Raw genomic sequence first — 43319 nt, 5'->3', positions numbered from 1 at the left:
GGCTTGCGATGACTTTAACGCCAACATGCTGATAATTCGAGTGGTACAGTGATATTCAATACAAGTTTGAGAGGATAAAAGACGCCACACAAGCGTGCAGCGCCTTTTAAGCGAGGATTAAATCGCGTAGTTGGCCAGTGTTTGGTCGCTTGAGACCAAGGCGTTGAGGTTGGTGAACACCTCTTCAGACGTGACGTTTTCAGACTGGAACACTTGCGAGAAGTTCTCTTGCGCTAGCGTATTGAACGCGCCTTTATCTGATTCTTGGATGCCCCACACTTCAGAAAGTGTCGCGAGCGTTTCACCTTCGCCTTTCGCGATGTCACGCGCAAGATTGTCCATGTTGCCATCGATAAACAGGGCTAATTTCTGCGCTGAGCTGATCGTGCCGTTGCCATCACATCCCAATGTACCAAATGTAATACCAAAGGTTTGGTTACCGAACGTACCGTTTGTTGTGGCGCCTAGCACTTTGAAGACTTTGCCAGATTGACCATCAAAAATCATGGTACCTAGACCACAACCGATATCAGAATCGGCCATTGCGACGTTTGAGAGAGGAAGAGTTGAAGCCAGTGCTGCCACTGCGAGAAGCTTTTTCATACCATATCCTTATATCATTATGGTTCGTCAGCTTAATGCCAACGAGGGTTTTGCAACGCAATTCGTTACATCCTTTTTATGAATAGTTGAAATTGATTGCATTTTCAATGCATAGCTACGAATAAAGCATTCATGCTCCAAATGTTGAGAATCTATCGCTTTAAATAGTGTCAAACTATTGATTCTTAGGTTAATTAAGTGCAGTCCAACAGTTATGAAAATAAGTTCTTGCTAAACTTTGCGTTTGGGCACATATTCAGTGCAGGCAATAAAAACCAAAATGAGTTAAACTAGGCAGCCATGCTGTTATCCACTGTATAAGTGGGTGCAGAGCCAAGTTAAAAGTGTGGAGATACAAGTTTGATAAATGTTTTCCTTGTAGATGATCACGAGCTGGTTCGCACAGGGATACGACGTATTATTGAAGACGTCCGTGGAATGAACGTAGCAGGGGAAGCTGTAAGCGGTGAAGATGCAGCAAAATGGTGTCGTAGCAATCATGCAGACGTCATTTTGATGGATATGAATATGCCCGGTATTGGTGGCTTAGAAGCGACAAAGAAAATCCTGCGATTCAATCCAGATGTAAAAATCATTGTTTTGACTGTTCATACGGAAAATCCGTTTCCAACGAAAGTGATGCAAGCGGGAGCTGCCGGTTATTTAACCAAAGGTGCAGGTCCTGATGAAATGGTCAACGCGATCCGCGTTGTTCACAGTGGTCAGCGTTACATCTCACCAGAGATAGCGCAGCAGATGGCATTAAGCCAATTCTCACCCGCCTCTGAAAATCCATTTGCTGATTTATCAGAGCGTGAGCTGCAAATCATGATGATGATCACCAAGGGGCAAAAAGTGACGGATATTTCCGAACAACTGAATCTTAGCCCCAAAACGGTAAACAGCTATCGCTACCGTTTGTTCAATAAGCTGCACATCAGTGGCGATGTTGAATTGACGCACCTAGCGATACGACATGGAATGCTCGACACCGAGACCCTCTAGTGACACAAACGTTTGACTCGGTAACCTTCCTTAAGACTGTGACCAATCAGCCCGGTGTGTACCGCATGTACAACACCGAGGCTGAGGTTATTTATGTCGGCAAAGCCAAAGACCTCAAAAAGCGCCTCTCTAGCTATTTTCGCAAAAATGTGGATAGCGAGAAGACTCGCGCGCTCGTCAGTCATATCGCCAAGATAGATGTCACCGTTACGCACACGGAGACGGAAGCCCTTATTCTTGAGCACAATTACATCAAGCAGTATTTGCCTAAGTACAATGTGCTATTGCGTGACGATAAATCCTATCCGTACATTTTTGTTAGTGGTCATAAGCACCCGCGGCTTTCAATGCATCGTGGGGCGAAAAAGCGTAAAGGTGAGTATTTTGGTCCGTATCCTGACTCTGGTGCTGTTCGAGAAACGCTGCATCTGATTCAGAAGATCTTTCCGGTTCGTCAATGTGAGGATACGGTATACAGCAATCGCACCCGCCCTTGTTTGATGTACCAAATTGGTCGCTGTGCTGCACCTTGTGTCAGTGACGTTATTTCTGACGCGGAATATCAAGAGTTGGTTGATCTCGTGCGCTTGTTCTTACAAGGCAAAGACAGCCAAGTGCTCTCGACACTGGTGGAAAAAATGGAGCAGGCGAGTCAGTCACTGCGTTTTGAAGATGCGGCAAAGTTTCGCGATCAGATTCAAGCCATCCGCCGCGTGCAAGAGCAGCAATTTGTCTCTGAAGATTCGATGGACGACATGGATGTACTGGGTTTTGCTCAAGAGAAAGGCATCGCGTGTATCCACATCTTGATGATTCGCCAAGGCAAGGTACTTGGCTCTCGAAGCCATTTCCCTAAGATCCCAGCAGAGACGGATGCACAAGAGGTCTTTCACAGTTTTCTGACTCAGTACTACCTCGCGCACAACGAAGCACGCACGGTACCGACGCGTATTATCTTAAATGCTGGGTTAAGTGACGAAACCAAAGCGTTGCAAACTGCGCTCAGTGAGCGGCTCGGTCGTAAAGTCCATTTTCATACCAACCCGACAGGGACACGGAGTCGCTACCTCAAACTGGCGAACACCAATGCACTGACGGCAATCACCACCAAGATCAACCATAAAATGACCATCTCTCAGCGCTTCAAAGCACTTCGGGAGGCATTGGGTATGGAGACGATCGCCAGAATGGAGTGTTTTGATATCTCACACACCATGGGTGAGAGTACGCTTGCCTCTTGTGTGGTATTCAATCACGAAGGCCCTTTGAAGCAAGAGTATCGACGCTACAACATTACCGGGATCACCGGTGGTGATGATTACGCCGCGATGGGGCAAGCGCTTGAGCGCCGATACGCCAAGCAGCTTGATGTCGAAAAAATCCCCGACATTGTCTTTATTGACGGTGGTAAAGGTCAGCTTAACCGAGCCCATGACATCATTTCGCAATACTGGGGGGATTGGCCAAAGCGACCCAAACTGATTGGTATTGCGAAAGGGGTGACACGAAAACCTGGCCTCGAAACCTTAATCACCACCGATGGTGAAGAGTTCAACCTGCCCAGTGACGCGCCTGCTTTGCATTTGATGCAGCACATTCGCGATGAGAGCCACAATCATGCGATTGCCGGGCATCGTGCGAAACGTGGTAAAACACGCCGTACGAGTGCACTTGAAGGCATTGAAGGCATCGGACCGAAACGTCGTCAGGCGCTGCTGAAATACATGGGCGGTTTACAAGAGCTCAAACGTGCAACTGTTGAAGAAATCGCCAAAGTTCCGGGCATCAGCCACTCTTTGGCAGAAAACATCTATCAAGCATTGAAACAATAAGAAAAATCCCGCAACATAAGAGCCCGCCAAAACGGCGGATTGCCAGCCGTACGCACACAAAAAGAGCCTTAAATAAATATGCGTTTAAACATTCCGAACCTACTGTCTTTGTTGCGACTTTTCTTGATTCCCATTTTCGTCGTGGCATTTTATCTTCCTTACGCTTGGGCTCCATTCGCGGCGGCAATGATTTTCTTTGTGGCAGGGTTCACCGATTGGTTAGATGGCATGTTGGCGCGAAAACTGGGTCAAACTTCCCGTTTTGGTGCGTTTATCGATCCTGTTGCGGACAAAGTGCTGGTGGCAACCGCCTTGATTCTGATTACCGAGCACTTTCACTCCATTTGGGTGACCATCCCTGCTGTCACCATGATCGCTCGAGAGATCATCATCTCCGCGCTGCGTGAATGGATGGCGGAAATCGGCAAACGCGCCAGTGTCGCCGTCTCTTGGGTGGGAAAAGTGAAGACGGTGAGCCAGATGTTTGCGCTTTGGGTTCTGATTTGGCGTTACGATGATTGGATGGTTTGGCTCGGCTACGCGGCACTATACGTCGCGACGTTTCTTACCTACTGGTCGATGGCGCAATACTTGTTGGCCGCCAAAGATGATCTACTCGACGAAGAACATCATTAATCCATTACGTTCATTATTCACGCTCACAGCCCGTCAATCGACGGGCTGTGTTGTTTCTAATGCTGACGGTTTCGTGAAGGCGGGTTGTTGCGCCGGAACGTAGTGACTGAGTTGCTCTATAGGGCTTGGCATCGCAAAACAGTAGCCTTGCAAGAAATCCACGTCCAGTTTGGTGAGTTTATCCAAATGCGCGGTGGTTTCCACGCCCTCTACCACGACGCGCAGCCCAAGCCCTCTCGCCATCACGACGATGGTCGAGACAAAGTTAAGGTCGTTGTCGTTAAACACGATGTCTTTGACAAACGAACGGTCAATTTTTATCTCATCAATCGGCAGTTTTTGCAGTAAAGAGAGAGAGGAGAAGCCGGCGCCGAAATCATCGAGTGAGATTTTCGCGCCCGCTTGGCTCAAGGTGGTGAGCGCTTGTAAGCAGGCGTCGAAATCTGTGATGGCGGCGGTTTCTGTGACCTCAAAACAAAAGCGGCTGACAGGAAGGTGGTGATGATGAATGATGGAGATCAGCTCATGGGCGAAGTCGGGTTGGATCAACTGCTTTGCACTCAAGTTGACAGAGACATGCTGGTAGCGGTTAAGGCTGACGGACTGTTTGATGTCGCGACACACCTGATGAATCAGATGCTTACCCAGAGCACCAATCAGGTTGATTTCCTCTGAGAGACGAATGAATTGATGCGGCGCAACGTGTCCAAGCTGCGGAGAGTGCCAACGCGCCAAGGCTTCCACAGCGGTAAAGTGATTGTCCGTTGGGGAAAACAGCGGTTGGTAGTGCATGACGATTTCGCGGTTTTCAATCGCGAGCTTGAGGTGATGCTCCATGGTCACTTTATCAAACAGGGATTCTTCGTCTTGTTGGCGATAGCAGGCGGGCTGTGTTGCACCTTGGCGTTTGGCTTGGTACATGGCAATGTCTGCCCGCTTGATGAGATCATCGGGTGTTGTCGCATCCCACGGATACATGGCAATGCCAATACTGCCGCTGGCGACCAGTTCAATCTCTTCACAGTGCAGCGGTTTTTTGATGACGTCCAACATATCACTGGCGAGCGCCAGCGCTTGTTCTCGGTTTGCCACATCGCAAAAGAGTAAGAACTCATCACCCCCGAGTCGGGCGATGCGATGTGTCGCGGCTAATGTGCTTTGGATTTGTTGCGTGACGTGTTGCAACAAGGCGTCACCGACATGATGACCAAAAGTATCGTTGATGAATTTAAAGCGATTTAAATCCATCAACATGACCGCTTTGGGCTGTGTAGGTAGGGCGGCAAGTTGGCTGTTCATGACTTCAATGATCTTGCGGCGATTCGCTACACCTGTTAAAGCGTCGTAATAGGCCATTTGACGGATTTTTTCCGCGCTCACTCGGCGCTCGGTGACATCGGTGACCGAGCCGATCATTTTCACCGCTCGACCCTGCGCATTGTACAAGGCGGAGCCGGCCGCATTAACCCACAATATCTCACCTTTCGAACTTTTTAAGCGAAATTCCAACTTGAACGGGGTTTGATCGCGTAGATGCTGCTTGAGCGCTTGCTTTAGAGTCTCTCTATCTTCATGGTGAGCTAAGTCGATGACCTGTTCGAGAGGGTAGACGCCGCTGGTTCGGTTGCTCTCTATACCTACCATCGCCAGTAAACGACCATTGAGGCGAAAATGGTTAGCGGCGATGTCCCACTCCCAAATACCATCGTTTGAGCTATTGGACACCACTTCGAGTTGTTCAAGCAGTTGCTGTGATTGTTGCTCGTTGTGTTTGCTGGTGGCAATCAGTGCGTCACGCTCGATAAACAGCGCCAGCATATCTAAATAGTTATTGAACATCGCCATTGAGTGAATGTTGACTTCGTCACTGATGGCATCCACAACCGACACCAGTTTCCACTGCTGCTGGGTTCCGGTGGCGATCGGAATGATGGTGGCAATATAGTGGGTATCGTGTTGGATAAACGGAAAACTCTCGATCCCGTCGCTGATACGATGTTGACTATCCAACGTGCTAGGATGTGTCATCCCTTTCTCAGCCCAACTGTCGACGTGGTACTCACCATGACGCCCCGTGGCTAAACATGCCCAAGCGAGCGGACTGTTGTAGATACTCTGAGCATCTAAGATGGCAGAAAAGCCTTCTTGAGCGAGGGAATAAAAGTTTTCGAAAATCTCAAACGACGATCGGCCTTCATTGGTCAGTAAAGCTTGGCGAATCGGAGAGCCAAGGGTGGGGTCGATGGCCTTGAGACCTTTACGAGGCTTAGTGCCACAAGAGCGCCGCACAATCAACTGTTGCTCGAGCGATGTGCTGATTCTTGAATAGGGTGCACCCTGCATCCGCTTAAGAGCTCGAAAGAAGACGTCTCGAGTGAGCGTCTCAAGCCTTTGGTCGACAGTGGTGAGCGGCGGGGTAGTGTGGTCGCCAAGAAAGACATTGTCTACGCCAACCACCGCGATGTCCTGCGGTACCTTTAGGCCCATGTGTTCAAGCTGTTCTATCATTCCGATCGCATTGTGGTCAGTGGCACAAATAATTGCGCTACACGGTGATTGGCGCTGTTGATAAAGCACCGCTGCTTCACGGCCGCCGGCCAGCGAGCAGTTGTTGACTTCGAAGATCATCGCTTGACTAGCAGGGTGACCATAGGCCTGTTGGATGGTTTTATAGGCAGAGAAGCGTTGTCGAATGTCATCAACGGTAAAATCGCCACAAAAGCCTATCTGGCGGTGACCAAGTGAGGTGAGATGCTGGTAGAGGGCGGTGATTCCCTGAGCTTGGTCGCTAAAAAAGTGTTCAACGTCCAATGAATAATGCCCACCCATTGAAAGGACGGGAATGTTGAGAGAGAGGGCATGTTCAACCAAACGTTCACTGGCGCAACCGAGCAATACAATGAGGCCATCTAAATGCAGAAAACCGACGGGTAAATCGAACTCTGGATGATCGCCACTGCGAATAAACATCAGGTTGATATTGTTCTCAAAGGCAAGCTGCCTGAGGGTCGCGTTTATCTCACCCATGTAAAATCCACTCAGCACCGGCATGATGATACCCAGCGTCGGTCGCGTTGGAATAAGGTTGTCTGGTCGCTGCATTGGGGCTTTTCTCTCCGCCATATTCTTTTTAGAACTTCATTCTATATAGAACTCAGTGTCGAACGAGCAGCAAAGCAAGATTTTGTTTCTTGGCTCACGCTCTGTGCAAGAGGGTACGGGGCCTAGCGCACAGTTGGTGTCGATCTGATTGACAACGAAACAGACAGAAACAAGGTGAAGAATTGGCGGAAATTGAACAGAAAATAGTTAATTTTGAAAGTTTTGTCGGTAAATTAGACAAACGATTCAAAAAATAAAAATTAGTGTTGACGAACAAGTTCGAATCCGTAGAATGCATTCCGTACCCAAGAGGAAGGCAGCAAACAAGCAGCTTAACTTGGTACAACGAAGGCGCGTTGGCAGAGTGGCTATGCAGCGGATTGCAAATCCGTGGACCTCGGTTCGACTCCGGGACGCGCCTCCATTTGCGACACTAGCTCAGTTGGTAGAGCGCAACCTTGCCAAGGTTGAGGTCACGAGTTCGAACCTCGTGTGTCGCTCCAAAAAATTTTCAGATAGCGATAATTCGATATCTAGATGGTGTGTTACGTTTCCGTAACGGCATCACAAATTTAGATTTGTGTGCCCTGGTGGTGGAATTGGTAGACACAAGGGATTTAAAATCCCTCGGCGTTCGCGCTGTGCCGGTTCAAGTCCGGCCCGGGGCACCATCTAACGCTAAGTTATTAGCAAACTATGCGACACTAGCTCAGTTGGTAGAGCGCAACCTTGCCAAGGTTGAGGTCACGAGTTCGAACCTCGTGTGTCGCTCCAGTTTATAAAGCCCTAGCAGAAATGCTGGGGCTTTTTGGTTTTTGGTGATCGTCCTTGCCAGTGAATATTATCACCGTCTTAACTTGTAGCGGATTTAGCTGCGGCGCAGGCACCCAGCGTTCTAAGGCTTAGTCAGTTGAAACAGTTTTCCGCTGTCTGTACTAAACACGATGCCTCCGTTGGGGAGCACTTCGATATCTCGGATACGTTCACCTAAAGACTCCAGTAAGCGCGTCTCTTCGATGATGTTGTTGTTTTGCAAGGTCAATACGTTGATATGGGTGAGTTTTAAAGCCCCAGCGAGAAGTTTGCCATCCAGCTCAGGAAAGGCCTCGCCGCGATACAGCACTAACGAGCCAGGTGCGATAGAAGGGACATACACTTTTCGGGGAGAGGTTACGCCGGGCGCTTCTTCAGCTTCACCCACCGCAAGCGGCCCCCAATACTCTTTGCCGTGCGATGTGATAGGCCAACCATAATTCGCGCCTTTTTCTATCAGATTTATTTCATCGCCGCCACGTGGCCCATGCTCTATAGACCAGAGTGTTTGACTTGGGCCGTCGTAAAACAGTCCTTGGGGATTTCGGTGACCATAGCTCCAAATTTCTGCTTGCGCGTCCTTCTCGGTAATAAAAGGGTTGTCTTTTGGGGCTGAACCATCGAGATGAAGCCTTAGTATCGAACCTGCATGCGTGGAACGGTCTTGACCATTGGGCCGCTCACCACGGTCGCCAATGGAGAGGTAAAGGTATTGGTCATCAAAGGTAATCCGACTGCCAAAATGGCGACCGGTATCAGAGCCAGATTTTGTCACGAGCAGTTCACGCCACTGGCTGAGTTTACCCGCTTGAATCGTTGCAGTTGCCAGTGCGGTTTCAAGCGCATCGCCGACACGCTTAGTGAAGGTAAAGTAGTAACGTTCGCTCTCGAAAGGCGAACGGGCGACATCCAACAATCCACCTTGTCCCGACACCGCCACATCGCTGACTTGATGGATGGCCGTGTAGCGCTGAGTGTTGAGATTCACTTGACCGATTTCGCCATTTCTCTGGCTGATAAGTAAGGTGGTGTCATCGACAGCGGCGATTCCCCAAGGGACGTTGAGCCCGGAGACGATAAGATTGGCTTGCCACTCGTTCTCTGACGCTTGCGCAGTGGCGTAAGTGACGTTCAGTGGAGCAAGTGTACAGATTAAAAAAGCGCGCGTGAGAAATAGCTTGGTCATACATCGTCCTCTGAGTTAGAGCCGAAAACTAGTCCGTTATGAATGATTTTAGCATCCATACGTCGCAGCCGTTGTGCTCTGTTTCGTCCATTGGCTCGGATAAGTGTGTAAAGCCTAAGGATTCATACAGAGCGATGGCTTGCGTCATGCTTGCGAGAGTGTCGAGATAGCACTCTTCAAATCCGGCGGATTGAGCGAACGCCAAACATTGCAACGCCAACGCTTTGCCGATTCCGAGACCGCGAGTTTCAGGTAATAGAAACAGTTTCTTCAGTTCACAGCGCGTAGCGGATTGGCCAAACGGCGCCAAACCACACCCACCAACGACTTTGCCATCTGAGAGAGCGACCAAGTAGAGGCTGCGTTCGCTCGGTCGGTAGTGCTCACTCATGGCGAGCACTTCGGCATCGGAAGGGCCAAAGCCTTCCCCAATCGCGCCGAACTCTTGCCCGACACGTTTGATAATATGGCAGATTGCGTCGTTATGTTCCGCTGTGATTGGGGTGATGGTATGGTCTGGAGTGCTGGTATAGCTCGGTGTGTCCAATTCTGATTCCTTGTTCGTTTAAATGTGTGTTACCTACGATAGGCTTAAATAGAGTTTTATCAAGGCTTGGGGCGAATTTTCATTCAAAGGCAGTAATTATCACGATTTCGGTTTGGATTTGACCTTGGCATTCGTTACTATGTACAGCTATTTGAAAATGCCCACAATCCCTTTTGGGAACCTTATGGACACTACCACTTATGGCGGTTGTGATTGACCGACATAGGGTAATGAGGAAACGATGCAACATCTACAAGAGATCATTGCTAATGCGAACGCAGCCATTGATGCTGCGACATCGCTTGTCGCACTTGATGAAGTGCGTGTTCAATACCTAGGAAAAAAAGGTGAGCTAACGGCTCAACTTCAAAGCCTAGGTAAACTGCCACCGGAAGAACGTCGCGAAGCGGGTCAAGAGATCAACAAAGCGAAAGGTGTGGTTCAACAAGCTATCGCGGCGCGTAAAGATGCCCTTCAACGCGCAGAGCTAGAAGAGAAACTGGCCGCTGAAACCATCGACGTGACACTCCCTGGTCGTCGCATCGAAAACGGTGGTTTGCACCCGGTGACTCGTACGGTTGAGCGTATCGAGCAGTTCTTTGGCGAGCTAGGATTCAATGTTGAGTCTGGTCCTGAAATTGAAGACGCTTTCCACAACTTTGATGCCTTGAACATTGCAGAGGATCACCCAGCACGTACGGATCACGACACCTTCTTCTTCAATCCTGATTTGATGCTGCGTACTCACACATCGGGTGTACAGATTCGTACAATGGAAAACGGTCAGCCTCCTTTCCGTTTCATTGCACCTGGCCGTGTTTACCGTAATGACTATGACCAAACGCACACGCCAATGTTCCACCAAGTGGAAGGCATGCTGGTGGATGAAAACGTCAACTTTGCTCAGTTAAAAGGCATCCTGCACGACTTCCTATGCAACTTCTTCGAAGAAGAGGTTCAGGTACGTTTCCGTCCATCTTACTTCCCGTTTACTGAGCCTTCAGCGGAAGTGGATGTAATGGGCAAAAATGGCAAATGGTTGGAAGTTCTCGGTTGTGGTATGGTTCACCCGAACGTACTTCGCAGCGTTGGTATCGATGCGGAGAAATACTCTGGATTTGCATTTGGTATGGGTGTCGAGCGTTTGACTATGCTGCGCTACGGCGTCAACGACTTGCGTGCGTTCTTTGAGAACGATCTTCGTTTCCTTAAACAGTTCAAGTAATCCAGGGGATACATCACTATGAAATTTAGCGAATCATGGCTTCGTGAGTGGGTAAACCCTTCAGTCTCGACTGACGAACTTACTCACCAAATCACAATGGCGGGTCTAGAAGTAGACGACGTACTACCTGTTGCTGGTTCTTTCACAGGCGTTAAAGTAGGTAAAGTGGTTGAGTGTGGTCAACACCCAGATGCGGACAAACTGCGTGTGACTAAAGTCGATGTTGGTGCAGAAGAGCTGCTAGACATCGTGTGTGGCGCGTCGAACTGTCGCCAAGGTATCAAAGTGGCTGTCGCAACGGTTGGCGCTGTGCTACCGGGCGATTTCAAAATCAAAAAAGCCAAGCTGCGTGGTCAACCATCACACGGCATGCTGTGTTCATTTTCTGAGCTCGGTATTGATGTTGAATCTGATGGCATCATGGAGCTAGCAGAAGACGCAGTCATCGGTACTGATTTCCGAGAATTCCTAGGTCTTGACGATGTAACCGTTGACGTAGACCTAACGGCGAACCGTGCGGACTGTTTCAGCATCCGTGGTATGGCGCGTGAAGTTGGCGTTCTCAACCGCGCTGACGTAACTGAGCCAGCGGTGAACCCAGTGGCTCCTGTTATCGATGATCAAGTCTCTATCGAAGTGAAAGCGCCGGCGGCGTGTCCACGCTACCTTGGCCGTGTGGTTAAAAACGTTAACGTTCAGGCTGAAACGCCGCTTTGGATGCAAGAAAAACTGCGTCGCTGCGGTATTCGCTCTATCGACCCTGTGGTCGACATCACTAACTTTGTTCTGCTAGAGCAAGGCCAGCCAATGCACGCATTCGATCTTGCTAAGATTGAAGGTGGCATCGTGGTTCGTATGGCAGAGCAAGGCGAAAAGCTTACTCTTCTAGACGGCAGCGAAGCTGAGCTAAACGCAGATACGCTAGTGGTTGCAGACCACAACAAAGCTCTAGCTATTGCGGGTATCTTTGGCGGTGAAGAGTCTGGTGTAACGACTGAGACTAAAGACGTACTACTTGAGTGTGCATTCTTTGCACCAGACCACATCCGTGGCCGCGCGCGTAGCTACGGTCTACACACGGATTCTTCCATGCGTTTTGAGCGTGGTGTGGATTTCGCACTACAAGCTAGCGCAATGGAGCGTGCAACAGAACTTCTTGTTGAGATCTGTGGCGGTGAAGTCGCACCTGTTGTTGCTGTAGAGTCAGAAGCTGACCTACCAAAAGCAAACACAGTAGCTCTACGTCGCACTAAGCTAGACAGCCTACTAGGTCACCACATTGCTGATAGCGATGTCGTTGAAATCCTAGAGCGTCTTGGCTTAGCGGTTGAAACAACAGATGCAGGTTGGACAGCAACAGCACCGACATGGCGTTTTGATATCGCTATCGAGCAAGACCTAATTGAAGAAGTCGGTCGTATCTACGGTTACGATAACATTCCTAACCAAAACCCAGCCGCAGCACTTAAGATGCACGACCACGTTGAAGCGAACATTCCGCTAAAACGCGTTCGTAGCTTACTTGTTGACCGTGGTTACCAAGAAGCGATCACTTACAGCTTCGTTGAGCCTGAGCAGCAAAAACTGATCGTTCCGGGTGTTGAGCCACTCATCCTGCCATTCCCAATCTCTGCGGATATGTCAGCAATGCGTCTTGGTTTAATTCAAGGCCTGCTCAACACTGTGGTTCACAACCAAAAGCGTCAACAGCCACGTGTTCGTCTATTCGAATACGGCCTACGTTTTATCCCTTGTGAGTCTGCTGAAAACGGTATGCGCCAAGAGCCAATGCTTGCTGGTGTTATCGCAGGTACTCGCAGCGAAGAGCACTGGGACATCGAAACCAACACAGTTGATTTCTTTGACCTGAAAGGTGACCTAGAAGCGGTGCTTGAGCTAACAGCTAACGAAGCCGCTTACTCTTTCGCAGCGCTTTCTGCTGAAGACAAAGCCGCAAACCCAGCGCTTCACCCTGGTCAATCTGCAGCTATCATCGTTGATGGCAAGCAAGTTGGTGTAATTGGTACCGTTCACCCAGAGCTAGAGCGTAAGTTTGGTCTAAACGGCCGTACTATCGTATTCGAAGTGGAATGGTCTGCAATCAACACCAAAGTGATTCCAGAAGCGGTAGCGCTTTCTAAGTTCCCATCAAACCGTCGTGACATCGCGGTCGTTGTTGACGAAGCCGTCGCTTCTGGCGACATCGTTGCAGCATGTCTAGAGCAAGGTGGTGAGTTCTTGAAAGGCGCGAAACTGTTCGATGTTTACGTTGGTAAAGGCGTTGAAGAAGGCAAGAAGAGCCTAGCCATCGCTCTGACCTTGCAGTCGGTTGAGCGTACGCTCGAAGATGCGGACATCGCCGGTGCGGTTGACGCCATCGTCGCGCACATCTCGGACAAGTTTGGCGCGAGCTTGCGCGATTAATTGTCCGTATTGACTGAGTAATAGAGAGCCCGAAGCGACTCCTTCGCTTCGGGCTTTTTTATCTCTATCGCTCTGCATCTCAACGGAAGCAGAAAAATTACTGTCAATAATGTTGTATAGTATGACAAAATATGTGTGCTGAGCGTGAGTTTCGTGCTTCAGTGAAGGTTACACTATCACTCCCCCCAAGTGTGTTGTTGCGTATCGATGAGATCGGTGACGCAACAGTTTTGCCCAAAAAGCAAACGTTTGCACCAAGGTGATAAGACAGAAATAGATACAGATAATTGAATATTAAGGGTTAGTTGTGGAAAAGTTTTTTACAGCATTAGATCAGTTGGGGTTAGCGTGCACCCCAACTCAAGAAAATTCTCAGACGCTCCTTTGGGATGGCGTGGTGGACAATCAAGGCACAGAGACCAATGTTTGGATTCGTTGGTGCAACGAATTCAAGCGCCCGATTTATTGCAGTTTTGGCTTTCAAAGTTATTGCCATGCATTGTTTATCCGTAAGAACTTTGACAACGCATACCCTATCAGCGCTTAATTTCGTGTGGCTGTAGATCACAACTGAAAAAGCAAAACGCCCCAATATCAATGATATGGGGCGTTTTTTGTTCTTTAAGACTTTCAACTAACAAAAAAGAGCCCCGCTCAGGCGAGGCTCGGCGTCAAAAACATGTTTTGACTGCGGGGGTAGGTTAGGCCGTCGCGGTGGCCACCGCTTTGGCTTTGTCTCGCGCACCGAGTACCAATGTCAAACCAAAGGCGACAGCGAATGAGATAGCCATGCCGGCGACATAGTATCCAATCTTATCAGGGGTGATTGAGATAATGCCCGGTAGTCCTGCTGCGCCCAATGCTTGTGCTTTCACATTGAATAAGGTGACAAACGCACTCGCCGCCGCTGCGCCAATGATGGCAGCGATGAAGGGGTAGCGTAGCTTGAGGTTCACACCAAACATTGCAGGTTCGGTAATACCGAGCAGAGCTGTAATACCAGATGGCATTGCGATACCTTTCAGTTTTGTCTCTTTGGTGGTGATGCCGACCGCTAGTGCCGCTGCACCTTGTGCGACGTTCGACATTGCCGCAATCGGGAAGATGAAGGTACCACCGGTCACAGCGATGTCTGCCAATAGTTGAGTTTCAATAGCGATAAAGCTGTGGTGCATGCCGGTGATAACAAACGGCGCGTAAATAAAACCAAACAGCGCGCCGCCAATAAAGCCAGCCGAGTCGTAGAGCCAGTTGAGGCCATCACCGAGCAAGAAGCCGATATCGCGGGTAATGGGTCCAACGAGTGTGAACGTCAGGAAGCCCGTAATAAAGATTGCCAGCATGGGTGTCAGCAAGTTATCCAACACAGATGGGATAAACGAACGTAGGCCATTTTCGACTTTCGCTAAGATGAACGCTGACACGAGTACAGGCAGAACCGAACCTTGATAGCCGACTTTCTGAATCTCAAAACCAAAAATGTTCCAAGTCGGAATCGTACCTGCAACGCTCGCGCCGCCAAAACCCCAACCATTGAGCAAATCTGGGTGGACCATCAACATACCCAGTGCTGCGCCTAAGAAGGGGTTACCACCAAATTTCTTACTGGCAGAGAAAGCGAGAAGAACTGGCAAGTAAACAAAAGGCGCATTGGCGAAAGTGTTAATCATACTTGCAAGATCGGCGAGGCCTGGGTTTGCGTCAATGAGTGACTGTCCTTCAATGAACAGACCTGTCGCGGTCAGCACATTAAACAGACCCATCAACAGACCTCCCGCCACAATGGCAGGGATGATAGGGACAAAAATGTCCGATAGCCCCTTAACAGCGCGTTGGACGATGTTCTGCTTTTGTGCACCCGCAGAGGCAACGTCCGACGTCGACATTTCGCTCATGCCAGTCAGTTTCGCCATTTCTGCGTAGACTTGGTTGACGATGCCTGAGCCAAAGATAATTTGGTATTGCCCTGCCACTTTAAACTGACCTTTGACGCCATCGAGATTGCCGATAGCCTCTTCATCGATTATCGAATCGTCTTTCAATGCTAGGCGAAGACGAGTCGCGCAGTGGGCGAGTGCTTGGAGGTTATCTTTGCCTCCTAGCAGCGTGAGCAGCTCTTTTGCAATGTTAGGATAATTCATTCCGGACCCCAGTTTGGTTCGTTACTGTTGATTATATACAATTCTCGCTTGTTCTCTTTGGGAACGTTTGCAATATGGATTTTTGGAGATTTAACCTATTCAGTCAAAGAATATTGGATGTTTATGTGAGATGGATCGGTTTATATTTTTTGCTAAATCGTTTGAGCAGAGTGATTTTTGCGGTGTTTTTTGCTAATTTTTGCAAACAATCCCAATAAGTTAACCCAAGGAATTCCGATGGCGAGCCTACATGACGTCGCGAAGTTAGCCGGCGTCTCTAAATCGACGGTATCCCGAGTCATTAATGATGAATATGGCGTGAAAGAGGCCACCAAGCAAAAAGTGATGAAGGCAGTCGAAGAGGTCGGTTATGTGGTGAATCAGGTTGCCAAAGACCTTAAATCGCAGAAAACCAATTTGGTGGGCGTCATCGTTCCTCGTATGTCATCAAACGCTGTTTCCCTCGGTGTTGATGGCATCAGCGCGGCGTTTGATGCCGCAGGAAAACACGTATTGTTGGCGAGCTCTCAACAGCTGTCAGAAAAAGAAATTGAATACATTCAGGTGTTTAATCAAAAGAGGGTCGAGGGTATTGTGCTCTATGCGACCCATATTGACATGCAATTGGTCGATGCTATCCGCGCCTCTCGCGTTCCCGTTGTACTTGTCGGGCAAGATGGCTCTCTGTTCAACATACCCAGTGTGGTACACGATGATTTGCGCGTGGGCTTTGAAGCGGGTCACCGCTTATTGGATGTGGGCTGCAAAAACATCGGCTTTATGGGGGTAAGAGACTCCGATATCGCTGTCGATAGCTTGCGTTCGCAAGGCTTAGAGCAAGCCCTAAGCATGCGCGGCGCACAACCTCTGCTGTTCCATAGTCATGGAGAGTTTTCGGTTGATTCGGGTTATGCGCAGATCCCGTCGCTTATCGAGCAATACCCTCAATTGGATGGCCTATTTTGTGCGACGGACCGCATTGCCGTTGGCGCGATCAAGGCCTTGCAAGAGCGTGGCATTCGAGTTGGCGAGCAAATCAAAGTGCTCGGAGTGGGGAATGATGAACTGGGCTATGTGGTATCACCGAGTTTATCTACCTTTGGTTATGCCTTTGATAAAGCGGGAGAAAAAGGTGCCAAGCTACTGCTCGATTTGATCGAAGGCCAACCTCAAGAAATGAGTAAAGTGGTATTAACGTTTCATCGGGTTGATCGAGAGACGTGCTGATCCCTTGATACTCAGATTTTTATCTTCAGTTAGGCTACTGGGACACATGCTATCAAGCACTTAGCCTTAAAACGACCACTGAAGTGCGGTTCATGACGGACTCATTGCTTGCTCAAACCATCATTTTTGATTAATCTTGCAAACGTTCCCAAAATTTTAGGTGTTGAGCCATGTCGTTTGAATACTACGTTGCGCTGTGTGGCGGTGAAGAAAATCTCCTTCGAGTCCTAATCCCCGATAGTCGGTTGATCTTTGCGGTGAAAGAGAGGGATTGCTTGTCAGATGAACTCGACCTCAAGGCCATAAGCCGTGTCGGTGACGAATGGCAAGTAACTTTTGTTCGTCCCTCAGACATAGAAGCCGAGCTTCTCCAGCTTGGGCAAAAGATAGCAAAGCGTCAGCAACTAGCGCTCAGCGAGGCCATGGTGCCTGTCGCGTGCTCATATCGTCCTAAGTGGCACGTTTCTCCGCCGCAAGGGCTTCTCAATGATCCAAATGGCTTTATTTATCATCAAGGGCAATACCACCTCTTCTATCAATGGTACCCGTTTGGTTGCGTGCACAAAGACAAATACTGGGCTCACCTGACCAGTAAAGACTTAGTCAATTGGCATTGGCAGCCAGTGGCATTGACGCCATCGGATTGGTTCGACAGTCATGGCGTATTCTCGGGTCATGCGCTGAGTGATGATGAGACATTAATGCTGTTCTACACAGGTAACACCCGGATTGATGAGCAGCGGGATCGGCACACCACGCAGTGTCTTGCGACTTCAACCGATGGCATTCATTTCATCAAGCATGGCCCAGTGATTGATTCGCTGCCACCAGGCGTGACTGCCCATATTCGCGATCCCAAAGTGATACGTCACCAGCAGGAGTGGTTGATGTTGCTCGGTGCGCAAACCACCGATCTGAAGGGGCGCCTGGCGGTGTATCGCTCTGATGACTTGCGCAACTGGACTTTCTCGGCTTTGCATGGTGATGAGCTTGGCGATTTTGGTTATATGTGGGAGTGCCCTGATTGGTTTGAACTCGGTGGGGAGACGTTTGCTGTACTTGGCCCGCAGGGGATCGAATCGTTCTCGCCTCTCAATACCATTCCACACCATAACGGCATTGCCCGCGCATCATGGGATGGTCAGCAATTGCAGTTGGAGGATTTTGTACACCTAGATTACGGTTTTGACTTCTATGCGCCCCAAACGTTGTTAACACCTGATGGTCGACGTGTCATGTGTGGCTGGATGGGCTTACCTGATGAGGTGGATCAGCCATCCAGTGACCACGGTTGGGTTCATCAACTGACGGCGCCACGCGAGCTCACTTACAGGGATGGGAAATTGTATCAATGGCCTGTTGAAGAATTGATGCAGCTAATGATAATCTCCAGTACATTAACATTGTCTAATGTAACTCAGCGTCTCGACGTAAACAGCTATCAACTAGAAGTTGAACTGCAATGGGGGCAGACGTTAAACCTTTTCGAAGGTCATGGGCAAAAGGTAGCTTTGACCGCAGACGCTAACCACCGCCGGTTGGTACTAGATCGCAGTGAGACGCAAAATCGCGCTCAAGATGAATGTCGAGAAGTGCCGCTGACCAGTGATAGCGTTCGTTTACTGATTTTAGTCGACACGTCCAGTGTCGAAATATTCATTAACAGCGGTGAAGCGGTGATGACCTCAAGAGTGTTTGTCGATGCTCAGTCGACGGGCATTTCGGTCACGGGAGCGGCAACCCGTGCTGAACTGAGATATATGAATCAAACGACGGAGCCATTTGTTTAGCGGTTCGTCGAAGTTGATAAAGGGCGACCAATGGCAGTATCGGAATACCTCGCATCGAAGGAAAAACAAGATCAGGGTTTAGCATCCGCAAGTTACTCATTTATAGCACGACAGCCTATTTTAGATAGTAATCGAGAGATTCATGCCTATGAACTTTTGTACCGCGACGGTGAGCACAACGGTTTTCCGGTGCATATGGATTCCTCTTTGGCGACGCGAAAGTTGCTTGCGGAGCACTTCCTCAGTTACAAAGCGAGAGTGTTGGAATCCTACAAAGGGTTTGTCAATTTCAGCCAAAGTTGCTTGATAGATGGTGTTCCTTTTGACTTTCCCAGCGATTCTTTAGTGGTGGAAGTATTAGAGCAGTGTCAGCCCGACGAAACGTTGTTTCAAGCGCTCAGCAAGCTTAAGAAAGCAGGTTACACCATCGCATTAGATGATCATGTTTTCGATTCGAACTGGCAACGGTTTTACCCGCTTATCGATATTATAAAAGTCGACATTCAGCAAACCTCCATCCCCAAAAGTGCGCTAATGATTGAGGGTTTAAAACATCTCGATATCATGTTTCTTGCGGAGAAGGTGGAGACAAATGACGAATTTGAAAGGGCCAAAGCATGTGGCTTTACACTTTTTCAAGGCTACTTTTTTACAAAGCCGGAAATCATAAAGAGTCGAAAAATTAACGCGTCATTTACCGACTTGATGTCGTTATCCGAGAAACTCTCTGCAGATATTATTGATTTTGACGAAATTAGCCGAATTGTGGCTAAAAATCCGGTCCTATCACTCCAGCTTCTTAACTTCATCAACGGCAGTTGCAAGCTTCGTGCGCCGATTCAATCCGTCAAGCAGGCAGTGGCTTATCTTGGTGAAGACAAGTTGAAGAAGTTTGTCACTTACGTATTGATTTCCTCACTCGCGCCCGGCAAACCAGAAGCTTTGTTTCTCATGTCATTACACAGAGCAAAAATGGCGGAATTGTTGGTGCACTATATGCGTCGATCAAGCCTAAAAAATCTTGCATACCTTTGCGGTTTGCTGTCTCTGATCGATGGCATTCTCGATATAGATATGCGTGAGGCTTTGCAGTATATCCACTTAGATAGCACCATTAAGCAAGCATTGATTTATCGAAGCGGAACTTTGGGGCAGTTAATTGATTTATTTGAATATATTGAAGCGTCAGAGTGGGATAAGATCGATCAGATTCGTCGATCCCTAGACGTGAATGACCAAGATATCATTGGCTGCAATGTTGAGGCGTCAATGTGGCTTAACGAGCTTTCAGTGCAGCCCGATTAGTATTTCTATCAATGATCATTATATCGCCCCATCTGCTCAGAAGAGCCAAACGGGGCGATGAATCCTCCATCAAAGGCGCTTAGAGTGCAGTGATATAATCGCGTAGCGCACTTTCGGAAGGCAGTGCGGTCATCGCCCCTTTTTGGGTTGTAGCGAGCGCACCACAGCCATTGGCCCACTCAACGGCATGATGAATAGCCTCTTGGTTATCCCATTGATCGTATTGAGAGAGTTTAGCCAGCAGGCCGCCCACGAACGCATCGCCTGCACCTGTGGTATCGATGGGTTGAATCGCCTTTCCAGCTTGTAGGGTCAGCGTCCCCTCAAACACCACTAACGCACCTTTCGCGCCTTGCGTGACGACCACCAAGCGGTTGTTGTTACCCTTAATCGCCTCTAGTCCGGCATCGAGTGTGTGGGTCTGTGTGAGGTACATCAGTTCATCGTCAGAAAACTTAAGCACATCGGCCAGCTCAAGCGCTTGGCGAACAACCGGTAAAATCTCACTAGGGTTAGCCCACACTTCTTCTCGCAGGTTAGGATCAAAACTCACATAGCCCCCGGCGTGTTTAATTCGACGCATCGCTTCCAAAGTGCTACTGCGGCTCGGCTCATTCGCCAGTGCAATAGAGCAGACATGCAGCCAATCTCCGGCAGCAAACTCAGGAATATCGCTGGGGATCAAGAACTGATCGGCGCTGGGTTTGACCATAAAGGTGAAGCTGCGCTCACCGCTGTCGTCCAGATCGACGATGACAGTCGATGTGCGCTGTTCTTCATCAAGCCGCATGCCCTGTGTGTTGACCTTTTCTGCGGTTAAGGTCTCTTTCATAAATCGGCCCAGTGGGTCGTTTCCTACACGGCCGAAAAATCCACTCTTGCCGCCTAATCTTGCGATGGCAACCGCCACGTTTGCGGGTGCACCGCCCGGACATTTTAAGTAGGTGGTGTCGGAATCTGGAATCAGGTCAACAACCGCGTCACCTGTCACCCAAATCATGCTCATGTTCTGTTCCTCGCATAAATAAATACTGGCTTATTATAAAGCTAAATCGATTTAGCTAAACGCTAAACGGATTGTTTTGTGGTTTAGATCGTTTAATTTCTGACAAAAATCGGCCCAGGTAGAGTAAAGATAGTATTTCCTTCCCAGCGGGGTAAGATAAGGACCGATTTTGAGGAAAGAAAGGCTGAGGGTGATGAGCAAAAGGCCCAAATTGGCAGATATCGCGGCGTTGGCAGGGGTATCGAAATCGACGGTGAGTTTTGTGCTTAACGGACATGCAAAGAAACACCGAATTCATGCAGAGACGGTTGAAAGGGTACTAGCGGTAGCCAAAGAGCACAACTACGCCCCCAGTTTGTACGCACGGGCGTTGAAATCAAGTCGCACCTACAGCGTCGGCTTAGTCATTCCCGATATCCTCAATATGGGGTTCGCCACTATTGCCAAAAGGCTTGAGCAGCTAAGCCGAGAGGTGGGCTACCAACTCTTAATAGTCTCTTCAGAAGACGATGCCGATATGGAGCAAAGCGTCATCAAACACTTGCTGGAGCGCCAAGTAGACCTACTGCTGGTGGCCAGTACAGCGCAAAATGCCGATTTTTTACTGGATGTGAATCAACACACGCCCGTCATCACCTTTGACCGCGTGTTTGAAAACGGCGCTCTTTGTAGGGTGAAAAGTGATGCGACTGCCGCCACAAAGCAGGTGGTGGCAAAACTGTGTCACGAGCGCAGCGAGTGCGTTTATATCGGCGGGCAGCTTACGCTCTCTACTAGCCAAGAACGATTTGAGGGGTATAGACAAGGATTAATCAGTGCAGGGCTCGATTATCAGCCACAGCATGTGTTGATCAAAGATTATCAACCTCAAAGTGGTTATGAGCTGATTGAGCAGGCGCACCGGTCTATGGGACGTTTACCCCAAACGGTTTTTACCGCCTCATATTCCATTTTAGAGGGCGTGCTCCGTTATCTTAGTGAACACAAGCTATTAAATGCCGACATTCGTCTCGCGACATTCGATAACTATTCAATCCTTGATTGTCTGCCGTTGGCGATCGATTCCATTGAGCAAGATTGTGAGCAAATTGCACTGGCACTGTTTGAGTGTGGTAAACAGTTACTTGAGAGTGATGAGCCCCTAGAGTTGCACCGTAGCCTAGCGGCCAAAATCCATTATCGAGATACCCGCTGACGTAAAGCGGTAATCTAGGTGTTGTTTATCACTTTGATACCACTCGGCGGGCATGGCGTTTAGCAGGCCCGCCTTTTTTAATTGGTTCTTTTCGGCTTTGGTGATGACAACAAAATGCAGCAAACTTTGTAGTAGTCGCCTTAGCAGCGGTTTGGTCAGCTCACCGTCTCGCCAGTGGCGTTTGATCTCACCCACCACCACGGCATAAGGGACGACAGGTTCAAGCTCACACCCTTTGATGTGGTTGACCTGCAAAGAGCGAGGCGCACTCGCGCGTAATTGCTCCCAGTCTGCTTTTCCTTGTCTCGTCACCACACCGTGAGCAAGGCAGTAGTAACTGAGCAGAAATCGTTCGATGTGCTTCCAACGCTCAGCCGATACTTCCAGCCAGATGTGTTCAAACTCAATATCGATATCGGTCATGACTTGGGACATTAGGGTGAAAACCGCGAGTGTAGCGACTAACTGACCGCGTGCGCAAGTTTAACGGTTTGGCCCTGCTTGCGTATCGCCGCCATCAATTGTGCGAGCAGCAATACGCCCGTCACCGCCAGACCAATGCCGATGCCCGCCCAAATCCCTTCGAGTTGATGGTGTTTCATCAACAGCCAAGCTGCAGGCAGACCGAACAACCAGTAGCCGATCGCGGTCATGATGGTCGGAGCAATCACGATCTTCATGCCGCGCAGTAGATTGATCGCCAGCAGTTGCCAAGCATCAACAACAAACGAAAGCGCCACGACCCAGAGCACTGAGACCAACAAGGCGCTGAGGTCTGCACTCAAATTGAATAGATGAGCGATGCCTTCTGGCCAGAGCATAAATCCGCCTGCCAGAATGACGCTAACCACGGTGGTGATCGTAAAGCTACGTATGGCGGTTTGTTTAATGCCGCTATAGTTCTGCGCACCAAAATCTTGGCCTACCAGTATCGCGGCGGCTTGGGAGAAGCCGAAATTGACGTTCCATGTAAAGCTCAAGCATTGCAGCAGAATTTGATGCAGTGCAAGAGCACTGATGCTGATGGCGCCTGCCATCAAGGTACCGCCATAGATCAAGCCGTGCTCAAGCAAGGCTGCAATGGCGATAGGTAATCCCATAGAGAGTAGGGGAATCATGAGCTTTAGCGAGTACTCATCACGATTTAGCCAAGGGGCATACGGGCGATATTTTTCGCTGCTAAAGACCCAGTAGCCATAGCCAAGCATAACACTAAAGGCAGAGAGCGCCGTGCCTGCGCCTAGACCAGCGAGACCAAAATCGAAGGTAAAAGCGAGGAGGTAGCTGATCGGCACATTGAGCGTGACGGTGAGCAGAGACATCACCATGATTGAACGCACATTGCCGAGCGCGCTTGTTAGACCACGCAGTACTAGGAGGATCAAAGAGGGCAGCATCGCCCATTTTAAGGTATTCACGTAAGTCATGGCGAGCTCAACCAGTTCGTCGGGCTGCTTGGCGTAACTCAGTAAAGAGGGTACCCATTGGAAGGCGACCATTAATAGCACAGAGAGCGTGAGCGAGAGCAGCACCGCGCCTTTCACCGCGAAGCGAATTTGTTGGTTGCCATACTCCGGGCGAGCAATTCTTTGCCCATAAGCAATCGCAATCAGGTTTGCCACGCATCCAACGGTGCTGCTAGCAACGATAAAAACAAACGAGTAGACAGATGCGCCTAAACCGCCAGCGGCGATGGCGGTCATACTTAGGCGTGACATCATCCAGACATCCGTCAATACCAGTGCCATCGCAATCAGTTGCGACACAATAAGGGGCAGCGCCAGTTTTAAAATGGTATTCATAATGTTCTCGATCTTGGCTGTGTGCTGTCACGATTTTTTTCGTGATCTCTATCACGCTAAGTTAGTGGTTGTTCATCTGGTTTTCAAATGACATTTATGCCACTCTGATATGATCTGAAATCATGCGAGTAAAGAGTGTGCACCCTTACCCGAATCTCCCGTATTCTCATAACGCGCTGAAAGTATTCGAGTCCGTGGCAAGGCTGATGAGCTTTACCAAAGCGGCGCAAGAGCTGCATGTGACGCAAAGTGCAGTGAGCCGTCAAATTAAGCAACTGGAAGATGATCTCAATTCATCCTTAATTGTACGTCAGCATCGGGCGATATCATTGACGCCGCGCGGAAAAGAGTTGTTTGAAGTGCTGCGTAAAAACTATCAGTCTCTCTCTCATTTGATCGCATCTTGGCAGGCGCCGACAAGAAAACGAATTGTGATTAAAAGTGCGCTCAGCTACGCAACGCGCGTCTTACTGCCCAAGGTGGAAATGCTCAATCAACGTTACCCCGATCATGAGGTGGTGATCATCCCCTCTATTGAGGAAGACCCGGACTTGAGCCATGAAGATTGCGATTTGCTTATCATCAACACCCAGCGTCGTGAGCAGTATCAGGGTCAGAAAGGGGTCACCTTTCTGCGTAATGAATACATGGCACCAGTCTATGCACAATCGATGTCTGAGCGTCGGATCACCCAACAGGATGTACTCAGCTTGCCCCACCTTCATGCCACATTGGAGCATCAAGATTGGAATATCTGGCTGAACAACGCGGGGTTAGATGGCGAGAAACAAGGTCGCGATACTGTGTTCTTTAGTTTGGATTTGGCCCTCAGTGCTTGCTTGTCCGGCCAAGGCGTGACCGTCACGGATTTGTTGTTGGTCTTGCCGGAGCTGCAGCGTGGCTTTTTACAATGCCCCGAAGGGTTGGCGCTGCAACATAGTCATTGGTGTTACTTTTGCTACCGAAATCAAGATGACACATTAAGTCAAGAAATCTTGGAGTGGCTGGTGGCACAAACAGAGCAAGAGAGGGCACTGCTGCGCCGCCTAGCGCATGAGCACGGTTGGGGATTAGAGAGCGTCAGCTTATAAGTCTCATTGGCAAAGGCGTTAAAACGCATCAAGGCCAATCAGAATCATGACACCTAGGGTACATGTGAACGTTGAGACGACGGTGGTCAAGGCGATGATGTTGGCAGCAAGTGTCGCGTTACCTCCCATTGAGCGTGCCATTACATAACTGGCGGCGGCCACCGGAGAGGCGTTCATGAAGAACAGTATCCCCAGCTCTACTCCGCGAAATCCCCACCAATAGCCAGCACCTGTGATGGCGATAGGGGCGAGCACCAGTTTGTAGCCGGTCGCAAACCAGGTTGGCTTTTGATCGCTCTTCATCGACGAGAGATTGAGCGACCCACCGGTACAGAGCAAGGCCAAAGGGAGCGTCATACGCGCTAAATAGTGACCTGCGTCAACGGCCACCTTAGGGACGGGAATAGATAATAGATAGAACACCACGCCGGTGACGATAGCGATGATCAGTGGGTTTTTGGTCAGGGTTTTGACCATCACTTTTGCTGCCTGGGTGCCAGATGTCTGCCCGCGAGGGGTTAAGCAAATCACCGCTTGAACGTTATAGATAAAGGTTGTCGCAGCGACGTAGAGCGCGGCTTGTGCGACGCCTTGATCGCCAAAGGCGTTGGCCACATAAGCGATACCTATGATGGCGGTGTTGGCGCGATAGCCACCTTGGACAATCACCCCTTTATCCGCTGAGCCAGCAAAAGCACCGTTGACGGAGAGTGTGGTGAAAATGAAAAATGCCACACTGGCAATGGCACCAAAGCCGATAAATCGCCCGGCTGAGACGAAGTCGTGATCGGAGATGACGATACTCAAAAAGAGCATGGCAGGTAGGCAGACTTGAAACACCAGCTTTGACGCGACATCGATAAAATTGTCGTTGATTAAACCGATGCGCTTAAACGCCACACCCAATACCAGCATCAAGCAAATAGGGCCGGTAATGGAAAGTGAGAACTGTAACTGACTAACAATGGCGTCCATGCGTGATCCGATTATGAAGAAATAAGTGGCGAAGAATCCACAACATAGCGATTAGTTGGCGAGATCACAATAGCGACATTTTACCAAGGTGAAAAACAGTCAAGCCTGGTGTTCTCACCAGGCTTGTTAGGCGCAGCTTGTTTGCTTGAGTGTCTCAATATGGGTTACTTGAGCTTTACCGCATTGATGAGTCGATAGCTCGGTCCTGCGACCTCAGCGGTGATCACGCTCAGCGATTCGACGTTCGCACCTGCACCTTCGTAGGCATAAAAACCACCAATTTGTGTTTTGCTTGGTAGCGTCGCACTGTAATCATTGATCTGTTCTTTAGCCGTGACTGCGCCGGCGTAGAATTCATTGTGATAGGTCGCGTTGACCAGTGGGTGTTCATCAGTCGCTCGTACACTAACAAATTCTGGATTGCGCGTATTGTCTACCACGTTTGAGTCGAAGTCGACATCTACGCCTGTGTAGATAGTATCGACGACGTCATTGTTAAACAGGCTCACGCGGTGCGTTTGATTGCCGTAGACCATACCCCACTCAGTATCCACTAAGGTGTTGTGGTGAATCTGAATATTTTTCGGTGTCCACTGCTTGTTGAGCTCTTTCCCTTTGACCGCTTGATCCAGCATTTCACCGTTCGCCACATCAATGATGCCCGTATTGATCACGACACCGCCGCGCAAATCGGCATTGCCCTCTATCAATCCATCACGTCCACGGGTACCTGAGATGTAATTATTGCTGATCACATGGTCTTCGTCATAAATGCGAATGCCGCCAGTCAGCAATTTCTCATTACCGACGATGATGTTGCTGTCGACAGTGTTGGCTTTACCGTGACGCAGCGAGATCAGTGCTGCACTTTCAAAAATGGTATTGCGCGCAATGGTGTTACCACCGGATTTGATGGAAATCAGCTCTCGCTCACCATCCATATTGATCAGCAGGTTATCGACAAACTGAGAATTCGAAGGCCACTGAGACGATTTAGAATCACCAATGCGAATCGCTTCCCAGCTATTGCCGTTGTAGCGAATGGCTTCTTTGATATCCAACTCATTGAACTGATTCTGTTGCTGATCGAGGAAAATGTTATGTGCGATCAAGTGGTTATCCGGCGTGTCGTCTTTTTGAACGCCGATTAACGTGCCACGCTTTTGCTTGCCTTCAAATTGGTTGTTGATGACTTTACCGTCTTTGCCCCAGAGTGATAACCATAGGTACTTCGGGTACTCAGAGCGGCGTTCATCTGGCTCATACGCATAGTCATGGTTGAAGTAGTAGAAGGTTGAGTTTTGCAAGGTATTGCGATCGCCCATCATACGTACCGCACCAAAGCGCTCGGCTGGACCACCTTCGGTAAAGACCAGGCCATCAAGAGTGATGTCGTCGCCTTCAAGGACAAATTGCACTAAGCCTGTAAGCCACGCGCTACCTGCTTGCTCTGCGTTGATGGTGATATTGTTGGCAGAAATCGTGACGACGCCAAGATCTGCATATTTGCCAGCAGGTAGAGTGACAGTGTCACCATCTGCTGCATTTTCCAGTTGGGCTTTGAGTTTCGCGGTCTCTTGCGCTGAATGTTCAATCAACGCACTGCCGTCAACGATATCGAGTCTCGTTGTTGAAAGAAGGTAGTCTCGGGTCAGTGTATGTGCAGAGATATCCGCCGTGGCGGGTGTGGGTGCATCTAGGGCTAGCTCATTTGATTGTGTGGTTGTGCATGCTGTCAAAGTAACAACAGAAAGAGAGGCGGCAATCATGCCCGCCAGTAGAGTTTTTTTCATTGTTGAACTCGTCTACTTAGGTAAGGAAACATACTCAAAGCGTCGTATGTGATGGAGCAAAATGGGGGTGACACAAAACGCCTTGAGTATGTAAGGCGGCCGAAGCCGCCTTGATTAAGAGAGTTACGCCGAAAGAGAGCGTTTATGCTGTCGCAGATTTTGACTCTTTTTTGTCTTCAATGCTCTGATCGACCGCTTTGACCAGCAGTAGACCAACACCCATGACAATTGCGCCGCAGAGGATAAAGATGAAGCGTCCCCATAGCGGGTTAGGCAGTAAGAACATCGCCATCACACCCACACCAGCTACTGCGATAAGAGAACCCAGCATACGACGTTGTTTGTTGTCGAGTTTCTTCTGTTCCGTTGACTCAGAAACCAGTGGTGTTGCCAAGTTTTCGAAGAACTTGTCGACGTTTTTCTGGCGCTCTTCAGAAAGAGGCTTGTAGAACAGGGTAGTTAGGATAAAGAAGCCGCCTGTAAACACTAGGTGTCCAATCAGACCAATCGCCACTTTCAAGTCAGACCATTCACGACCTGTTAGTGGTTCAAGGTTGAACCAGTTTGCGACCATTTCTGCATTGATCACAAAGCCCACGTAGTAAGAGACGATAGCACCGACAACCAGCGTACCCCAGCCAGCCCAGTCCGGAGTTTTCTTGATAAAGAAGCCAAGGAAAGCAGGGATGGTCATTGGGAAGCCAATCAAAGCACCTACGTACATCATGGTATCAAACAGGCTCAAACCTTTGAGTGAGTTGATAAATAGTGCAACGAGAATGATCGCAATACCGAAGAAGGTAGAAGTCAGTTTCGATACAAGCACCAACTCTTTCTCTGTCGCGTCTTTACGCAAAATCGGTTGGTAGAAGTTCTTAACGAAAATACCAGAGTTGCGGTTGAGGCCAGAGTCCATGGATGACATGGTCGCAGCGAACATCGCCGCAATCAGTAGACCAACCATACCCGCTGGCATGTACTCTTGGACAAAGTAAAGGTAAGCAAAGTCACCCGCTTTCTTGCCTGCTTCAGGGTATTGCATCGCTAGGTCGACACCTTGACCGGCAATAAACCAAGACGGCATGAACCAAATCAGTGGACCCATTGTCATCAAAATGCACGCCAGTAGAGCGGCTTTCTTCGCATTTTTGGAGTCTTTTGCCGCCAAGTAGCGGTAAGAGTTCAACATGTTGTTGGTGATGCTAAACTGCTTGAAGAAGATAAAGAATGCCCAGATACCAAAGATGCTTAGGTAGTTGAGGTTGTTACCTGAAACAAACGACGCGCCTTCTTGTACCGGGAAGTTGCTAACGATCTCACTCACGCCGCCACCTTGGATAACCGCTACAACCGCACACGTCACGGTCACAGCCATAATGATCACCATCTGCATGAAGTCAGAGGCAATTACCGCCCAGGAGCCGCCGGTGACCGACATCACCAATACAACCAGACCAGTAATAATAATGGTGGTGGTCATATCAAAGCCGAAAATACCAGAAGCAATGATCGCTAGGCCGTTTAGCCAAATACCGGCTGAAATAACGCTGTTTGGCATACCAGACCAAGTAAAGACTTGCTCGTTGAAGTTACCAAAACGCATGCGAATCGCTTCAATTACCGTAACAACGCGAAGTTGGCGGAATTTCGGTGCAAAGTAGAGGTAGTTCATCAAGTAGCCAAACGCGTTGGCAAGGAAGATAACGGCTACCGCAAAACCGTCTGCGTAGGCTTTACCCGCTGCACCGGTGAAGGTCCATGCACTGAACTGCGTCATAAACGCTGTTGCACCAACCATCCACCACAACATACTGCCGCCCCCGCGGAAGTAATCACTGGTGTTACTGGTAAAGGTTCTGAACATCCAACCTATTGCTATCAAGAATAGGAAATAGATGCCGACAATAATTGTATTGAGTTCCATCTTTTGACCTTTGTAATGTTATGTAATGTCACGTCGATATCTTAAACAGATCAAAACACATTTGTACTACAATAACTCAAAATTGTGATCGGTGATCGAGCGATAGCGAACGAATAAATCATACAAGTGATCGAGATCAGAAGTCACAAACTAAGAAAGCCCTGACTTACACTCAATTTTTCCGAGGGTTGAAAATTGAAATGCCGTTTTATTTGTATGTTTTATTCTGAAGGACTGTAAAGAGGATAAAAAAACGCCCACATATTGCCTGTAATATGTGGGCGCAAACGGTATGGGTACCGTCTGGATAATCACCATCGTCGTTACACTTAAACCAGTGATACACATCAAGACGCAAAGACGGAACGGGGGTGAGCGATGTCCTGTCTTTTGAGCCGTGATTGCAGCACCAGATCTTCGAGCGTTTAAGCTGCCGGAGCGAGGCTGTGTCCAGAAAATATTATTGTTAATTAGGTTGGGAGCGAACTTAAAACTCACTTCGCTGCTTGTTTCACTGAGTAGAGAGCATCGACAATGCCAATAACACCTTCGAAACAAACAGCAATAATAATGTTGCGACCATCAACACACGAGCACTTAATACCAGCGTTCCAATCAAACTAGCTTTGAGCATGGTGGTCAAAGTTTGCATTGTTTGGTCGCTATTCCTGCCTTAGTGCGTTGTTCAGCCGTCTTTTTTGCTAACTGTTCAACATCCAACGCTGTGTATAGTAATGTATGACTATTAAAAATGAAACTGTTTTTTATAAAAATCAAATCAAGCGCACATTTTATGTTCGGTGGCGATTCGCCACTTCTTGCCATCACCCCGTACAATCAGTCACTTAGCAAAATCAAAGCCCAAATGATGATGGGTCTGTCACTGCTTTGTTACCAAAATCGGAAATGAATCACAGAAACATTTTATTTCCTTGTTAGTATTTTAATACTACAAATAAGTAAAAAACAAGGAAAAACATGAAATTTAATGTGAAACCTCTACGTCTTGCCGCTATCGTGTCGACGGCTCTGTTAAGCAGCCAAGCGTTGTCAGCGAATTTTGTCTTTTTGGATCAGGATGTCATCAAAAAAAATCGCGCCGTTCTCCATTCCCAAGAGGCACCGGATTCGATGAAAGTGGCGTATCAACGTCTGCTGGAAGAAGCGGAACTTGCGATGCAAGACGGGCCTTTCTCAGTCGTTGATAAGGGAATGACACCGCCAAGTGGCAGCAAGAATGACTACTTGAGCATTAGCCCATATTGGTGGCCAGATAAAACTAAAGCAGATGGCTTACCTTGGATACGTCATGATGGTAAAACCAACCCGGCGTCGAAAACCAATGAGACAGACTCAAGACGAATTGGCCACTTTACCCGCTCGGTTAGAGCGCTGGCGCTGGCTTACTACTTCAGTCAAGAAGAGCAATACGCCCAGAAGGCAATCGAATACATTCGCACTTGGTATATAGATCCTAAGACCAAGATGAACCCCAATGTGAATTTTGGTCAGGGTGTCCCGGGGCGCGCTGACGGACGTCGAAGTGGAATTATTGATACACGCACCTTGGCGGATCGCATGCTCGATGCCATCGCGATTGTTTCGACATCGTCCGCTTGGACCGAAGGCGATGAGCAAAGCATTCAACAGTGGTACAGCGATTACTTAGATTGGCTCATCGTTGATGATTTGGCAGGTGGGCCAAAGGGTGAAGCTTACGCACCGAACAATCATGGTACTTGGTATGACTACCAAGTCGGTGGTATCGCCTACTTCTTAGGCAATGAAGCACTGACGAAACAGATGGTGCAAAAAGGTAAGATGCGCGTCGACACCCAATTTGACGCCGATGGTTCACAGCCGCACGAAATCTCTCGCACGCGTGCTTATCACTATCACTATTTTAGTCTCGATCCATTGGTTGGCCTGGCCCAGCTTGGCGATAAAGTCGGGATTGACTTGTGGCACTATCAAAACGACAAGGGCGGTTCATTAGTTAAGGGCATTCAACTGATGGCCAATTACCACGATCCCGCCGCCCCTTGGCCTTACACCGCTAAAGATAACCCTCGACGTGTTGAGCGCATGACCCCCCTTTACCTCAAAGGCGGCATCGCCACGGGTAACCAGGAATGGGTCAACCTCGCCAAGCAAACTAACTTTGATGCCCATACGGTCAAGAAAAATCTTGCCGAAGTCTGGGCTCAACGGGACATTGAGTTGCTTTACCAACCTTACTAGTCATGTTTCGGCCTCTAATCGAGGCCTTTTTGTTGTCTATTCATTATACGGTGCATCTTCATGTATAAACGGTTAAAACTCGGCTTTAAAGCCAAACTTATGCTGACCGTCTTGACCACGGCGGCGGGTTCATTGTTGGTGACTCACTACCTGTCATATCTTCAACTTAGTGAGCAGGTTGAACGTCGAATTGTCGCAGATATCCACACTGCACTTGATAAAAAGGTGGATGAACTCGAATCGAACATTGAAAGAACGATCGATACTGTGGTTGCTTTGGCAAAAGAGTACGAAAGCGGTTATGTCGAAGACATTCGTAACGAAAAATTGGTCTATCTTGCGTATCAACTCGGTGGTATCGAGAAAATAATGGTGGGTTTTGATGATGGTCGTTCATTCACATCAAGGCCATCTGAAGAATCATTTCCGAATGGGATTGGTATCAAAAGTAAGTACGATCCAACTGCCAGACCTTGGTACAAGGAAGCCAAGAAAAAACGTGGACTCGGCTTTAGTGACGTGTTTTTCACAAAAAGTGACCGAAGTCCGATGATAGGTGTAACTTATACGTTAGATAATGGCGTGATTTTGGGAGACATCCGTTTCTCTGGTATCACCCAACAATTGACCGATCTTGAACGTGTCAATGGAGCACGAGCGTTGGTTGTGGATCAAAAAGGGTTGATTATTGCGTCGACGATTGATGGCGTCGCGGCACAAACCTCAATAGCAGACAGTGAAATCGCGCCATACTTAGAAGGCTTGAAGAGCACATCACAAAATGGGGCATTTGTGCCGGCGGTGCTAGGAGATACTCAAGCTCTTATGTTTGCTACCTCCATTGACGTGGGGCAACATTCGCAGTGGCAACTTATCGCGGTGATGGATAAGGCAATCGCGCTCTCAGAACTTAGTTCAGCAAGTCGACACTCCTTCCTGACTATGCTCGCTGCCTTGTTGGTCACTATGTTTATCGTGTTAGTGTTGCTTCATCACATCTATCGACCCATCACGGACTTGAAAGTGTTGGTTAAAGACCTTTCCAGAGGAGAAGGCGATCTCACACAAAGACTCGATGTCAGAGCCCACGGTGATCTAGCAGAAATAGCCGACGGTTTTAATACGTTCATTTGCAATATTCAAAGTATGTTGCAAGAGCTCAGAAGTGCTACGCGTTCTTTGTCTAAGAGTACCTCTGAAATTGAGCAAAGCTGTCAATTGTCCCACTCGGTGTTACATACCCATTCTGGTGAAACGACCCAAATTGTGACTGCGGTGGATGAGCTCGCACAAACGTCAAAAGTCGTCGAGCAGCATTCGGAATCGGCGGCGACGACAGCCAATCAAGCGACGAAGTTGAGTGATGAATCCAAAGCGATCAACAGCGAAACTCGCACTCACATTGAAGAACTCGAAAAGTTGATTGGCAGTACGTTTCAAGATATCAACGAAATGGCGAACGAGGCTCAAAGTATCCAATCGATTGTAACAGTGATTGGCGGCATCGCGGAACAAACCAACTTGTTGGCATTAAATGCGTCTATCGAAGCGGCCCGAGCCGGAGAACATGGGCGAGGTTTTGCCGTTGTTGCTGACGAAGTTCGTGCGTTAGCTAACCGCACGCAAACGAGCACGTCGGAGATTGATTTTGCGTTAACCAAGCTAAGTCATAAATCGAGTAGCCTGGTTCTGTCGATTGAACAAACCAAAGAGCAATGTTTAGCCACGCGTTTAGAGATCGAACACGCAGTGGATATGCTTCACAAGCTAGATAATGAAATAGACATCATTAACCAATTTAATAGTCAAATTTCCCATTCTTCCAGCGAGCAAAATACGGTTATTCAGTCTGTGAATGTTAATATTCACAAGATCAATGATCTTGTGAATGAGTTAAACACCATCAGTGAAAAGCAAGTCAGCGAAGCTAGCAACATCCAGAGCTTAAATGGTGAGGTAGATACGTTAATTACAAGGTTTAAGATATAAATAAGCTTTGTGGAATCGTCAGTGTGGCATATGACCATACCAAGTGATGACCAAGCTATCATTGATTCTTAGTGAACTAGGGTGCATCTCAGATGCGCCCTAGTTCACTAAGTACATGACCCACCTACACATAATTCTGCTGACTTTATCGATCTTGAAGAGCGACGACCTAAAAAGCTCCGGGAGGGATTATTGCAACTTCCACTTGGTGTTTATCTGTTTGAATTACGCCCATATGAACGATGTAAAACCAGATTTACTTGTTAGATAGCATGCATGACAAAGGTGGTATCAAATAAGAATTATTAGCCGTTGATTTGAATAATTAAAACTCTTCCTCGTACCCCGGAATTTTGTATCCAAACAAAAACAATCAACTTGATCTTAGGACTTTAAGTATAGCGACACGTTAAGCAACACTTAATACACGACTTACATTTTACTATAAGAGGAGCGTAGCTGAAATGCGGGGGTCGTCTCATCAGTGCTTAACGTTGGGTAACCTAGAGTGTTCTCGAACTATGGGTAAGTACATTTACAAGTTATTTTTCCATAATTTTGTTCATAAATAATACAAAAAAGACATATTTAGCGTTTTCACTCGTTTGTGATTTGCGCTATATCACAAAAAGACAAGTCAATAAAATGATAGGTTATATTGTTAAATATTTATATATCAGTATGTTACGTTTGTTTGGTCCTGTGGTTTATTGACTTTAATAAAATCTATATCGCGTAAAGTGAATTTCATCACGGATCATTTCTGAACTTTTCTAAATAATATGATCATACATTAACACAAAACGATAAAGGTCTGACAATGAACAAAGTATCAAAAGTCTCTGTAATTCTCGCCAGTGCTCTAGCAGCGGCAAGCGTATCGGCAGCTTCGCTCGATGTGCGACAGGAGTACAAACACGATAGCGGCGATTATGCGAGCCGAGTTAAAATGAGTGGCTCAACAGGCAACCACTACTTTGGTGCGGAAACCAAACAGAAAGGGAAGCCTTTCTCTGACTGGCAAGCAGGGGATAATGAGATTGAATACGGTTATAACTTCAACCTAGATGATCATTGGCGTGTAACAGTGGGAATGCCAGTAACATTCGGTAGTGATAATGTTACTTATAAACCTCAAGTACGTGTTCAGTATAAGTTTGACTCAGGTATTACGACGAAACTTCGTTACCGCCACGAGTTCCGTGATTATAAAGAAGGGACATTGAAAGAAGGTAGAGATGGTAACGAGCACTCTTCACTTAACGCCAGCAAAATTACTGGTAACGTCGACTACACATGGGACACATGGCAATTTGGCTTCGAAGCGAACTACAAAGAAGACTTCTTCAATGACGAGTGGTCAGTAGGAAATAAAGATGGCAAGTACGAGTGGGACTTCAATGTGAAGATTGGTTATAAAGAGTCTGGGTCTGCTTGGAGACCATACGTCGAGTTCGGTAATGTGCAATGCAACAGTTCTTGTGATGACAGCACAGACCGCCAACTACGTAGCCGCGTAGGTATTACTTACAGTTTCTAATTCTTATCAAATACCTAATTTGCTGGGCCCCGCGTGCCCAGCTTTTTTTACACTAAGAATGAGACTAAGAGACTAACATGAAAAAGTTACCACTCAGCGTACTGACCACTGCCATTCTACTCACGTCAACACCCAGCGCTTTCGCGCAGTCCTCACCAAATCCAACGTTCGGTGAATCGGTGCAAACATTGCTTGATAACCTAAACCCAGAAGTAAAACCAGGGCAAAACTTCGACTTGAGTAACTGGAAAATCACCTTACCGATGACGGAAGAAGAGGGGAGCCGCAAAGGAAAAGCGGCAGAAATCCAGAAAGACAAGCTATCGGATTATGAGCATTCAGAATGGTTCTATACCGATAAAGAAACTGGCGCTATGGTGTTTAAAGCGCCCAACACAGCGCCAACCACACCTAACAGTAAAAATGCGCGCAGTGAGTTAAGAGCGATGCTTGCTGATCATTACGGGGAGCCTAAAAACAACTTCGTCGTCGCATCGCATCCTCAAGCCGACGAGTATGGCTCAATTGGGGGGCGTTTGAAGGCGACTTTAGCTGTGGACTGGGTGAGTACCAGTGGTGATTATAAAAAGAATGGTGCATTTGCGACTGTGATTGGGCAGATTCATGGCTCAAAGAATGAGCCACTAAAAATCATTTACCGAAAATTACCGGAACACAACCTGGGTTCACTCAGTTGGAACTACGAACTGAATCCACCGCTTGAGCAGCAAAAATCAAAGCTGCGCAAAGACATTCGACATGATGTCTTTGGTCAGCACAACCTGCGTCAAGGTGATCCAGAGCCACGCGATGGCATTGCGCTCAATGAAGTCTTTTCTTATGAAGTGATTGTCGAAGGTGACATGATGACGCTCAACTTTGTCAAATCCCCGGGACTAGACAATGAAGAGACGAAAAGCGTCACCATCGATTTGACCGCAGGTCAGTACCAAGGGCATGAAATCGACCAGGGCTACGGCACCGACTGGATGTACTTTAAGGCGGGATCTTACAACCAGTGTAATACCGGTTCGTCTGGCTGCGCTTATGGTGGCCCAGACTCAGAAGACTATGCACAGGTACGATTCTTTGAGCTAGTTCTCGACCAGTAATCGATAAAAAGAGGTGGTCTTCCCACCTCTTTTTATACTCCATAGCTAAACCGCTAAATCAACGTCTCTTCTCTTTCCTCTTATCCACCGTTTCCAACGTATTGGCATCATAGGAACAATAATCAGTATTATGCCTAGCGCTGTGAAAAAATCAGGGATTTCATCGAACCACATCACGCCAAACAGAGTGACAAAGGCAAGGCCAGAGTATTCGGCGAGCGCGATTTGGCTGGCGGGGGCTCGGCGAAAGGCTTGTACAACAAGGGCATGGTAGCTCAGCACAAACAGGTTGATCGCTACAATCCAGCCTACGTGGTGCCATTCGATAGGTTGCCACTCAAGGTAGGCAATCAGGGCGGAGATGGGCAGAGTCATCAAGGTGGTCCAAAACAGAGTGCACACCAAGGGTTGCTCTTGAGGCATACGTCTGATGAGAATATTCCCCACCCCCATGGCGAGTGCACTGCCTAGCGCGATGATGGCCGCCCAGTGAAAGTGCTCCGGGCGCAAGACAATCAAAACGCCAATAAAGCCCAGTAGCGTGGCAAAAATTTTGCCCGCGGAAGGGCGCTCTCTCAAAAAGACGATGGAAAGCGGCAACACTAACAGTGGCCCAACGTAGAAAATCGCATTCACGGTCGCCAAGGGTAGGTGAGTAATGGCCACCATGGCACATGCGCTTCCCAATAAAATCAATTGTGCGCGCCAAAAGGTAATGCCATCACAGCCCATTCGACGGCGCTGCTTGGGGAGTGACCACCAAAAGGGCAGTAGCAGAGTAAGGCTAATCAATTGACGGAGGAAGACATATTGAAATGTCGGGACTTCACCATTGAGGATTTTTAACGATACATCAGACAGTGAAGCGAGTAAGTTTGCGCCAACCAGCAGGAAGATGGCGAACGAGACATCATTTTTTTTCATACAGTGTGTTTAAGGTGCGGGAAAACCGAGTTAATGACTGAGTTTATACAACTGGCTCAGCGTCACCGTCTTGTGGGAAGCGATGCGTTTTTTCTGCGCCAATAAAAGTTCTGCCGTGGCGACCGCATCCGTGAGGGCGTTGTGGGCGAAATATTCGGGTAGTTGATAGCGTTGTCGTGTGGCTGAGAGCGACACGTCGATCTCTTCGTGGTGATTGATCGCTTTTGCCATCTTCTTTTCGATACACAAGGTGTCGAGCCAGGTGAGAGGAAAAGCGTTCAGGCCAAATGATTTAGATAAGTAACGATTGATGAAATTGCTCTCTACCATACAACCGTGCGCGACGAGTATTTTGCCGTGTGCGGCTTCAAAGAAGGTGTTCATCGCATCATGAATCGAAATGCCATCTTCAAGCATTTGTGGCGTAATGTGGTTGATGACTGCTGTCTCGGCTTTGATTTGCGAACGGCTGTTAACATAGTAGTGGTGTGCCGAGGTCATATCGATAGACTCTGCGGAGAGCGTGACCCAACCAATCGATAGAATTCGATCCACTTCACTGTCTAAGCCCGTCGTCTCAAGGTCGACAACCAAATAGTCGTAGTCACTTGCAAGCGTCGACAAATTGAGTTCGGGTTGTTTCACCAACGGGTAAAACACATCGGCGAGACGAACATTCGCAAGGTAATGCTCGCGCGCTTTGATGTGATGGGACAGCGGATGGAAATAGCGATTAAAGAGCTGAATCATCGTGAGCCAAACCTTATCTTCGCCCCGTCTTGTAGCTCAGAAACGATACGGAACGCATCTTTTAGGTGATTGCGCTCGAAGCTACCGAAGCTGTCGGGGTTAATGTGGTTGTCTGCTATCTCACCGCGTTTGAGCGCTTCCACTTGATGGCTAAAGCGAAATGAGAGAATAAACTGATAGGCACGCAAGATGTTCTTATACGAATCTTCACTCATGATGCCTTTTTCAAACGCGGCTTTAAAACGCTCGTCGGTTGCAGAGACATCAGACTCCACCGCTAAACCATAGATTCGTGCCAAATCAATGATCAAGTTGATGGCGTATTTCTTAATATTGAGTGTTTTCTTGTTCTCGCCAGATTTTTCTAAAACGAGCTTGTTAAAGATGCCGAGTGGTGGGTTGGTTTGCACCGAATCATTGACGAGGATACTCAAGAAAGCATGGTTCTCACGGATGTTGCGATGCAACTCATCACGGAGGATCTGCTCAAACTCTTTGTTGCCGTAGACGGTGCGAATCTCCAAGAATACGCTGATATTCAGTAGGCGCTCATATTCTGGATTCGCGACCCACTTTTTGTAGTAGTGCTTCCAAACGCTCAGCGGCTGGCACCATTTGGGCGTCGCGGCCATGTACTTGCCAGGGCATAAGGGGTAACCACAGCTCGCTAATCCATTGGAGACCATCATCGCCAGGTGTTTAAAGTAGATTTTATCACTGTCGGTGGCGTTGTCGGCGAGAACGATCGCACTGTCTTGATCCGACAGCATGTGAACCTCATTACGTGCATGAGATCCGGCCACCAACCAAGAGAACTCACATGGCGGCGGTCCCAATTTGTCGATAGCAATTTGAATCAAACGGCGCGTATAGGCATCCATGATCATTGTCATGACTTTACCGATCACTTCTGGTGCGACATGGCCCTCGACCAGAGCTTCGAAAATTGCTTGTCTTTCCGGTGTGTAACTGGCCAATGTCTTGATACTGCCTGAGTATTTAATCTTTTCAATCAAGAAGATGGCTTGCACGCGGTGGTTTTGCACCAAGTGGGTGGTGGTAAGCAAACCGACCACTTTGTTGCCTTTGACCAAAGGCAGGTTACGGATGTTGAACTGCATCATCATAGAGGCAGCGTGCATCACAAGATCATCTGGGCTGATGGTCAGCGGCGACAGTGTCATGACTTTGGAAATTGGTTCATCGGTGCTGACGTCCTGTGCGATGACGCGTTTGGTCATGTCACGGTCCGTGATGAGACCTACAATTTTTTCGTCCTCATAGATCACCGCACACGGCGAGCGTTTGATCAGCATCTCTTTGGCAACTTTCTTGATGGAATCTTTGGCATCACCAATCGCGACGCGACCACTGGCAACCTCAGAGACCTTCTTGATAAAGATGCCTTTCTCTTTGTTTGACCACACCACATCTAATGCAGATTTAAGCCGCACTTGAGCTTGGGAAGCAAAGTGCTCTGCGCATTCAGGGTGTGCCTTAAACAGAGCCTTCAGGGCTGAGTGAGGCACGATGTAGAGCAGGGTGTTTTCTAGCGCAATCGCTTTGTAGCCTTTATCGCTGTTACTATCGACATCTTTTGAGAGGAAGGTAAAACCAAAAATATCTTCAGCTTCGAGCTTGGCGCGCAAGACGCCATCTTTTTTACGTTGCTCCATTGAGCCGGTGCGGATCATGTAGAGGGATTTTTCTTTGCCCTCCTTACATAGATCCACGGTGTCTCCTTTGCACAAATAGGTGATCTGAACATTCCCTGCCAATTCACGCACTGCGGTTTTAGGCAGCTTATCAAAAGGGTCAATTTGCGCGATAAATTGGACAATATTGGGCAGTAAAGATTCGGTCATGAGCGATGTGAGTCAACGAGTCAAAATGAATTGTCTTATGATAGCCCCTGTTGCTGGGTGAAGTCCAAATTTAAGTCAACTTTTGCGGAAATTTTGGGAGGTTAGGCGAGATAGAAGTGCGCTAGGCTTGCAGTAAGTTGGATGAGTTGTGTTGAAAATGACAAAGCCCTCGCATCGGCGAGGGCTTTGAGTTTGATATGTGCCAGTGATCAGTTCACTGCTGCGAGGCGGTGCTTCGAATCTTGCAGGTGAACGATAGACGCTTGACGCGCTTTGTCTGGGTTGCCCGCCATGATCGCATCGTAGATGTGGCGGTGCTCATTGATGCAAGTGCTGCCTTCCTCTGACGAGTGCGCAATAAAGTTGACAAACATGGTGGTAAGAATGTTACCAAAAGGCAGGTAAAAATCATTACCGGTTGCGTTGAAGATCAGGCTGTGGAATCGCGTATCCACTTCCATCCAGCGCTCTTGGTCAAACACGTCAGCTTCGGCAATCTCAACCATCTGTTGGAAGGTCTCGGAAAGTTCAATGCGTTCATCGGCCGACGCATGGATGGCGGCAAGTGCGCAAGCTTCGGGTTCAATGGCACGGCGCAGACCCAAGAACTGTGAGCAGAACTGGTCAGTGTCTGTTAGACCATCCATCCACTCAATCAGTTGAGGGTCGAGGAAGTTCCAGTAGGCGCGGTTGACCACTTTGGTCCCGACTTTAGGACGTGACTCAAGCATGCCTTTCGAGGTCAGCAATTTGACGGCTTCGCGCAGGGCAGTGCGGCTGATGCCAAATTGTTCACACAACTCCATCTCACCAGGGAGAATAGAGCCTTGTGCCAATTTGCCAGATAAAATGCCTCGAGCGATTTCTCTCGCGACTTGTACGTGCAGGCTACGTTTTGAACCTACGATTGAGTTAAAAGCTCCAGTCACCATATTGCTACTTCTTCGACCTGTTTAAATTAAAATATAAGTATTATTTAAGCCTAAATATAGCACTCTTCTCACCATTGACCAACCATTGCTTTTGCAAAGCACGATTGACTCACACTCTTTGTGCCATAAAGGCTCGCGCGATCACTCAAAAGGCTCAATCTAGCACGTAGAGAGGGTCGGTTTGTGTCTGTTTTTTGCCCCTTTTTGTGACTAAATGCGTGTTAAATCGGCGCATTATTTCTTGAGTTTGAACTGGTTCACAAATGTTAAATGAAACAAGGGTTTATTTTGTTGGGTGGTTATTTTGCTGAGAAATTAAGTTGTTAAAAATTGATATTATTGTATTATTAATGGTGTTTGGTGTGTTTTTCTCTCCACGCAACCCTTCGTCTGACCCAAAAGCCGACGCTGACTGGCTTTTTATAATTCAAGCGTTCTTCTCGCTGAGAGTGTTTCGATTATATCATTGTGTCTGTGCTCACTATGGCCTTGTCGTGAACCTGGTCATCATTGGGTGCATCGGGAGTACTGTATGGCGACATTTACCTCAGTCGAGGATTCAAGCCGTAAAATTCACGTTCAAGTCGCGCGGCAGATCGCTCGGCGCATTTTATCGGGGGGATTGCAGCCTCTGGAAAAGTTGCCTTGTGAGCTGGAGATGTGTGACATTTTTGGTGTCAGTCGAACCTCATTACGTGAGTCGATCAAACTTTTGTCCGCCAAAGGACTTATTGAGTCCAAACCCCGGGTAGGAACGCGAGTTCAAGGGCGTAATAATTGGCATTTTCTTGACCCTCAGTTGATGGAATGGATCCAAGATTTAGAGGATAATCAACGTTTTCTTGCGCAGTTCCTCGGACTGAGAAAAGCGATTGAGCCAGAAGCGTGCGCCCTTGCCGCGAAACATGCCTCGGTCGCTCAGCGTAAAGATCTGTCTATTGTGTTTCAGCGCATGACCTTTGCGGCACAGAGCCACAACATGGCGCAGTGGACAGAAAACGATCACTTATTTCACCAACTGATTTTTCAGTCAACAGGTAATCAGTTTTTCTTGCCGTTTAGCAATATCCTCTCCACTATCTTCCGCGAGTTTATTGATGAGTCGGCAGAAGGCGGACGGTTTTGTTTAGCCGAGCACCAACGCATTTACGATGCGATCATGGCAGGAAAATCGGATGCGGCGCGTCTCGCCTCTCAAACGCTACTGAATGATGAGAACCAGCGTTTAGCGCAAGTCGTTTGAAAAAGAATCACCCCAATAACGTCGCTTCGGTGACGTTTTTTCGTTTGTTTAAGCATTGGAAATTGAGTCGTCACCATGACCCTTAACCCTTACGTTCGCAAAAACCTATCGCTTGCTTGGCCCTTAGCACTCAATGCATTGCTGATGCAATCCATGCTGATGATCGACACCTTGTTGGTGTCACCGCTTGGTGAGATATCGCTAGCGGCGATGGGGATCGCGTTTACCATCGTCTCTTTCTTACTCGGGATTCAAATCTCTCTTGCCAATGGCTCGCAATTGGTGCTCAGTCGCGCGTTTGGCTCTGGTCAAGAGAGTGAGCTGAATAAGGGCTTCTGGGCGGCGATTTTGATTAATGGCTGTATTGCTGTGCTGTTTTTAGCCTTGTTGACGCTCGCAGACAGTGCGCTTATTAGTGCGCTGACCAATGATGACCTTTTAAAGCAAGAAACCGCGCGTTACTTATCGGTGGCGAAGTACATTGTGGTCATCAACGCGGCGACGCAGGTGATGATTGCCCTCTTTAACGCACTGGGGAAAACCAAGTTGCCGTTTAAAGGGTACTTACTTGAAGCGCCCATTAATGTCGCGGTTTCATACGCGATGATTCACGGTATGGGGTCATGGCAAGGCGTTGGGGTACAAGGGGCGGCAATCGGAAGCTTGGTGGCGATTACTGTTCGGCTGCTGTTTCTCGTCCTTTGCTTACAGCGCAGTCATGTGCGTCTCTCGCTGCGCACCTTGGATGCGTCATTGCGGCGCAACGCTATCAACCACTTTAAAGAGATCTTTCCCGTGGCGGCTAATGTCACTATGCTGATGACGGGCGCAACACTGTACATGCTGACTTTTTCGCAGTTGCCGCTTTATTCCTACGTGGCGATCACCATTATTATGCCTTGGGTTAAGGCGGGTAATCAGTTCATCACGGCGTGGGCCGTCTCATCGGCCATTACCATTAGCCAAGCGATTGGTTCTAAGCAGCTGGATGACTTACGCAAGAACGTCGATGTCAGTATTGATGTCGCGGTGACCATCTCGGCATTGTCTTGCTTGGCCTTTTTAGGATTAAGCTTTCTGTTGCCCCATTTGTATTCCAAT

31 protein-coding genes and 4 tRNA genes are annotated in these 43319 nt (G+C 48.3%); 20 read left to right on the top strand and 15 right to left on the bottom strand.

The annotated features are described in order from the left end of the window. Window positions 1–117: 117 nt before the first annotated feature. Window positions 118–603, bottom strand: coding sequence for a DUF3015 domain-containing protein (locus AC6R0L_RS13050; protein WP_500629378.1), 486 nt, complete (start codon window positions 601–603; stop codon window positions 118–120). 360 nt (window positions 604–963) lie between these two features. Here AC6R0L_RS13050 and uvrY point away from each other — a divergent pair, with 360 nt between their 5' ends. The 3 genes from uvrY (at window position 964) to pgsA (ending at window position 4076) form a co-directional block, all read left to right on the top strand. Next, entirely contained in the window at window positions 964–1608 is a 645-nt protein-coding gene (gene uvrY, locus AC6R0L_RS13045) for a UvrY/SirA/GacA family response regulator transcription factor (RefSeq protein WP_334550669.1), read from the top strand. Continuing rightward, window positions 1608–3440, top strand: coding sequence for an excinuclease ABC subunit UvrC (uvrC, locus tag AC6R0L_RS13040; RefSeq protein ID WP_500629377.1), 1833 nt, complete (start codon window positions 1608–1610; stop codon window positions 3438–3440). The genes uvrY and uvrC overlap by 1 nt, the downstream gene beginning before the upstream one ends. A gap of 78 nt (window positions 3441–3518) precedes the next feature. Then, on the top strand, window positions 3519–4076 hold the full coding sequence (pgsA, locus tag AC6R0L_RS13035; RefSeq protein ID WP_500629376.1) for a CDP-diacylglycerol--glycerol-3-phosphate 3-phosphatidyltransferase: 558 nt from the start codon (window positions 3519–3521) through the stop codon (window positions 4074–4076). Between the two features lie 33 nt (window positions 4077–4109). On the opposite strand, the gene AC6R0L_RS13030 is transcribed toward pgsA, so the two are convergent. Then, window positions 4110–7199 (bottom strand): EAL domain-containing protein, encoded by a 3090-nt coding sequence (locus tag AC6R0L_RS13030; RefSeq protein ID WP_500629375.1) that lies wholly within the window; start codon window positions 7197–7199, stop codon window positions 4110–4112. Window positions 7200–7528: 329 nt separating this feature from the next. Between AC6R0L_RS13030 and AC6R0L_RS13025 the strand changes: the two genes are divergently transcribed. The 4 genes from AC6R0L_RS13025 to AC6R0L_RS13010 all read left to right on the top strand — a co-directional run bounded on the left by AC6R0L_RS13025 (window position 7529) and on the right by AC6R0L_RS13010 (window position 7952). Next, window positions 7529–7602 (top strand) — tRNA-Cys (locus AC6R0L_RS13025). A 3-nt stretch (window positions 7603–7605) separates the two neighbouring features. Further along, window positions 7606–7681: transfer RNA gene (locus AC6R0L_RS13020), tRNA-Gly, on the top strand. 81 nt (window positions 7682–7762) lie between these two features. Next, window positions 7763–7849, top strand: a tRNA-Leu gene (locus tag AC6R0L_RS13015). Between the two features lie 27 nt (window positions 7850–7876). Next, a tRNA-Gly gene (locus AC6R0L_RS13010) sits at window positions 7877–7952 on the top strand. A 121-nt stretch (window positions 7953–8073) separates the two neighbouring features. Here the strand turns inward: AC6R0L_RS13010 and AC6R0L_RS13005 are convergent. Together AC6R0L_RS13005 and AC6R0L_RS13000 are read right to left on the bottom strand one after the other, a co-directional pair. After that, on the bottom strand, window positions 8074–9177 hold the full coding sequence (locus tag AC6R0L_RS13005; RefSeq protein WP_500629374.1) for a PQQ-dependent sugar dehydrogenase: 1104 nt from the start codon (window positions 9175–9177) through the stop codon (window positions 8074–8076). 28 nt (window positions 9178–9205) lie between these two features. Further along, on the bottom strand, window positions 9206–9724 hold the full coding sequence (locus AC6R0L_RS13000; protein WP_500629373.1) for a GNAT family N-acetyltransferase: 519 nt from the start codon (window positions 9722–9724) through the stop codon (window positions 9206–9208). Between the two features lie 241 nt (window positions 9725–9965). Between AC6R0L_RS13000 and pheS the strand changes: the two genes are divergently transcribed. Both pheS and pheT read left to right on the top strand, forming a co-directional pair. Beyond that, window positions 9966–10949: a phenylalanine--tRNA ligase subunit alpha gene (pheS, locus tag AC6R0L_RS12995; protein WP_334550655.1), complete on the top strand. Its 984-nt coding sequence runs from the start codon at window positions 9966–9968 to the stop codon at window positions 10947–10949. An 18-nt stretch (window positions 10950–10967) separates the two neighbouring features. Continuing rightward, complete coding sequence (gene pheT, locus AC6R0L_RS12990; protein WP_500629372.1) at window positions 10968–13373, top strand: phenylalanine--tRNA ligase subunit beta; 2406 nt, start codon at window positions 10968–10970, stop codon at window positions 13371–13373. Between the two features lie 701 nt (window positions 13374–14074). Here pheT and AC6R0L_RS12985 read toward each other — a convergent pair. Beyond that, window positions 14075–15514: a sucrose-specific PTS transporter subunit IIBC gene (locus AC6R0L_RS12985; RefSeq protein WP_500626853.1), complete on the bottom strand. Its 1440-nt coding sequence runs from the start codon at window positions 15512–15514 to the stop codon at window positions 14075–14077. 237 nt (window positions 15515–15751) lie between these two features. On the opposite strand from AC6R0L_RS12985, the gene AC6R0L_RS12980 reads away from it, so the two are divergent. From AC6R0L_RS12980 to AC6R0L_RS12970, 3 genes are all read left to right on the top strand, one after another. Beyond that, complete coding sequence (locus AC6R0L_RS12980) at window positions 15752–16741, top strand: LacI family DNA-binding transcriptional regulator (RefSeq protein WP_500629371.1); 990 nt, start codon at window positions 15752–15754, stop codon at window positions 16739–16741. A gap of 170 nt (window positions 16742–16911) precedes the next feature. Continuing rightward, entirely contained in the window at window positions 16912–18531 is a 1620-nt protein-coding gene (locus tag AC6R0L_RS12975) for a glycoside hydrolase family 32 protein (protein ID WP_500629370.1), read from the top strand. A gap of 30 nt (window positions 18532–18561) precedes the next feature. Then, on the top strand, window positions 18562–19836 hold the full coding sequence (locus AC6R0L_RS12970) for an EAL and HDOD domain-containing protein (RefSeq protein ID WP_500629369.1): 1275 nt from the start codon (window positions 18562–18564) through the stop codon (window positions 19834–19836). 79 nt (window positions 19837–19915) lie between these two features. On the opposite strand, the gene cscK is transcribed toward AC6R0L_RS12970, so the two are convergent. Next, complete coding sequence (gene cscK / locus AC6R0L_RS12965; protein ID WP_500629368.1) at window positions 19916–20842, bottom strand: fructokinase; 927 nt, start codon at window positions 20840–20842, stop codon at window positions 19916–19918. Window positions 20843–21032: 190 nt separating this feature from the next. Here cscK and AC6R0L_RS12960 point away from each other — a divergent pair, with 190 nt between their 5' ends. Then, the gene (locus AC6R0L_RS12960) at window positions 21033–22037 is read left to right on the top strand and encodes a LacI family DNA-binding transcriptional regulator (protein ID WP_500629367.1); all 1005 of its coding nucleotides are present in this window, start codon (window positions 21033–21035) and stop codon (window positions 22035–22037) included. Here AC6R0L_RS12960 and AC6R0L_RS12955 read toward each other — a convergent pair. Further along, the gene (locus AC6R0L_RS12955) at window positions 22002–22460 is read right to left on the bottom strand and encodes a hypothetical protein (protein WP_500629366.1); all 459 of its coding nucleotides are present in this window, start codon (window positions 22458–22460) and stop codon (window positions 22002–22004) included. The two genes, AC6R0L_RS12960 and AC6R0L_RS12955, sit on opposite strands and share 36 nt — an antisense overlap. A gap of 38 nt (window positions 22461–22498) precedes the next feature. Further along, window positions 22499–23839, bottom strand: a complete 1341-nt coding sequence (locus tag AC6R0L_RS12950; protein ID WP_500629365.1) for an MATE family efflux transporter — start codon at window positions 23837–23839, stop codon at window positions 22499–22501. 137 nt (window positions 23840–23976) lie between these two features. Between AC6R0L_RS12950 and AC6R0L_RS12945 the strand changes: the two genes are divergently transcribed. Beyond that, on the top strand, window positions 23977–24930 hold the full coding sequence (locus AC6R0L_RS12945; RefSeq protein WP_500629380.1) for a LysR family transcriptional regulator: 954 nt from the start codon (window positions 23977–23979) through the stop codon (window positions 24928–24930). Between the two features lie 18 nt (window positions 24931–24948). Here AC6R0L_RS12945 and AC6R0L_RS12940 read toward each other — a convergent pair whose 3' ends face one another. From AC6R0L_RS12940 to AC6R0L_RS12930, 3 genes are all read right to left on the bottom strand, one after another. Continuing rightward, entirely contained in the window at window positions 24949–25905 is a 957-nt protein-coding gene (locus AC6R0L_RS12940) for an AEC family transporter (RefSeq protein ID WP_500629364.1), read from the bottom strand. 164 nt (window positions 25906–26069) lie between these two features. Beyond that, on the bottom strand, window positions 26070–27698 hold the full coding sequence (locus tag AC6R0L_RS12935) for a polysaccharide lyase 6 family protein (protein WP_500629363.1): 1629 nt from the start codon (window positions 27696–27698) through the stop codon (window positions 26070–26072). 142 nt (window positions 27699–27840) lie between these two features. Next, window positions 27841–29622, bottom strand: coding sequence for a sodium:solute symporter family transporter (locus AC6R0L_RS12930; protein ID WP_500629362.1), 1782 nt, complete (start codon window positions 29620–29622; stop codon window positions 27841–27843). A 978-nt stretch (window positions 29623–30600) separates the two neighbouring features. On the opposite strand from AC6R0L_RS12930, the gene AC6R0L_RS12925 reads away from it, so the two are divergent. The 4 genes from AC6R0L_RS12925 to AC6R0L_RS12910 all read left to right on the top strand — a co-directional run bounded on the left by AC6R0L_RS12925 (window position 30601) and on the right by AC6R0L_RS12910 (window position 36504). After that, window positions 30601–31863: an alginate lyase family protein gene (locus AC6R0L_RS12925; protein ID WP_500629361.1), complete on the top strand. Its 1263-nt coding sequence runs from the start codon at window positions 30601–30603 to the stop codon at window positions 31861–31863. Between the two features lie 60 nt (window positions 31864–31923). After that, entirely contained in the window at window positions 31924–33852 is a 1929-nt protein-coding gene (locus tag AC6R0L_RS12920; RefSeq protein WP_500629360.1) for a methyl-accepting chemotaxis protein, read from the top strand. Window positions 33853–34672: 820 nt separating this feature from the next. After that, entirely contained in the window at window positions 34673–35392 is a 720-nt protein-coding gene (locus tag AC6R0L_RS12915) for an oligogalacturonate-specific porin KdgM family protein (protein WP_500626838.1), read from the top strand. Window positions 35393–35469: 77 nt separating this feature from the next. Then, window positions 35470–36504 (top strand): polysaccharide lyase family 7 protein, encoded by a 1035-nt coding sequence (locus tag AC6R0L_RS12910; protein WP_500629359.1) that lies wholly within the window; start codon window positions 35470–35472, stop codon window positions 36502–36504. A 45-nt stretch (window positions 36505–36549) separates the two neighbouring features. Here AC6R0L_RS12910 and AC6R0L_RS12905 read toward each other — a convergent pair whose 3' ends face one another. From AC6R0L_RS12905 to AC6R0L_RS12890, 4 genes are all read right to left on the bottom strand, one after another. Next, on the bottom strand, window positions 36550–37428 hold the full coding sequence (locus tag AC6R0L_RS12905) for a DMT family transporter (protein WP_500629358.1): 879 nt from the start codon (window positions 37426–37428) through the stop codon (window positions 36550–36552). A gap of 30 nt (window positions 37429–37458) precedes the next feature. After that, window positions 37459–38175, bottom strand: coding sequence for a 3'-5' exonuclease (locus tag AC6R0L_RS12900; RefSeq protein WP_500626930.1), 717 nt, complete (start codon window positions 38173–38175; stop codon window positions 37459–37461). Further along, window positions 38175–40043, bottom strand: coding sequence for a DUF294 nucleotidyltransferase-like domain-containing protein (locus tag AC6R0L_RS12895; RefSeq protein ID WP_500629357.1), 1869 nt, complete (start codon window positions 40041–40043; stop codon window positions 38175–38177). Before AC6R0L_RS12895 ends, AC6R0L_RS12900 begins: the two co-directional genes overlap by 1 nt. Window positions 40044–40252: 209 nt before the next feature. Further along, window positions 40253–40972 carry a FadR/GntR family transcriptional regulator gene (locus AC6R0L_RS12890; protein WP_500629379.1) on the bottom strand — a complete coding sequence of 240 codons (720 nt, stop codon included), beginning with the start codon at window positions 40970–40972 and terminating at the stop codon, window positions 40253–40255. Window positions 40973–41507: 535 nt separating this feature from the next. Here AC6R0L_RS12890 and AC6R0L_RS12885 point away from each other — a divergent pair. After that, entirely contained in the window at window positions 41508–42218 is a 711-nt protein-coding gene (locus AC6R0L_RS12885) for a FadR/GntR family transcriptional regulator (protein WP_500629356.1), read from the top strand. Between the two features lie 75 nt (window positions 42219–42293). Further along, the coding region (locus AC6R0L_RS12880) for an MATE family efflux transporter (protein ID WP_500629355.1) at window positions 42294–43319 on the top strand (1026 nt) is incomplete at its 3' end.

The organism is Vibrio sp. R15-SG3-ISO1A (assembly GCF_059833955.1).
Note: the sequence above shows the minus strand (reverse complement) of the source record. Positions and strands in the feature narration are given on the sequence as shown.

Excerpts from the sequence above, each read along its gene's own strand:
- AC6R0L_RS13050 (WP_500629378.1), bottom strand. The coding sequence starts at position 603 with ATGAAAAAGCTTCTCGCAGTGGCAGCACTGGCTTCAACTCTTCCTCTC.
- pgsA (WP_500629376.1), top strand. The coding sequence starts at position 3,519 with ATGCGTTTAAACATTCCGAACCTACTGTCTTTGTTGCGACTTTTCTTG.
- AC6R0L_RS13030 (WP_500629375.1), bottom strand. The coding sequence starts at position 7,199 with ATGGCGGAGAGAAAAGCCCCAATGCAGCGACCAGACAACCTTATTCCA.
- AC6R0L_RS13005 (WP_500629374.1), bottom strand. The coding sequence starts at position 9,177 with ATGACCAAGCTATTTCTCACGCGCGCTTTTTTAATCTGTACACTTGCT.
- pheS (WP_334550655.1), top strand. The coding sequence starts at position 9,966 with ATGCAACATCTACAAGAGATCATTGCTAATGCGAACGCAGCCATTGAT.
- pheT (WP_500629372.1), top strand. The coding sequence starts at position 10,968 with ATGAAATTTAGCGAATCATGGCTTCGTGAGTGGGTAAACCCTTCAGTC.
- AC6R0L_RS12985 (WP_500626853.1), bottom strand. The coding sequence starts at position 15,514 with ATGAATTATCCTAACATTGCAAAAGAGCTGCTCACGCTGCTAGGAGGC.
- AC6R0L_RS12980 (WP_500629371.1), top strand. The coding sequence starts at position 15,752 with ATGGCGAGCCTACATGACGTCGCGAAGTTAGCCGGCGTCTCTAAATCG.
- AC6R0L_RS12975 (WP_500629370.1), top strand. The coding sequence starts at position 16,912 with ATGTCGTTTGAATACTACGTTGCGCTGTGTGGCGGTGAAGAAAATCTC.
- AC6R0L_RS12970 (WP_500629369.1), top strand. The coding sequence starts at position 18,562 with ATGGCAGTATCGGAATACCTCGCATCGAAGGAAAAACAAGATCAGGGT.
- cscK (WP_500629368.1), bottom strand. The coding sequence starts at position 20,842 with ATGAGCATGATTTGGGTGACAGGTGACGCGGTTGTTGACCTGATTCCA.
- AC6R0L_RS12955 (WP_500629366.1), bottom strand. The coding sequence starts at position 22,460 with ATGACCGATATCGATATTGAGTTTGAACACATCTGGCTGGAAGTATCG.
- AC6R0L_RS12950 (WP_500629365.1), bottom strand. The coding sequence starts at position 23,839 with ATGAATACCATTTTAAAACTGGCGCTGCCCCTTATTGTGTCGCAACTG.
- AC6R0L_RS12940 (WP_500629364.1), bottom strand. The coding sequence starts at position 25,905 with ATGGACGCCATTGTTAGTCAGTTACAGTTCTCACTTTCCATTACCGGC.
- AC6R0L_RS12935 (WP_500629363.1), bottom strand. The coding sequence starts at position 27,698 with ATGAAAAAAACTCTACTGGCGGGCATGATTGCCGCCTCTCTTTCTGTT.
- AC6R0L_RS12930 (WP_500629362.1), bottom strand. The coding sequence starts at position 29,622 with ATGGAACTCAATACAATTATTGTCGGCATCTATTTCCTATTCTTGATA.
- AC6R0L_RS12925 (WP_500629361.1), top strand. The coding sequence starts at position 30,601 with ATGAAATTTAATGTGAAACCTCTACGTCTTGCCGCTATCGTGTCGACG.
- AC6R0L_RS12920 (WP_500629360.1), top strand. The coding sequence starts at position 31,924 with ATGTATAAACGGTTAAAACTCGGCTTTAAAGCCAAACTTATGCTGACC.
- AC6R0L_RS12915 (WP_500626838.1), top strand. The coding sequence starts at position 34,673 with ATGAACAAAGTATCAAAAGTCTCTGTAATTCTCGCCAGTGCTCTAGCA.
- AC6R0L_RS12910 (WP_500629359.1), top strand. The coding sequence starts at position 35,470 with ATGAAAAAGTTACCACTCAGCGTACTGACCACTGCCATTCTACTCACG.
- AC6R0L_RS12905 (WP_500629358.1), bottom strand. The coding sequence starts at position 37,428 with ATGAAAAAAAATGATGTCTCGTTCGCCATCTTCCTGCTGGTTGGCGCA.
- AC6R0L_RS12895 (WP_500629357.1), bottom strand. The coding sequence starts at position 40,043 with ATGACCGAATCTTTACTGCCCAATATTGTCCAATTTATCGCGCAAATT.
- AC6R0L_RS12885 (WP_500629356.1), top strand. The coding sequence starts at position 41,508 with ATGGCGACATTTACCTCAGTCGAGGATTCAAGCCGTAAAATTCACGTT.